This window comes from Endozoicomonas sp. 2B-B (assembly GCF_053470045.1).
Map to the genome: position 1 here is coordinate 3,029,989 of NZ_JBLZMU010000001.1, position 57,671 is coordinate 3,087,659.

Here is a 57,671-nt window from a genome sequence, read left to right on the forward strand (position 1 = left end):
ATGCCCCCGAATGAAATTACGTAAAACCATGCAGTATGCCTTTGCAAGACTGATCATTGTGTTACGTGCTATGTTTGATCTGGATCTTGATTTGAATTCCAGACCCATTTTTGAAGGAGGTCAGTGGGACTTTAACCTGCTTGCACAGCGTCTTAATCGTGATGTTGCGACAGAATCGGATAGATTCGCCTTCCAACATTGCCTCTTCATAATGGCTTATCGGGCTGGGAGCATTTGGTCCGTTACTGCTATGTGCTGCCAGTTTTTAAGCACACACCACCAACAGTTTGCTCATCATGCCCGGCACTTAGGTATGTGTCGGAGGTCAAAGTTTATCAGGGGGAATCCATGGGACGCTATGAGGGAAAGGTTAATGAAGATCAGTGAGAACACTCGTACGGAGCTCTTACATCATCTTTTATTATTAAATCCCAGAACCGCTACCCGATTGATTGAGCAACTGTACGATTTGGAAAATCAATGCTTTGTTATCAATCCATCTTACAGTTACAGACTGGAGTTTTATGTGCCACCGGGTCAACCGCTTGGGGATCATAAAGAAGAGGTTAATAATGCCTTGCTTAAGTATGGACTGAGATATGCCAGCCAACGGGTCCGAAATGATAAAGACTTTGTATTACCGGCCATTTCACGACATCCCGAGGAACTGCAATTTTTGAGTGCAAAGCTGAGGAGTGACAGAGATGTTGTCATGGCCTCTGCTGCAGTGTGTGCAAAAGTTCTGTCCTATGCCAGTAACACAATCCGAAGCGATAAAAGCATTATTGAAAGCTTAATGGCTGTCGATGTTAATGTCTTAAAATATGGCAGTGACACCTTATTGAGTGATCGCGAGTTCATGCTGGACTTAATTGCAAAGAATCATCAGGCTTTCCAATATGCAGATCTGGAGCTTAAAATTGATACAGATTTTATCAATGAAGCAACCCTGAGAAACCCCTTACTTGGTAAATAGGTCAGATTCTTAGAATAGGTTCAGATCTATTCTGAAAACGTTCACCTCAACAGCTTATTATCGTCTTTCCTGTTATCTGTTTCAGACGGACGGGTGAACTTTATCAAAGTCTCATTGTCAAATGTCAGGTAATCGCTTTAAACGTTTGCACTTGAATCATGGATGAATAATATCATTAGAGGGATATCTTGATGCTAAATGCTACTGCTACTGTTGAAATTTCAAATCATCAAAACCTGGCGACCGACCCCAATCAGAATACTGAGGTCAATGAATTGCCTAAAAGGCACTTCAGGAATCTTGATCCCGGTGGCGTTCCCGACCCAAGGTCGCTAACCAAGCGCACCTGCCGTTCACCTGTTTCAGATCAGGCTGCTGACTGTTTTAGCGCCAACAGGGAACAATTTGGGGGTAAGGGCATGTTTTTGCTGCGCATGGTGCAAGCCGGTCTGTCTGTTCCACCCTTCAAATGTGTCACTGCTCAAGTTATGAATGCGCTTGCACAACAGCCTCTGGACCCCCATCGTTTAGCCCACTATCTCCCCGGGATCGCCCATGGATGGGGCGCAGAGACCAGCCTGACGAACATCCGGGAACATCTCAATACCTTGTCCGCTTCAGAGCAAACCAAAAAGAATAACTGGCTGGCGGGTCTGGCAGAATTTATTGCCAGTGATGACTATTACGAACAGGTTAAAGGTTCTGAAGCGGCGCAACACATCAGGGATCTGCACCAGGAGTTAAACGGATTCTCCCTATCACAGCCCGTGATTGTTCGCAGCTCTGGCATCAATGAAGATAACTACGGCGATGCCCAGGCGGGCAAATACCTCTCTGTCGTTCAGGAAGAAGACGATGTTTTAAGCACCTGCCTTAAGGTCATGGCCTCAGCCTACCGGCCTGAAGTCTGTGCCGAAGGAATACCGCAACCCATGGCACTGATCATCCAGCAGTGTATTGACTGCCTGTATGGCGGCGTCGCCATGAGCTTTCAATCCTTTCAGAATGATAACCTCATGGTTGAGTACACATCCGGTCAACCCAGAGGTGCGGTGGCAGGGCAGTCTGGTAATACGCCTCACCGTATTGATATTTCTCGCGAGGGTCGAGAAGGAGCTGACAGTTATCAATACTTTGCCGGGACGATCTCAAGCCAATTTATTCTGCACAAGAACAATAACGGTTATTCGGAAAAAAGAATTGCTGGCGCTGATGTCCAATCAAACGACGGCGGGCAGCGACTCACTGATAAGATGATTTCAAAACTCAGAAATATCGTGACAGAGCTGGAAAACCTGTTGTTCTGCCCCGTGGATGTTGAGTTCGCCATCGATCATTGGGGTCGTCTGTTCATCTTGCAGGTGCGCCCTGTTACCCGACTCTCTGGCGATATGGTTTTTACCATGTCCATACCGGAAGAGACCCTGGCCATTGGCGAGGGTATCAGCGAAGGCTTCTGTACCGGACCACTCTGGCAGGCCAATAAACAACACGCAGAATCTATGCCAGAGGGCGCCATTGTCGTGGCCCACCACGCTGAAGACTGGATGCTTGGGCCTGGCTTCCTGAAGCGGGCAGGGGGTTTTGTCCTGGCCGAAGCAGGATGCAATGATCATGTCGCGATAGTCATGAGGCAGAGAAAAATAACCCTGATGCGGGCTGGTGGCCAATATTTGGCGTTGGCAGCACACTATGGCCAACAGGCGACGCTGGCCTGCGCACGCTTTAACGGTGAGCCCGGAGCCTTTATTGTTGCCGGTGACATTGTCGAAAAACTGGCCAGTCACAAAAGTCTGGTCTCTGCTGTTCCTGATGCGCTGTTTGCAAAAGTTGCCCCGTCCCGGGAGGATCTGTCCCCACCTGAAGGCACATTCCATCAGGTCGCCAGCGGTTTTCAATGGCTCACGGATCAAAATGCCCGGCTGTTGGCATTTTTTGCTTCTGGTGGTGGACTGGATTATCTGGCGAACCCGGTAAAACTGAGTATGTCGCCACAACGATCAGAGCTACTCACAAAAACTGAGGACAGTGTAAATCGGCTGGTTGATGGGGCTGAAGCAATGCTGGATGGGTATCGGGCCTTCTTGCAGTTGGCGGGTAAATGGCCTTCATCCGAGGTCAAGTCAAGGTGGGATGAATTATCGCAACTGGACAACCGCTTCGAGATGCTGAAAGAGACCATTCAATCAGGGCTAAAGAGTGTCGTTCTGCCACTGCAAGCCGCTGAAAAAGGGCAGTTATCCCCGGGAGTGTTTCGTCAGTGGGTGGCAGACTGCCATCAGCTGCAATCCTGTCTTCAGGCACTCAACCTTGATGAGGCTAAACAGATCCGTAGTGTCCATGAGCTGATTTTTGCCCTGCATCAGCGTTTCGTAGGGGCATTGGAGCCGGTTACTCGGGATTTGTGTCAGGACAGGATATCTGAGGGAAATAACATCACCTATGTTGATTGGACGACCCGCAGTCAGGCGACACCGCTATTGAACTCGGCCGGCAAAGCAATGTTGAATAAATTATGGCTTTCAGGGTCTGTTGTCAGTTTGGACGATGCCTTGATTGTTAACCTGTCGCTCTGTCAACATATGAGTGTTATCGAACTACTTGAACACGCAGAGGGGGGTAAAGGACGAACCTTGCGGATGACATTTTCTGACCAGTTTCAGAAACCTGATGGCAGTGATCAACCGGGCAAGTTAAAGCGTATGTGGTTTCTGGCCAAGTTACTGAAAGTGGTCGAACTGGATAAAGATTCTGATAGCATGAAGCTCAGTTGCAACGCCGCAGCGGGAAAAATTATCCTTGAATGCCACCGAATGACATCAACGAAAAACATGCAGTATGCCTTTGAAAAATTGCTAACAGTGCTAGGTGCTACTGATCAATTAGATGTTTTTCTGGACAGAGCCATTTTTGAAGAAGATCACTGGTGCTTTAACACACTTGCACAGCGCCTTGATAGCGATGTTGTCACAGAAGCCGATCGATTTGCCTTTGAAGACTGCCTTTTCTCAATTGCCAGAACTTATTTACATAGAGTTCCGCGTTTTTATCATTTATTAAGTAAACAACACCAGCAGTTTATTCGTTGTGTTCAACGCTTGGAAACGTGCATGAGAACATCGGCGGACCATTTTCTGAAAAAGTTAATGCGTGATGAGATCGGTGAGGGCACTCGTATTGAACTCTTACAGCATTTTTTATTGACATATGCTAAAACCGCTATGCCATTTTTTGAGATTATGTATCCTCACTTGAAAGGTCAACATTATGTTATCAAACCATCCTGCGGTACACGTCTGAAGTTTTATGTTCCGCCAGGTCAGCCATCTGGGGGTCACAAAGAAAAGTTCAAAAATGCCCTGCTCAAGCATGGGTTGAAATATGCCAGCCAGGCGGTTCTCAATGATAAAGACCTTGTGTTGCCCGCCATTTTAAAACATCCTGAACAACTGGGATATGTCAGTAAAGAGTTGAGGAATGACAGCGATATTGTCATGGCATCAGTCACTCAGAATGGTTCTCAGCTACAATACGCCAGCCAGAAAGTTAAGGATAATGAGGAAGTGGTCATGGCTGCTGTCAAACAGTGTGCCGGAGCCCTGGAGTATGCCAGTGAAAGATTGCGAAGCGATAAAAATATTGTTCGAATAGCCGTTGCTAAAAGTATGTATTATTTGCCTCGTCAGCAAAATCTGTGGGGCATTTCTGGTTCGGGCAGGTTGCCCAGTGCATGATATAAAGCGATTTCTGCACATCTATAGGTTCTGAAACCATACGATTTTCTCGTAGTGAGTTTTATCTTGGTGTTCAGACCTTCCACAATTCCGCTGGAAAATGCTTTTTTTGCCCTGAACCAATTCAGGATCAGTGGCCTGTGCCGCCGAACAGTTTTAGCTACTTTCTTCATCGGCTCTATCTTTGACCGCATGACTCTTGTACACCACCGGTCCAGATACTTTCCTGCCCAGTGTGGTGATATGTAACCCCAGAACACTTGAAACTCCTCTCTGAGCAGATAGCCCCTGACACTTTTGAGATTATACTGAAGCACTGTATTTAACTTGATCTCTTCTTTCTCGGTCAGGTTTTCCTTCCGTTTCAGCAGACACCAACGGGTCTTTTTCAAAACAGGCTCATAGCCATCAGCCTGAAGCTGTTTGTGTTCTGATGCCCTGACCTCATCGATGGCCTTGTTCAGCATGGCCACAATGTGAAATCGATCCAGAATATGCAGCGCCTGATTGGCAAACTCGGCGATCGCCTTTACATAGGGCTTCCACATGTCAGAGCAGACATACCTCAGTTGTTGACTACGCTCAGGGCCAAAAAAGAAGAAAAAGTTTCTAATTGTGGCTTCAGTACGATCCTGACCAACCCATAATAGCCGGGTGCAACTGCGATCAATCTGATAAACCACTGTCAGGTATTTATGTCCGACCTGGTAAGCCACTTCATCAACGCCAATGGCCTTGATATTGTCGAGTGAACGATGCGCTTTGCCCCACTCAACCATGTACTCCACAGCATGAAATACTTTCTCCCATGAGGTATTGAAAGTACTGGCAACCTCTTTCCAAGACAGCTTTCTGGCCCAGTTTGCCAGAAATTGCATATAGGCTTTGGTCAGCTCCTTCTTACCTTCAGCCCATGGGACTTGCTCAACCTTTACGCCGCACGTCTTACATTCCACCCGGCGCATTCTATAGAGCAAGAAAACTCTGATTCCCCAGAGAGGAACAAACTCGAAACGACGCTCAGAAAGATGATCGTAGCCCGGAGCAGGTTTCTGGCATCCTGAGCAGATAGCGTGACTGTTCTTTCGTGGAACAACGGCTACATTGAATACTTCAGAGCCTTGGTAGAAGCCAAGTTTCACATCCTGATAAACAAATGACTTGAGTTTATGAACTTTATTGAGGATAGTTTTTATTAGCATCAGCGGTGTCTCTTGTGGTTATTTTGTCTGCTAACAAAAAAACTATCAAAAATCAGCCGCTGGTGCTTCTACCTATCAAATTGACTCATTTTTACCCACAGATATCCCTGAAGAGCCTATTATTTAAGAGGGGCCGGTGAACAGATATTAAATGATCGCGAGTTTTTGCTGGACTTGATTGCAATCGATTCATTTGCTTTCTCAAATATTACTAACAGCCTTCAACATGATACCCAGTTTATCAATTTAGCAATCTCCAGAAACCCCGAAGTTCGTAAATACGTCAGGTGATCTGCAAATAAGTTCTTTTCAACTCCGGGTACATTGACCGGTGCAAAGGTTGTTACCAGCTCATTACTTTTTTTCTATTGTCAGCTTCATGCTGTCGGTTGAACTTTATAACAATATCATTGTCAAAAGAAAGTAATCTATTGAACTTTAGCGATTAAATCATGGATGATTTTAACATGTGAGGGATGTCTTGATGTTACCTGCTACTGCTGAGGCGTCAGATTCTAAAAGCCTGACAAGGATTCCAAATCATAATATCCAGGATGGTAGTCCATCCATCGGGACTGATGATTCTCACAAAAGGTATTTCGGTAATTCTGATCCCGGTGGCGTTTCTGACCCAGAGTCGCTCGCCAGGCGCACCTGCCGACCAGCTGATTCAGGTCAGGCTGCTGACTGTTCCCCCTCCAACCGGGAACAATTTGGGGGCAAGGGAATGTTTTTGCAGCGCATGAAGAAAGCCGGTCTGTCTGTGCCACCGTTCAAGTGTGTTGCTGCTCAAGTCATGAATGCCCTTGAACAACACCCTCTGGATAGCCTTGACCGCTATCTCCCCGGGATTGACCGTGAACTGAGGGCAGAGACCAGCCTGAAGAACATCCGTGAACACCTCAATGCCTTGCCGCCTTCAGAGCAAAGCAAAAGGGATAAGTGGTTGCCGGGTCTGGCGCAATTTGTGGCCAGTGATGACTTTTACGAACAGGTTAAAGATTCTGAAGCGGCCGGGGAGATCAGAGGTCTGCTTCGTCAGCTGGACCGACTCTCCACATCACAGCCGGTTATTGTCCGCAGTTCCGGCATCAACGAAGATAACTACGGCGATTCCCAGGCGGGTAAATACCTCTCGGTAGTGCAGGCAGATGAGGATATTTTGCGCACCTGCCTCAAGGTCATGGCCTCAGGTTATCGGCCTGAAGTCTGTCCCGAAGTCATACCCCCACCCATGGCGCTGATCATCCAGGAGTGCATTGACTGTCAATATGGTGGGGTCGCCATGAGTTTTCAATCTTTTCAGGATAATACTGTCAGGGCAGAGTTTACATCGGGTCAACCCAGAGGCGCAGTGGCAGGGCAGTCCGGTAACACGCCCCACCGCCTCGATATTTATCGCAAGAATCACAAAGAAGAAGCTCTCAGCTATCAATACTTTCCCGGAACCCTCTCAAGTCACTTTGTCTTGCACAAGAATAATAACGGCTATTCGGAAGTAAGAATTGATCATGTTGATGCTCAATCAGGCGACGGTGGACTGCAACTCACTGATGAAACGGTTTCAGAACTCATGGAGGCGGTGACAAAGCTGGAAGACCTGTTGCTTTGCCCCGTGGATGTGGAGTTTGCCATTGATCGCCAGGGTCGCCTGTTTCTGTTACAGGTGCGCCCTGTTACCCGACTCTCTGGCGGCATGGATTTTGCCATGCCTATACCAGAAGAGACCCTGGCCAGTGGTCAGGGCATCAGCGAAGGCTATTGCACCGGAACACTCTGGCTGGCGGAAGAACAAGCGGCAGATTCAATGCCAGAAGGAGCCATTGTCGTGGCCGACCATGCCGAAGATTGGATGCTTGAGCCTGAGTTCCTGAAGCGAGTGAGGGGCTTTGTCTTTGCCAAAGCAGGATTCAATGATCATGTAGCGATCCTCATGAGGCAGGAAAAAATAACCTTAATGCGGGCCGATGATCAGTTTCCGGCATTGGCCGCTCAGAATGGCCAACAGACGACACTGGGCTGCGCCCGCTTTAACGGTCAGCCCGGAGCCTTTGTTGTTGCCGGTGACCTTACCGGAAAACTGGCCAGCCACAGAAGTTTATCCTCGGCCTTCTCAGATATGCCCCTGGGAAATGCTGTCCCGTCACGGGATGATTTGTCTCCCTCTGAAGACACACTTCGTCAGGTCGCCAGCGGTTTTCAGTGGCTGTCGGACCAAAACGCCCGCCTGTTGGCATTTTTTGCCTCCGGTGGCGGACTGGATTGCCTGGCCAACCCGATAAAACTGAGCATGTCGCGGCAACGATCAGAGCTACTGGCTGAGACCAGAGAGAACATTAAACGACTGATTTATGGGGCTGAAAAGCTGTTGGAGGTGTACCGGGCATTCCTGCAGCTGGCGGGCAACAGCAGTTCATCCCTGATTGAGACATTGCGAGATGAATTACCGCAAATGAACAAACGCTTTGAGACGCTGAAACAGACCATTCGATCTGGCTTGGAGAGTATCATTATGCGAATGCAAGCTGCTGAAGACGGGCAGCTTTCCCCGCTAATGTTTCGTCAGTGGGTGGCAGACTGCCAGCAGCTGCAATCCTGTCTTCAAGCGCTCAACTTCGGGAAGGCCGAGCAGGTGCGTAGTGTCCATGAACTGATTTTTGCTCTGCATCAGCGCTTTGTAGAGGCTCTGGCAGCGGTCACTTTGGGGTCGGGTCAGGGCAGGCTATCCGAAATAGGGCATGCCACCTTTGTTGATTGCACCACTCCGGGTAAGTCGGGTGAAAAGGCACCGCTATTGACTCCGTTCGGCAAGGAGTCCATCGGAAAATCAGCGAATAAAGCGACTGTCATCAGTATGAATGATGCCTTGATTGTTAACCTGAAATTAGGAAGTCATGTAGGCCTTGTCGAACTGCTCGAACAGGCAGAGGGGGGTAAAGGACGAACCTTGCGACTGAAATTTTCTGACAAATTTCGTAAGCATCGTGCATCAGGTCTTTATAATCCCGGCAAGTTAAAGCGCATGTGGTTTCTGGCACAGTTACTGAGAGCGATCGAACTGGGAGAAAATACCGAGAGCATGAAGCTGAGCTGCAACGAAGTAGCAGGTGAAATGATCGTCGAATGCTCCCGAATAAAATCACGTCCAGTCCTGCAGGGTGCCTTTGAAAAACTGATCACTGTATTAAACAGTACCTATAATCTGGATCTACAATTGTCGGACCTGCCCATCTTTGAAGGAGATCAGTGGGACTTTAACCTGCTGGCACAACGCCTCAATCGTGATATTACGACAGAAGCCGATAGATTCGCTTTTCATCAATGTCTTTTCTCAATGTTTTATGATTGGAAATTATACATTTATTACAAATGCCTTATTCCCTGCGACCAGTTATTGAACAACCACCAACAACGACAGTTTATTGATCATTGTCGAAGTTTAGGTGAATCAGAGAGCAATCTTGGGAAAGTGTTAATGAGTGATGAGATCGGTGAAGACAGTCGCAGGGAACTTTTACAGCATCTTTTATTGATACATCCGGAACATGCTATGCCATTGTTTGCCCATGTGTATCCCCATCTGGAAGGTCAATACTATGTTATCAAACCATCCCTTAATGTCAGACTGGAGTTTGATATTCCTCCGGGTCAGCCAGTTCCGGATGATAAAGAAAAGGTCAGGAATGTCTTACTCATGCATGGGCTGAAATATGCCAGCCAACGGGTTCGAAGTGACAAAGAGGTTGTGTTACCCACCATTAGAGTTTATCCAGGTGACCTGGAATATGTGAGTACAGAACTGAAAAATGATAAAGAGGTTGTAATGGCCGCAGTGACTCAGAAGGCCGGACAGTTGCAATATACCAGCCCGGAACTTCTTGACAATAAAGAGGTTGTCATGGCCGCAGTCTCTCAGAATGGTCGTATGCTGGAATATGCCAGCGCAACACTTCGGGATGATGAAACGGTGGTCATGGCCGCTGTTGAGACGTTTCCGCAAGCTCTGCGTCATGCCAGTGAAAGATTACGAGGCGATAAAAAAATTATACAAATCGCAAGCTCTGGTGATGTTCGTAGCTTATATTATGCCAGTGAAACCTTACTGAATGATCGAGAGTACATGCTGGGCTTAATTGAGAAGAACTCTATTGCTTTCGAATTTGCTGATTCAAGGCTTCAAATGGATTATGACTTTATCAATGCAGCAACCATAAGAAACCCGGCAGTTTTTGAATTCTTCGAAATACCCTGCTAACAAGGTCTGACCGGCTCTGGCAGCATTGGCCAGCAGACTTCGTTTTGCCCACTTCAGCCGTACGGTTGAACTTTATAAAAACATCAATGTCTATAGGAAGCAATCAATTAACGTATCAACCGTTGATTCATAGATGAACATAATGAAAGGGATACTTTATGCATTGTGCTACTTCTGAGACATCAGATCCTAAAAACCCGATAACAAATCCAAATCAGAATACCCTGGCTGGCACTCGATCCAATAGGGCTGGTGATTCACCTAAAAGATATTTCGGTGCCCTTGATCCCAGCGGTATTCCCGCCTCGACTTTGCTGGTCAAGCGCATTTGTAGTTCGCCTGTTCCAGGTCAGGCTGCTGACCATTCTTTCTCCGACCGGGAACAATTGGGGGGCAAGGGGATGTTTTTGATGCGCATGGAAAAAGCCGGTCTGTCTGTTCCGCCCTTTGAATGTGTGACAGCCCAGGTCATAAGTATGCTCGAAAAACACCCTCTGGATAGACAGCTGTTAGTCCGCTATCTCCCTGTGAATGTTGATGAACCGGATGCACTGACCAGCCTGACGAACATCCGGGAATACCTTAATACCTTGCCACCTTCAGAGCAAAGCAAAAAGGATGACTGGCTGGCAGGTCTGGCGGAATTTATTGCCAGTGAAGACTATTACCAACAGGTTAAAGACTCTGAAGCGGCGCAAAAAATCAGGGATCTGCGTCTTCAGCTGGACGGGTGCCCCACCTCTCAACCGATTATTATCCGCAGCTCTGGTATTAACGAAGATAACTACGGCGATGCCCAGGCGGGCAAATACCTCTCTGTCGTCCAGAAAGAAGACGATGTTTTAAGTACCTGCCTGAAGGTCATGGCCTCAGCTTACCGGCCTGAAGTCTGTCCAGAAGGCATACCGCAACCCATGGCGCTGATCATCCAGCAGTGCATTGATTGCCAATACGGCGGGGTCGCCATGAGTTTTCGATCTTTTCAGGATGGTACCATCAGGGTTGAGTACACACCCGGTCAACCCAGGGGGGCAGTGGCAGGGCAGTCTGGTAACACACCTCACCGCATTGACATTTCTCGCGTGGAAGGAGCTGACAGCATTCAATACTTTCCGGGTACGATCTCAAGTCACTTTGTCTTGCACAAAAACAACAAGGGTTATTCAGAAACAGCTATTCAGAATGCTGACGCACAAACAGACGACGGCAGGCATAAACTCAGTGATCATTTGGTTACAAAACTCAGCCAGGCGGTGACAGAGCTGGAAAACCTGTTGCTCTGCCCCGTGGATGTCGAGTTTGCCATCGATCATCAGGGTAATTTATTCCTGTTGCAGGTGCGCCCTGTTACCCAGCTCTCGGGCGGTATGGATTTTGTCATGCCCATACCCGAAGAGAGTCTTGCCATTGGCGAGAGCATCAGCGAAGGCTATTGCACAGGGCCAATCTGGCTGGCCAATGAACGACAGGCAGACGCTATGCCAAAGGGCGCCATTGTCGTGGCTCAACAGGCTAAAGACTGGATGCTTGAGTCCGGGTTCCTGAAGCGGGCAGGTGGCTTTGTCTTTGCCTATGCCGGATTCAATGATCATGTAGCGATCCTCATGAGACAGCTAAAAGTCACTTTAATGCGGGCCAGTGGCCAGTATTCGGCGTTGGCCGCTCAGGTTGGGCAACAGGCGACCCTGGCCTGTGCCCGCTTCACGGGTGAGCCCGGAGCCTTTATTGTTGCCGGTGACATGACAGAAAAACTGGTCAGTCACAGAAGCCTGTCCTCAGCTTTTTCTGATGCGCCCCCGAAGCAAGCCAGCCTGTCAAGGGATGAATTGTCCCCTCACAGATGCATTTTCCGTCGGGTCGCCAGCTGCTTTCACTGGCTCACAGACCAAAATGCTCGTTTGTTGGCATTTTTTGCCTCCGATGGCCGATTGGGTTGTCTGGCGAATCCCGTAAAACTGAGCATGTCGCCAGCACGATTGCAACGACTGGCGGAGATCAGGGACGACGTAAACCAGTTGATTCGTGGAGCTGAAGTCATGTTGGAGGGGTATCAGGCGTTCTTGCGGCTGGCTGGTAAAACGGATTCGCCTCTGGTCAACTCATTGCGGGTTGAATTCCCGCAACTGAGCAGCCGATTCGGTGCGTTGAAATGGGCCATCGAATCAGGGTTGGAGAGTATTATTTCTGCAATACAAACCGCTGAAGAAGGGCGGCTCTCTCTGGTAATATTTCGTCAGTGGCTGGCAGACTGCCAGGAACTGGAATCCTGTTTGCAAAAACTCAACCCACAGGAGGCGGAACAGGTCCAAAGTGTTCATGACCTGATTTTTGCCCTGCACCAGCGCTTTGTCGAGGCGCTGGCTCCGGTGACTCTGGGCTCGGGGCAAGGCAGTATATCCAAGAGAAAGGATATCACTTATGTTGATTGTACGACCCCTTGTGAAAGGCCGCCGCTACTGACGCCTTCCGCAGCAGCAGCCATGGAAGCATTTAATTTTACAGCCACTGTCGTCAGTCTGAACGATGCCTTGATTGTTAACCTGAGGCTTGGCAATCATATGAGTGTTATTGAGCTGCTTGAACATGCAGAAGGGGGCAAAGGACGAACCTTGCGGCTTAAATTTGCTGACACCTTTGGTAAAGAATGGGACTTTGTAGTCGGCAAATTAAAGCGTGTGTGGTTTATGGTGCAGTTACTGAAAGAGATAGTACTCGATAATAATACCGATGGCTTAAAGACAAGTATCAATGCCGTAGCCAGTGAAGTTATCATCGAATGTCCCCGAATAAGATCACCTGAAACCCTGCAAAATGCCTTTCAAAAACTAATCATAGTGTTACGTGATATTAAAGATGTGGATATGAATTTGGACGATAAACCCATTTTTGAAGGGGACCAGTGGGACTTTAACTTGCTTGAACAACGGCTTGATCGCGATATTGCGACAGAAGCCGATAGATTCGCCTTTCGACGGTGCCTTTTCTCAATCAGTTATACCTATTTACACAAAGTTACTCTTTGCTACCCGTTATTAAGCAAGCAATACCAACAGTTTATTGATGATGTTCAACGTTTATCCCGGTGCGCGATAAAATCAAAGGACGATCTTCAGGCGCTTTTAATGAGTGATGAGCGCAGTGATAACAACCGCAGGGAACTGTTGCAGCATTTTTTATTCAGAAATCCTGAAGCAGCTGTGCCATTTTTTGACATTATGTATCCTCAATTGAAAGGTCAATATTATGTTATCAAGCCCTCCTTCAGTGAGCGTCTGGCGTTTTATGTGCCACCGGGTTTGCCGGTTGGGGATCACAAAGAAAAGATTGCGAATGCCATACGAATGCATGGGCTGGAATATGCCAGCCAAGCGGTTCGAAATGATAGAAAGTTTTATACTCACTATCTCTGAAGATCCCAAAGAACGCCAATATGTGAGTGAAGAGCCCAAGAATGGCAGCTATGTCGTCATGACAACATTCACTCAAGTCACTTCATTATGACTTGAAGCCGGGCTGTTAAACAGCAGATGAGGGATCAAAGTCAGCCCCGGAATACGTAAACTGTGTCGTTTTTCGGGCTAAAAACCTGTTTTTTAAAAATTAATGGGTATTTCAAAACATTCCTTTGATTACCTAGAATGAGTGTGGTAAAGCTCCGGTCATCTTTCGAACGCCAAATCAGATTTTCAGCGGTGGTTTCTCCCAAACTGTCTGCCGCCTCTTTCCCATAATACGCCTCCTGCTGATATTCCAATGACTTTTGAAGGTTTATCAATGAGTCATCCTTGGCCTAATGTTTTTTACTCGAAGATTATTCTGGCTTTTGCCGTTGTTTCTGTGATTTCCGGGTGGGTTTTGGGAGATGATAGCGGCGGCAGCCGCTTTGACCCCAAGGAATGGCCCCCCCATAAAACCAAAGTTGTAGAGTGGGTAGAATCCATCCCAAAAGATAGTACCGTTACCATAGGTCCCGCTGATCCATCCAAACCCGACGAGATAAATTACATAAAAATGGTGAATGGAACATTAAACATCGAAGGTTCTCTGACGAGCGAATTACCCAGTGGCAATAAAGTGCAGGCCGGGGTTCATATGATCGTCAGCGCTGTAGGCATGAATAATAGAGTCACTAACAAAGGCATACTCAGCAGTGCACGGGAGAAGAAGGGTTACGCTGCAGACGTCGTCATGGCCCTGACCAAATATGGGGATACTATCAGCAACGAGGGCATAGTCACTATTCAGGGGATAAAGAGACGAACTGCACCCACAGCCTTTCAGGCTGCGCACAAAGCTTCTGAGGCCGCTAATGAGATAAATGGAACCTTTAATATTTTAAGCGCTCCCGCAATGGGCTTTCTCATTATCAACGGTTTGGGTACAAACAGTGGCACTCTTAACTTGTCTAGCCAGTCCTCAAGCGACCAACCGTCCTATGGAATGAAAGCCAGAAATCAAAATGTCCACGACTTCGGAGTAGAACAGGGTAATGCAGAAGTTCGCAATAGAGGCACCCTCAACGTTAATGGCAAAAACAATTATGGTATGGCGGCAACCGCCGATGCCAGTAACCCTCCCCCGGTCGGTTACTCCTCCACCGCTGCCAACTGGGCCACTATCAACGTTTCTGGCGACGATAGTGTTGGTATGAGCACAGACACAGATCGAGCTAAAGTAGACAACAGTGGTGATATTTTTACCAAAGATAATGCTATTGGCATCAAAATCTCAGGCAATGGTCAGTTAGTGAATGCGGGAACCGTAAGAGGTACTGGCACCGGATTGCTTTATTCTGGTAATTTTCCAAGAGGCCTTAGCATTAAACCCGGATACGTCATTGAGGGGTCGCCTGCCATTAAAATGGAGCAGGCAAGTCAATCCCCTCTGTATTTGCACGGAGGATTCATAACAGGAAACATCGAGAGTGCTGGTGGCGAAGACAACACTCTTTATATTGCTCTTCCTGAAGAAGTTCCGGGTAAAAATACGACATTATCCATAAAGGGCAATATTTCCGGCTTTTCCACCATTAAGATTTCCGGATCAGGCTGGAGTCTGAGTGGCTGGATTTCAGAGGCGACAAGGTTTGATACATCCAGTCAAATCAATAGCTTGTTTGTGAGCGATACAATAGCATCCTCCCATGAAGCCCCTGACGCTTCCTTAAGGTTTGCTACTACAAGTGAGAGCAAGAACAAACTGGACATAAATACTGAAGGGGGAGGGAAGGTAGAGAGTCTGAACCTTTTCGGTAGCGCTCAGCTTAATCATTTACCGGAGCTAAAACATATAGCTGTTTACCATTCCGGGAACTGGTCAGTCTCGCCTGTTGCACCTTTGCCTGACCTGCTCACCATTACAGCAGGTTCAGGAGGTCAGATTGAAGAGATAACTACTAAACGTCCCTCGAACAAATCCAAATCACTCTATCTGTCGTTCAGCCAATCAACTTTGGTTGCTCGTGATCTGGTTGTTCATAGCTTGCCTGAGAGCATCATCAAGACGATTGATCTATCGTCAAAAGACGACCGAAAACCTCTATTGTTGTTTCTGGAAGGGGGGGAAACAGGAACCATCAAGGGCCGTTCTGACCTGAATGATAAATTTGTACTGAATAAGGGGTTAGTAACAGCAGCGGTTAATGATATCTCTACCATTACGGTAACAAGTGACAATACTAACGCCTGGTCAGTGACAGGGCCAGTCTACAACCCCGATTCCATAAATATAAACGACGGTGCGCAGATCAACAGCATCAATACCCACTCCAGCCATGGCAGTGACCATGGTGCTTTAAGTCTGGCATTTAACAGCACCAATAACAAAAACGACTTCATTAAAGTGGATAATCAGGGGAAATTAGGGAGTCTGGACTTCTCGAGTGACGCTGAACGTCCCAGGCTGAGGTTTCTGCAACAAGGTCAAACAGCAGTCATCAAAGGTCGTTCCGATAAACAGGATGAACTTGAATTGAAGACGGGTTCAGTGAAAGGAACGGTTGATAATATCCATACCGTCAGGGTAACAGGTGGGGATTGGACTGTTCTGAACTGGCTCACCGGCACACAGAAAGTGGATCTGCAAAGCCCTATTCATCAGATCCGTATTTCCGACAAGAAAGAACAGGGAACCTTGCCAGGCAGCACTCTGGGCCTGGTCAACAGCAAAAGTCCAATCAGTATCACCAGCCATGTTGATCAACAAACGGATCTGTGGTTGCGAGGTAAAGCTCAGATCAGCGATCTTCAGGGAGCCAGGAATATTCTGCTGGACACTGCTGACGTTTGGTCAGTGACAGGATCAGTCCCCAACCCCAAGTCCATAACCATTACCCCCCATGCCAAGGTCAGCAGCATCAATACCCGCCTCAGTCATGGCGATAAAACGTTAACCCTGACATTTAATGGCACCCATACTGACGATAACTTTTTTAAAGTAGATAACCGCGGAACACTGCAGAGACTGGACTTTTCGAACGGCGCTAAACGACCTCCTCTACAGCTCTCTCTGAAAGGGGTTGAGATGGGAGCAATCGAAGGCCATCCTGATCGGGACGATCAACTTATACTGAACACCGGCTTAGTAACAGGCGAAGTTAATAATATCCGTACCATCAATGTGACGGGTAAAGCATGGACGTTTCTGAACTGGGCCGTCGGCACACGACAAGTGATCCTGGAAAGTCCTATTCATCAGATCCGGGTTTCCGACAAGAAACAACAGAAAGCCGTGCCAGGCGCCACCCTGAACCTGATCACCAGCGACAGTCCAGTCAGTATTAGCAGTCATGCTGATCAACAAGCGGATCTATGGTTGCGGGGAAAAGCTAAAATCAGCCATCTTGAGGGTGTCAGAAATATCCTGCTTGACAGTGCTGAAGACTGGTCGGTAAATGGCTCAGTCTGCAACCCCAATGCTATCACCATAAGCCCTGAAACACAGGTCAGCAGTATCAATACCCACTCCACCCACTTAAACAGGGGAAGCTCGGATAAAACCTTAAACCTGTCATTTAACGGCAGCTACACAGACGACAATGTCTTTAAAGTAGATAATAGTGGAACATTGGGAAGCCTCGACTTTTCCAGTAACGCTAACCGCCCTCCACTGCAGTTTTCTCTGAAAGGGGGTGAAGTAAAAGAAATCAAGGGTCGTTCTGGTAAAAATGATGAACTGATACTTGACAAGGGTTTGGTGGCAGAAGCGGTTAATGATATTCATACCATCAGGGTAACAGGTCGGGAATGGACTTTTCTGAATTGGGCCACCGGCACTCAGAAAGTGGATCTGCACAGCCCTATTCAGCAGATCCGTGTTTCAGACCAGAGAGAGCAGGCAGGCGAGGAAGGGAAAAAAGGCTTGCCAGCAGCGACCCTGGGCATCATCACCCGTAGCAATCCAGTCAGTATCACCAGTCATGCCGATAAACAAACCGATCTATGGTTACAAGGTGAGGCCCGGATCACCGATCTTGAAGGAGCCCGGGGTATCTGGCTGGACAGCGCTAAAGACTGGTCGGTGACGGGGCAAGTACTAAACCCTGACTCCATAACCATAAGACCGGGTGCACAGGTCAAGAATATCAGTACCCACTCCGGATTCGGGACTCAATCTCTGGCTCTGGTGTTTAAAAGTATTGATGCCGACGATGACTTTAAAGTGGATAACTATGGAACACTGGAGAGCCTGGACTTGTCCGCTCATGCTCAGCGCCCTTCTTTAAAGCTCTCTCAGAAAGGCGGTGAAATAGTTAAAGAAATCAAAGGTCGCTCTGATAAAAATGATGAGCTGATACTGGACTCCGGCTCAGTAAAAGGAGCGGTTGATAGCATCCATACCATCAGGGTAACAGGTAAAAAATGGGATTTTCTGGACTGGGCCACAAATACACGACAAGTGACTCTGGAAAGCCCCATTCATCAGATCCGTGTTTACGACAAAAAAGATCAGGAAACAGTTCCAGAAGAGACCCTGAGCATCATCAGTGATAAGAATCATCCAGTCATTATTACCAGTCATGCCGATAAACAGGCAGATCTATGGCTGAAAGGTGAAGCCCAGATCAGAAAGCTTCAAGGAGCCAGACACATCCTGCTGGACAGTGCAGATGCCTGGTCGGTGTCAGGGCAAGTCAACAACCCCAGTTCCATAACCATAAATCCTGATGCCCAGGTCAGCAACATCAATACTCGTTCCACCTATGGCAATAAAACCTTAGCTGTGGCATTTAACGGCACCTTTAGCAACAACGATTTCTTTAAAGTGGATAACCATGGAACTCTGGCAAGCCTGGACTTTTCCAGCGACGCTCAGCGCCCTTCACTGCAATTTGTCCAATCCAGTGGTAATGCTGACCTGGTAAAAGCACGCCCTGGAATGAACGACACTCTTATAATGGTTTCAGGCACTCTCAGGGAACAGAGCGGCTTTGATAACCTGATCCTGCAGGGAGATAAATGGGGCTTTTTGAGAATGGAAAATCTTGACACTGTGAACCTTGTTAAAGGCGGTGTCGTTGCCAGAATCAGCGATGACACGAAGGATAAAAAAGGAACTGCTCGTCTGCTATTAGACTTTACCAAGTCTTTCCTCAAACGGTCAGCCTTTGCTATCAATAATGAAGGCGGTAAAATCTATGAAATCGACTTCTCAAGACCAGACTCCGCCCGTCCGCAGCTCTCCCTGAACCATGTCAATGGCATCACCGGAAACATTAAAGGGCAACCAGGCTACGGCGATAATCTGTTCCTCAACGGTGGCAAGATCACTCAATCGGTCAGCGGCATAGATAATGTCTGGATCACCGGCAAACAATGGGAAACCATTGCCATACAGAACCCATTAAGCATCACGGTGACTGAAAACGGTACAGCCAGACTAATAACGACCAGAACCATAGACCCTGCTGGCGCTGCTTTAAAATTACCTCTTAAATTCATCAAATCAGCGGTACCTTTCAAGAAGCTGCCATTAAACACCCGTGGCACAATAGGAGAGATCAAGTTTGATGACTCCGTCTCCACTAAACGCCCACCCATCAACATTATTCAAGAGGGTGGCACCATTAGCGGCATCCTGAGCCTACCGGGTAAAGGAGACAGTCTGGATGTTCAGAACGGCATCGTAGAGGGCAACATTATCGGGCTAGACACCCTGACCTTCAGCGGTCCGGAAGCTCAATTCGGTGGTCAGCTGATTGAGACTATGGGAACAGTGAGCATTTCAGGCAAACTGACCCTGACCTCAAACCTGAAATTGTCTGTCACTCCCGTCAAATTTTTACAATCTGTTTCAGAGGCTGAATCTGATACCTCAACCGCCTTGGCCAAGACAACTGTCCATATTAACAAAGGCGGTACTTTATACCCGAAGGCACCTTCTGCAGCTCTGTCGTCCAGACGTGACAGTGCCTTGGAAGTGGCAGGTCTTTATAAGCAAGAGGGCACACTGGTAGTGACTCTGGATGAACTGCGTGACCTGAAAGCACCTTACATCAAAGCCAGCAGAATTGAAGTCGGCCCTGAAGCCGGTGTTTTACTGAATAATCAACCGGATATCGGTGAGAGCACCGAATATCTTTTGATGCAATCAAGCGACTGCGACATTAAAACAATGCCCTCCCTGGTAACGACTTCATTCACTCCTCACACCCTTTACTACCTTCGCCTGACGGCCAGACAGCTGTTCCTTGTCAGCTACCGTGTAGCGACATTTGTTGCGGATCTTGCCAGATCCGGTGGTGCCAACGATTCAGCCTTGAAAGCGATTGAAATAGCACTGACTACCCGTCAATCAAACGACAGTGAACCATTGAAAAACTGGATCCTGAGTCAGGTCAAGATGATCAAAAACAACACTGCCGAAGTCGCCAAAATTGTCAACCAGATGACTCCGGACCTGTCCGGTGCGTCCATAAGTTCTGCCAACGCTTCGATCAGACAGGCCCGTACTGCCGTTGGCGCCCGACAGACTGGCCTTCGCAACGGTATTGCTGCGGGTGATATGGTTGCCTCCGGTAATGTCTGGATGCAGTATGCCAACACGGATGCCAGGCAGGATAAAAAGGACGGGTACAACGGCTATGAAGCCAAAACCCACGGCTTCACAATGGGTGTTGACTCTGATCTGAATGAACGCATGACGTTAGGTGTCGCCTATACCTACTCAAAGGGTGATGTTAACGGGACCGATGGCTCAAGCAGCAGGATTGATACCGAAGGGCATACCTTCAGCGTCTATTCGAGCTTTGCGCAGGACTCCGTGTTTGTCGATGGCCGTATAGGTTACAGCTGGAGTAATAATGATGGTAAACGTAACGTTGTCGGCAATGAGATCAAGGCCAAACATGATCTCAATTCGTGGGATATTGGTCTTCTGACTGGCTATAAAATGCCATTGGGTCAGTCAGGAGAATGGCACTGGTTGCCACAACTGGCCTTCAACTATGCCAGCATCAAGCCAGACGACTACCGGGAGGCAAGCGTTAACGATTGGTCAGATATCCTGCGGTTTGCAAGAGTCAAAAGCGACACTTACGAGATACTGGAACTGGGCGCTGGTCTGAAACTGTCGGGCGATATCACCACAGCCAGTATGACCGTCAAACCTGAAGTCAGCCTGATGGCCTTCCACGATTTCAAGGATGACCCGGTGAGCATGACCGCGCAATTTGCCCAAGGTGGCAGTGCTTTTCTGATGAGCGGGGCCAAACGTGAACAAAGCCGTTACCAGTTCGATGCAGTGATTAATATGGAGAGCCACAGCAACCTGGCCTTTACTATCAGCTATCACTATGACTGGATGGACAGCTTCAAGGCCTATGGTTTTATTGCCAAAGTCAGCTACGGGTTCTGAGTAAGCCGTCAATTTTTCACCGGAAAGAGCGTAAAACCACCTTTCACCACCCCTTTTCCTTCAAGCCAGCCACCTGTTCATCCTTTCATATCAAGCTTTGTCTCGAAATTGTCCCCTAGGAGCCTGACCGAGAATAGCGCCCGTAGCGAGGACGGCAGAAAATTGAGGATGAAAATTCGGTTTTGTGAGGAGAATAGCGAGCTATTTGACGAACAAAAGCGGATTTTCAGACCAATTTGCTGCCGCCGCAGTAGGGCAGTCTATTCTCGGTCTAATGGGATGGTCCGCCCCTCCTAAACGGCTTCAAATGAGCCAAAATGGAGTTAACCATTTAAACAGGATTAACCGGAGCGAACCACCCATGACTATTTCAGTACTTGGTATCGATATTGGCAAGAACAACTTTCACCTGTTTGGTGTTGATGAGCAGGGTAGCAAAGTCATCAGAAAGAAGTCGTCCAGGAAGAACCTTCTAGAGTACGTGGCAAATCTGGAGCCATGCATTATCGCTATGGAAGCTTGTGGTGGTGCTCACTATTTGGCTCGGTTATTCAAGAACTATGAGCATACTGTCAAGCTGATTTCACCTCAATTTGTCAAGCCTTATGTCAAGACCAACAAAAATGACTACAACGATGCTGAAGCGATTGCAGAAGCAGCTTCACGGCCCAGCATGCGTTTTGTACCTGTTAAAACGTCAGAGCAGCAGGCCTGGCAACTTCTGCACCGCTATCGTCAACAAGCGGTTGATCAGAGAACTGCCCTGGTTAACCAGATCCGGGGGTCACTATTGGAAGAAGGTATTGTAGTTGCCCAGGGTATTGGTAAAGTTCGTGCACAGCTTCCACGAATTCTGGAAGATGCTGAAAATGGACTCCATTCGCTGACTCGTGAGCTGCTACATGGTTTATCAGAAGAGTTGGCCAGTCTTGACAAGCGTATTCAACAGTATGACCAGAAAATTCAGGAGCTAGCAAAAAACGACGACGAATGTCGTCGAATGATGACTATGCCGGGTATCGGAGCCATCACTGCCACAGCATTGAAGGCAGCCATTGGTGATGCGACGTATTTTAAATCTGGTCGACACCTTGCCGCATGGATGGGATTAGTTCCAAGACAGCATTCCACAGGCGGTAAGTCAGTCCTGCTGGGCATCAGTAAACGGGGTGATAAATACCTGCGCACATTATTGATACACGGCGCACGTTCGGTACTCCACTGCCTCAAAAATAAGGATGACCGCTGTAAAAAATGGGTTAGCCAACTTAATGAGCGCAGCAATCACAACGTTGCCGCCGTTGGTCTGGCTAATAAAATGGCTCGGATTGTCTGGGTCATCATGACCCGAAATGAAGTTTACAAGGCTGCATAATGAAGTAAAGGCGGCAGCGGCAAAGTAAAGCATAAGCTTAATCAAAGGGGACCCCCCCGCAGATTGCGATGAGCATGTACAGTTGATGGCAAACAGGTAAAAACCGGCAACCTGAAACCTGATAGGAGCCTTGACCCTTGAGGCCGTCGGACTGATAAGGCCAGGTTGCGCGGATACCCATCAGGGCCAGAGGGTTAGACCTCATGAATAGGCCGTATATATGATTGCAGTTATCTTTGTTTGCTAATTAACAAAACAGGCTCTTGCAAAACGGGGCGGACCATATAGGCTCCTAGCAGCCTGTCGGACTTAAGACTGTCCTACACGGCAACTGCTCCTGCGTTGCTCTAGCTCCTGCATCCATGCAGTCGTGCGGTTGCAATAAATTGGTCTAAAAATCTCTGTTTCTTCGTCAAATAGCTCGCTATTCTCCTCAGAAACAGAGATTTTTATCCTCAATTTCTTGCAATCCTCGCTACGGACGCTTAAGTCCGACAGGCTGCTAGAGAGCCATTAATGATTACTCCGTAGTTCAGTGATTTTCACCGAAAGGTCTCTGGAGACTGTTACCACATAGCGACCATCGGCGCTGAAGGCGGCTGATTTTAAACCGCAATCATTAAAATCAATGCCGTTATCGTGTGAAATGCCGGCTTTTTCTAACCATGACCCATCGGTCTCCTGACCAATTATTTTCGCAGTTCCGTCTTTGCTGGCAGTCACCACATGGCGGCCATCAGGGCTGAAAGTGGCTGATAAGACTCCGCCTTCATGGAAAATGCTGGTTTCTGGTTGCCATGACCCACCGGCTTTCTGGCTATAAATTATTACTCTACCATTCGCAAAAGTTCCTATACCACCCACAGAAGCAGTCACCAGATAGTGGCTATCGGGGCTAAAGTTGGCTTCGAAGACCCAGTGATTATGGTGAATGGTGTCTTCTCGTTCCCATGATCCATCGGCCTTATGACCAAAGATTACAGCCGTGCCATCGCAACTGGCGGTCACCATATAGTGACCATCGGGGCTGAAGGTCGCTGATTTGATGCTGTTACCGTGTTTAAAGCTGGTATTTTCTAACCATGATTCATCGGCCTGCTGGCTGAGGATTGTTGCCGTACGATGCTTATTGGCTATGACCAGATGGCGGCCATCGGAGCTGAAGCTGGCTCTTTTGATCGGACTGTCCTGTTGGATAGTGGCTTCACTTTTCCATGATCCATCGTCCCTGAGGCCATAGATTTTTGCCGTTTTATCTCTACTGGCGGTTACCACACGGCGACCATCGGTGCTGAAACGGGCTGAGCTGACACGGGCAGTATGGGTAATGCAGCCTACTCTTTCCCAGGACCCATCGGCCTGATGGCCACAGATTACAGCCGTGCCATCGGTACTGGCAGTTACCATATGCTGACCATCGGGGCTGAAGGTGGCTGATCTGAGCCAATCGGCATGGTGAATGATGTCTTTTACTTCCCATAAGCCAGCACCCTTGTGAACGTAGATTTGTGCTGTGTCGTTATCGTAACGGGTAATGACCAGGTGGCAGCCATCGACACTGAGACTGGCCGAGTCGATGCGGCTATTTAGTTTGATGGTTGATCTAGTCACTAAGTTAAATGTTTTGCATTCAGCCATCAGCCTGGCTTTGGTGAAAAAAAACAGAGCAGGCACATAAGCCCCCTCCGGGCTGCGATCTGTGAGTGACTTCACCAACGCCTGATCATTCGTGAAGGATTCAAACCAATCACGAAGTTGATCCTTGTTTTTTGTATTGATGGCTATCCTCAGCTGATTCTGGTGCGAGGAAGGAAAACGGCGATACCAGGCTTTTGCCTCAGCATTATCCTCTTTGATTGCATCGCGCAGGAGGGTACATACCTGTTTTAAACGGCATATATCCCGAAGTTCCAGACAGCGAAAAATCATGGGTAATGACGATAAGTCCAGCAGTGAGGGTTTATCCTTTTTTTCCCTGATTGCTACAGTGACACACCTGCCTGCAATGGTGCCCGTTGTTGTTGCCGATTCCACTTGCCCGGGTGGTGGTGAGGTGTGACTTTCACTACTGAAGTCAGTATCTATTCCATTCATGCCTGGTTCCCTGAGAGTAAATATTTATTCCCGATAGTTAAGGATGTCGAACAATAATCTCGTTGGTTGGAGTCGGCTTTGAAAAGAAAGTTCATCCTATTGTTAAGCGAAACGAGCAAAGTGTACGTCTTTCTGCACAGGCAGAATGTCGTTACTCAGTGACAGTAAACAATGAATTGTTACTCCGTAGTTCAGTGATTTTGACTGCGCCGTCGGAACCGGCGGTGATCACATGGCTGCCATCGGCGCTGAAGGCTGCTGAGGTGATCCAGCCATCATCAGGGTCAATGCTGTTACGGTGGGAAATGCTGGCTTTTTCTAACCATGTGCCATCGGCCTTCTGACCAATTATTTTCGCTGTTACGTCGTCACTGCCAGTCACCACATGACGGCCATCAGGGCTGAAAGTGGCTAGTAAGACTGCGTCTTCATGGCTGATGTTGGCGACAGGTTTCCATGATCCATTGGTTTTCCGGGCAAAGATTTTTATCGTGTTATCACTACTGGCAGTTACCAGATAACGGCTATCGGGGCTAAAGTTGCCGTAGACACGGTCAGTATGGTGAATGGTGTCTTCTGGTTCCCATGATCCATCGGCCTTATGACCGTAGATTACAGCCTTGCCGTCTTTACTGGTAGTGACTACATAGTGGCTATTGGGGCTGAAGGTGGCTGATTGGATGCTGCCATGATGGTCGATGCTGACTTTTTCTAACCATGATTCATCGGCCTGCTGACTAAGGATTTTTGCCGTTTTATCTTTACAGGCGGTCACCAGGTGCTGGCCATCGGAGCTGAAGCTGGCAAATTTGATCTTACTTTTCTGCAAGATAGTAGCTTCGCTTTCCCATGATCCATCGTCCCTGAAGCCATAGACTTTTGCCGTTTTATCTTTGCTGGCAGTCACCAGATGGCGGCTATCAGCGCTGAAGCTGGCTGAGACGACATCATCAGTATGAGCAATGATGCCTGCCAGTTCCCAGGACCCATCGGCCTTGTGGCTGTGAATTAAGGCCGTGCCATCATAACTGGTAGTCACCAGATGCTGACTATCGGGGCTGAAGGTGGCTGAATTGACCCAGTGGGCATGGCGAACGACGAGTTTTAGTTCCCACAATCCAGCATCCTTATGAAAGTAGATTTTTGCTGTGTGATCTTGACAGGCGGTGACCAAGTGGCAGCCATCGACACTGAGGCTGGCTGAGATCAGTGCTTTATGTTCGTGAATGGTCGATGTTGTGACTAATTTAAATGTTTTACATTCAGCCATCAGCCTGGCTTTGGTGAAAAAAAACAGAGCAGGCACATAAGCCCCCTCCGGGTTGCGATCTGTGAGTGACTTCACCAACGCCTGATCATTCGTGAACGATTCAAACCAATCACGAAGTTGATCCTTATTTTTTGTATTGATGGCCATCCTCATTTGATTCTGGTGTGATGAAGGAAAACGGCGATACCAGGCTTTTGCCTCAGCATTATCCTCTTTGATTGCATCGCGCAGGAGGGTACATACCTGTTTTAAACGGCAGATATCCCGAAGTTCCAGACAGCGAAAAATCATAGGTAATGAGGATAAGTCCAGCAGTGAGGGTTTATCCTTTTTTTCCCTGATTGCTACAGTGACACACCTGCCTGCAATGGTGTCCGTTGTTGTTGCCGATTCCACTTGCCCGGGTGGTGGTGAGGTGTGACCTTCGCTACTGAAGTTAGTATCTATTCCATTCATGCCTGGTTCCCTGAGAGTAAATATTTATTCCCGATAGTTAAGGATTTCGAACAATAATCTCGTTGGTTAGAGTCGGCTTTGAAAAGAAAGTTCATCCTATTGTTAAGCGAAACGAGCAAAGTGTACGTCTTTCTGCACAGGCAGAATGTCGTTACTCAGTGACAGTAAACAATGAATTGCTACTCCGTAGTTCAGTGATTTTGACTGCGCCGTCGGAACCTGCGGTGATTACATGGCTGCCATCGGCACTGAAGGCTGCTGAGGTGACGCAGCAACCATGAGGGTTAATGCTGTTATGGTGGGAAATGCTGGCTTTTTCTAACCATGTCCCATCGGCCTCCTGACCAATTATTTTCGCTGTTTCGTCACTACTGCCAGTCACCACATGACGGCCATCAGGGCTGAAAGTGGCTGAGATGACTTCGTTTTTATGGCTGATGTTGGCGACAGGCTCCCATGATCCATCGGTTTTCCGGGCACAGATTTTTATCGTGTTATCACTACTGGCAGTTACCAGATAACGGCTATCGGGGCTAAAGTTGGCATCGCAGACACAGTCAGTATGGTGAATGGTGTCTTCTGGTTGCCATGATCCATCGGCCTTATGACCGTAGATTACAGCCTTGCCATCTTTACTGGTAGTGACTAGATGGTGGCTATTGGGGCTGAAGGTGGCTGATTGGACGCTGCCATGATGGTCGATGCTGACTTTTTCTAACCATGATTCATCGGCCTGCTGACTAAGGATTTTTGCCGTTTTATCTTTACAGGCGGTCACCAGATGCTGGCCATCGGAGCTGAAGCTGGCAAATTTGATCGGACTTTTCTGCAAGATAGTAGCTTCGCTTCCCCATGATCCATCGTCCCTGAGGCCATAGACTTTTGCCGTTTTATCTTTACTGGCAGTCACCAGATGGCGGCTATCAGCGCTGAAGCTGGCTGAGAGGACACCATCAGTATGAGCAATGATGCCTGCCAGTTCCCAGGACCCATCGGCCTTGTGGCTGTGAATTAAGGCCTTGCCATCATAACTGGTAGTCACCAGATGCAGACTATTGGGGCTGAAGGTGGCTGAAAAGACCCAATGGGCATGGCGAATGACGAGTTTTAGTTCCCATAATCCAACATCCTTATGAAAGTAGATTTTTGCTGAGTGATCTTGACAGGCGGTGACCAAGTAGCAGCCATCGAAACTGAGGCTGGCTGATATCAGGAATTTATGTTCGTGAATGGTTGACGTTGTGACTAATTTAAATGTTTTACATTCAGCCATCAGCCTGGCTTTGGTGAAAAAAAACAGAGCAGGCACATAAGCCCCCTCCGGGTTGCGATCTGTGAGTGACTTCACCAACGCCTGATCATTCGTGAAGGATTCAAACCAATCACGAAGTTGATCCTTGTTTTTTGTATTGATGGCTATCCTCAGCTGATTCTGGTGCGAGGAAGGAAAACGGCGATACCAGGCTTTTGCCTCAGCATTATCCTCTTTGATTGCATCGCGCAGGAGGGTACATACCTGTTTTAAACGGCAGATATCCCGAAGTTCCAGACAGCGAAAAATCATGGGTAATGAGGATAAGTCCAGCAGTGAGGGTTTATCCTTTTTTTCCCTGATTGCTACAGTAACACTCCTGCCTGCAATGGTGCCCGTTGTTGTTGCCGATTCCTCTTGCCCGGGTGGTGGTGAGTTGTGACTTTCACTACTGAAGTCAGTATCTATTCCATTCATGCCTGGTTCCCTGAGAGTAAATATTTATTCCCGATAGTTAAGGATGTCGAACAATAATCTCGTCGGTTAGAGTCGGTTTTGAAAAGAAAGTTCATTCTATTGTTGACCGAAACGAGCAAAGTGTCCGTCTTTCTGCATAGGCAGAATGTCGTTACTCAGTGACGGTAAACAATGAATTACTGCTATGTACAGAGTTTATAGAGCCCAAGCCATTGATGATCATTGCAACTACAGCTTGTCCAATAGTGACATTACGAACATCAGAGTCATTTGTGATACGGGCATCGATATATTCGGCTATCTTTAACTCCCGACACCATAGTGGCAATCAAGCCAGGGTGGTTGAGGTTCTCAGACGGGTACTTAGGTAAATATCAGTCGCTGTGGTGAAAGGCAGTTATCGAATGAGCGTAAAACCCCGTACTTTGATGACGGGGATGAAAGCTCGGCTTGCAGAGCAAGCCCCTTGTGCTACTTTACTATCCGTCAGGTGTTTTTAGCGGTTACGCTACCTGACAGGAAAAGTAAAATACTTTCCGCTTTCTGCCCGTGTTTGTTAACGGGGTCGCCTAGGCAATCCGAAAGGTAGAGCAGATTGTCGAATAAGGTGTATGCCGCCGCTATAGGGTAAGGTATACACTGCGGTCGGGCATGACCGTCTAGCCGTAGGAATCCCCGTCCTTTAGAGGGTGTCGCAAAACTCCAACAGCTCGTTCCCATGCTCTTAGGTCGTCATTCCCGCGAAGGCGGGAATCCAGCGCCGACGGTGGATCTCTGCCTTCTCGGGGATGACAAGGCCAGGGGGGCACCGGGCAGTATGGTTCTGGTGGTCAGTCAGTGTGGATTGCCGCTTTCGCGGGAATGACGAGAATGAAGCCGGGAATGACGGGAGTCAAATCGTTCCCACGCTGGAGAGAGTTTTGCGACACCCTCTGAAGATGTGAACCAGAGTTTTGCGACACCCTCTTTAGGGCGGGGAGGATTCAATGCTAACCAATAACTCTGGGATGGATATTAATATGAGAGGGATTTCTTGATGTTACCTACTGCTCTAGTTGATAAATCAGACCTTTGCAGCCTGACAACGAATCCGGATCAGAATGCCGGGACTGCAATTCCATCCATAGGGGCTAATGGTTCATCCGAAGGCTATTTGGCTGGTCATGATACCACTGTCGTTCCCGATCCAAAGTCACTGACCGAGCGCACCTGCCGTTCACCTGATTCAGATCAGGCCTCTGACTGTTTTGCCGGCAACCGGGAACAATTTGGGGGCAAGGGAATGTTTTTGCGGCGCATGAAAAAAGCCGGTCTGTCTGTTCCGCCCTTTGAATGTGTTACTGCCCAGATCATGAATGGGCTTGAACAACACCCTTTGGATACCCATCTTTTAGACCGCTATTTACCGGAGTTTGTTTGTGAACCCCTGGCTGAAACCAGTGTCAAAAGCATCCGGGAGTCTATCAATGCCTTGCTGCCTTCAGAGCAAACCAGAAGGGATGAATGGCTGGTGGGTCTGGCGCAATTTATTGCCAGTGATGACTATTACCAACAGGTTAAAGATTCCGACGCGGCCCGGCAAATCAGGGCTTTGCGCCGCCAGCTGGAAGAGCTTTCTAAATCGCAGCCCGTGATTGTGCGCAGCTCTGGCATTAATGAAGATAACTACGGCGATGCCCAGGCGGGCAAATACCTTTCTTTAATTCAGGAAGAAGAGGATGTTTTAAGTACCTGCCTTAAGGTCATGGCTTCAGCTTATCGGCCTGAAGTCTGTCCCGAAGGCATACCAAAACCGATGGCACTGATCATCCAGCAGTGTATTGACTGCAAATACGGCGGGGTTGTCATGAGCTTTCAATCTTTTCAGGATGATACCGTCAGGGTTGAGTACACATACGGTCAACCCAAAGGTGTGGTAGCAGGGCAGTCCGGCAACAGGCCCCACCGTATTGATATTTATCGCGAGGATCGTAAAGAAGAAGCTGACAGCTATCAATACTTTGTCGGGACGATCTCAAGTCATTTCGTTCTGCACAAAAAGAACAACGGCTACTCGGAAATATCAATTGATAATGTTAATGCTCAATCAGACGACGGTGGACAGAAACTCACTGATGAAACGGTTTCAGAACTCATAGAGGCGGTGACAAAGCTGGAAGACCTGTTGCTCTGTCCTGTGGATGTGGAGTTTGCCATTGATCGCCGGGGTTGCCTGTTGCTGTTACAGGTGCGCCCTGTTACCCGACTCTCTGGCAGCATGGATTTTGCCATGCTCATACCCAAAGAGACTCTGACCATTGGTGAGGGCATCAGCGAAGGCTATTGCACCGGAACACTTTGGCTGGGCCGGGAACAAGCGGCTGACTCTATGCCAAAGGGAGCCATTGTCGTGGCCGACCACGCTGAAGAGTGGATGCTTGAGCCTGAGTTCCTGAAGCGAGCAGGGGGTTTTGTCTTTGCTAAAGCGGGATTCAATGATCATGTAGCGATCCTCATGAAACAGGAAAAAATAACCTTAATGCGGTGCGCTGAAGAGTTTGCGGCATTGGCCCCTCAGAATGGCCAGCAGGCGACGCTGGCCTGCGCCCGCTTTAACGGTGAGCCCGGAGCCTTTATTGTTGTTGGTGATCTTACCGGAAAACTGGCCAGTCGCAGAAGCCTGGCCTCTGCTGTTGCTGATGCACCCCTGGCAAAGGCCATCCCCTCACGGGAGGATTTGTCTCCCCCTGAAGGCACATTCCTTGAGGTTGCCAGCGGATTTAAATGGCTCACGGAACAAAACGCCCGACTGTTGGCATTTTTTGCCTCCGGCAGCGGACTGGATTGTCTGGCAAACCCGATAAAACTAAGCATGTCGCCACAACGATCAAAGCTACTGGCTGAGACCAGGGAGAGCGTCAATCGGCTGGTGCTTGGGACTCAGTCACTGTTGGCTGGGTACCGGGCATTCCTGGGGCTGGCGGGTAACAGTGATTTATCTCCGCTCAAGTCATGGCGGGAAGAGTTACCGCAACTGGTCAACCGCTTCGAGGCTCTGAAAAAGACCATCCGATATGGTTTGGAGAGTATCATTCTCCCCTCGCAAGCCGGTGAAGAAGACCAGAAATCCAAGGGCGCTTTTCGTCACTGGCTGGCCGCCTGCCAGCAGCTGCAATCTTGCCTTCAGGCACTTAACCCCAAGCAGGCTGATCAGGTCCGGAGTGTCCATGAGCTGATTTTTGCCCTGCATCAGCGCTTCGTAAAGGCACTGGCACCGGTCACAATAGCCTCGGGTCAGGGCCGACTGTCCAGTGAAAGGAAAATTACCTATGTCGATTGTACAACCTCAAGTGATGAGGAACCGCTATTGAGGCCGACCGGCAGAGCATACATGGAAGAGTTGGGGCTCTCAGGGACGGTTATCAGTATGGATGAAGCCATAATTGTTAACCTGAATCTTGGCAGTCATGTGGGCGTGATCGAGCTACTTGAACAGGCAGAGGGAGGTAAAGAAAGAACCTTGCGGCTAACCTTTTCTGACAAATTTGATAGACCTTTTGACTATGGTAGATCCGGCAAGTTCAGGCGTATGTGGTTTCTGGCGCAACTTTTGAGAGAGATCAGGCTGGATGAAAATGCGGGTAGCATGAAGCTGAGCTGCAATGCCGCAGCGGGTGAAATGATCGTCGAATGTCCGCGAATGAAATCACGTAAATCCATGCAGTATGCCTTTGAACATCTGATCATTGTGTTACGTGCCATGTATAATCTCGATCGTCAGTTCGGGGATAAACTTATTTTTGAAGGCGGCCAGTGGGACTTTAACCGGCTTGCACAGCGCCTTGGTCGTGATGTTGCGACAGAAGCGGATAGATTCGCCTTTCAACATTGCCTTTTTGTAATGTCTTATCGGAGTGGGGGTAGTTGGTACATTACTGCTGCCTGCAGCCGGTTATTAAGCAAACACTACCAACAGTTTATTCATCATGCCCGGCGCCTGGGTGCCTGTCAGTTCTCAGTATTTCTCCGGGAAAAACCGGAGGACAGCCTGCGGGAAATGTTAATGAGTGATGAGATAAGTGAGGATATCCGCAGGGAGCTATTACATCATTTTTTATTATTAAATCCCATAAGCGCCACCCGATTGGTTGAGCAAGTGTATAACCTGGAAAATCAATGCTTTGTTATCAATCCATCTTTCCGTCACAGATTGGAGTTTTATGCGCCACCGGGCCCACCGCTCGGGGATCATAAAGAAAAGGTCAGGAGTGCTCTGCTGAAGCATGGTCTGGACTGTGCCAGCCAACGGGTTCGAAATGATAAAGACTTTGTATTACCCGCCATGTCCGAACATCCCCTGGAGCTGCGAAATTTGAATGAAAAGCTGCGGGATGATAGAGAGATTGTCATAGCCGCTGTCGAAAAGTATCCGGGAGCTTTGCGTTATGCCAGTAGAAGACTTCGAAGCGATAAAAGCGTTATCGGAGTGGCAATTGCTGATGGCATTGATGCCTTAACATTTGCCAGTGATACGGTATTGAGTGATCCTGAGTATATGCTGGACTTAATTGCAAAGAATCATGAAGCTTTCCATTATGCTGCTTCCGAGCTTAAAGATAATGAAGCTTTCATTAATGCAGCAAAACAAAGAAACCCCGAACTTCGTAAATACCTCAGATAATCTGCGAACAAGGTCTGATCGATTCAGACAACGCTGACCAGTGCCAACCCTGTTGCCAGCCTGTTGTTGTTTTTTCTACTGCGTGCCTGAAGCTGACGGGGGAACTTTATAAAAACATGATTGTCAAATGTAAAGGTAATGACCAGTTGTTGATTCATGGATGAATATTAACGTGAGAGGGATATCTTTATGTTACCTTTACCACCTGCAACCATTGGCAGATCAGATTTTCAAAGTCTGGCAATTGACCCCAATCATAAGACTGAGGCTGATCGTCCAGCCAAAAGGTATCTTGGTGATCCTGAAGCCACTGGCGTTCCCGACACAAGGTCACTAGCCAAGCGCAAATGCTGTTCTCCTGTTCAAGATCAGGCTGATCATTGTTCTCCTGCCAACCGGGCACTAGTTGGCGGCAAGGGAATGTTTTTGCAGCGCATGAAAGCAGCCGGTTTGTCTGTGCCGGCGTTTCAGTGTGTGACAACTCAGGTCACCAATGCGCTGGAACAATACCCTCTGGATAGCCAGCGTCTGGAACCCTATTTCCCCGGGATCGGCAATGAACCGGAGGCGGAGATCAGTCTGGCAAACATCAGGGAATGCCTCAATGTGATGCTGCCTTCAGAGCAAGCCAGAAGAGACAGCTGGCTGGCGGGTCTGGCGAATTTTATTGCCAGTGATGACTTTTATGAGCAGGTTAAAGATTCTGAAGCGGCCCGACACATCAGGGATCATGGACTATTAACATCAGGGCCGCTTATTGTCCGCAGTTCCGGCATCAATGAAGATAACTACGGCGACGCCCAGGCGGGCAAATACCTTTCGGAAGTTCAGGGAGATGAGGATATTTTGCGAACCTGTCTAAAGGTTATGGCCTCAGCTTACCGGCCTGAAGTCTGTTCCGAAGGCATACCGCAACCCATGGCGCTGATTATCCAGGAGTGTATTGACTGCCTGCACGGCGGAGTCGCCATGAGTTTTCAATCCTTTGATGATGATACCGTCAGGGTTGAGTTCACACGGGGGCAGCCCAGAGGGATAGTGGCCGGGCAGTCCGGTAACAGGCCCCATCGTATTGATATTTTTCGCAAGGAAGGCGCCGACAGCTATCAATACTTTCCCGGGACCATCTCGAATCATTACATCCTGCGCAAAGACAATAATGGCTATTCGGAAATAAGAATGGATGATGCCGATGCCCAATCAAACGACGTTGAACATCAACTCACTGATGACATGATTTCAGACCTCAGGGCGATGGTGATAAAGCTGGAAAAACTGTTGCTCTGCCCCGTGGATGTGGAGTTTGCCATAGACCATCAAGGTCGTCTGTTCCTGTTGCAGGTGCGTCCTGTCACCCGACTCTCCGGCGACCTGGATTTCGCCATGCCCATACCTGAAGAGACTCTGGCCACTGGTGAGGGTGTCAGCGAAGGCTATTGCACAGGAACACTCTGGCTGGCTGAAGAACAAGCGGCAGACTCTATGCCAGAGGGAGCCATAGTCGTGGCCCGACACGCTAAAGACTGGATGCTTGAGCACCGGTTCCTGAAGCGGGCAGGAGGCTTTGTTACTGCCACAGGCGGATTCAATGATCATGTAGCGATCCTGATGAAACAGCAACGCAAAACCCTGATGCTGGCCGGTGACCAGTTTGCGACCCTGGTCGCTCAGGTTGGTCAAAAGGCGACGCTGGCCTGTGCCCGCTTTAACGGTAAGCCCGGTGCCTTTATTGTTGCCGGTGACATGACCGGGAAACTGTTGAGTCACGGCATTCTATCCTCTGCTGTTTCTGATGAACCTTCAGCAAAAGCCATCCCTGCATGGGATGAATTGTCCCTTTCAGAAGGCGCACTCCGTCAGGTCGCCAGCGGATTTCAATGGCTCACGGATCAAAATGCCCGCCTGTTGGCATTTTTTGCCTCCGGCGGCGGGCTGGATTGTCTGGCAAACCCGGTAAAACTGAGCATGTCGCCACAACGATCAAAGCTATTGGCAGAGACCCTGGACAGCGTAAATCGACTGGTTCATGGGGCTCAAGCGCTGCTGGATGGGTACGAGGCATTCCTGCAACTGGCTGTTAAGAAGAGTTCAGACAGAGTCGAGTCATTGCGGCAAGAATTACCGCTGCTGAGCGACCGGTTCGGGATGCTGAAACAGACCATTCAATCCGGGTTAGAGCGTATCACTCCTCCCATGCAAGCCGCTGAAAAAGAGAAGGTATCCCCGGTAAGCTTTCGTCAGTGGCTGGCAGACTGTCATCAGCTACAATCCTGTCTTCAAGCACTCAACCCTGAAAGCGCTGAGCAGGTGCGAAGTGTCCATGAACTGATTTTTGCCCTGCATCAGCGTTTTGTGGAGGCATTGGCACCGGTCAGTCTGGCTTCGGGTCAGGGCAGGCTTTCCAGGGAAGGTTTTGTTGACTACGTTGATTGCACAGTTCGGGGTAACCTGGATGAGGAGGCAGCGATACTGAGCCCCTACTGCAAAACATTAATTAAAGCATTGAGGAAACGAGGGACTGTTATCACTATGGATGAAGCTGTGATTGTTAACCTGCATCTTGGCAGTCACGTGAGCCTTATCGAGTTTCTTGAACGGGCAGAAGGGGGGAAAGGACGAACCCTGCGGTTGACATTTTCTGACGAATTTGACAAAGATGATAACGCTGAAAATTCCGGCAAGTTCAGGCGTATGTGGTTTCTGGCGCAATTTTTGACAGAGATCAAACTGGATGAAAATGCTGATCCCATGAAGCTGAGTTGCAACGCCGTAGCCGGTGAAATGATCGTCGAATACTCTCGAATAAAATTAAGTCAAACCATGCAGTATGCCTTCGAAAAACTGATCATTGTCTTACACGCTATGTATGATCTGGATGTTCGGTTGCAGAACAGGCCCATTTTTGAAAGAAGCCATTGGGACTTTAACGTGCTTGCACAACGCCTTGATCGTGATGTTGCGACAGAAGCGGATAGATTCGCCTTTCAACATGGCCTTTTCTTAATGTCTTATCGGAGTAATAGTGGTTGGCACAAAACTGCCGCCTGGCGCCAGTTATTGAGCAAACACCAGCAACAATTTATTGATTATGCTCATCGGTTATTTGTTTATCTTTTGTCATTGAAAACTCGGGTAAAATGTGAAGAAACTGCGCGGGAAATCTTGATGAGTGAGGACACTCGCAGGGAACTCTTAGATCATTTTTTATTTTTCGAGCCCATAAGCGCTACCCGATTGATTAAGCAAGTGTATGGCTCGGGAAGTCAATATTTGTTATCAAGCCGTCTTAAAGTTACAGACTGAAGTGTTATGCGCTAACAGATCAACCGTCTGAGACCATGAGGAAATGTTGTTTTTTTTCTAATGCGTTGACGGGGGAACTTTATAAAAACCTTATTGTCGAACGTGAAGGTAATGACTCGCTGTTGAATCATGGATTTACATGAGAGGGATATCTTTATGTTACCTTTACCGCCTGCAACCACTGGCAGATCAGATTCTCAAAGTCTGGCAACCCCCGATCAGAATACTAAGGCTTATAGTTCAGCCAAAAGGTATTTTGGTGATACTGAACCCGTTGTCATTCCCGATACAAGGTCACTAGCCAGGCGCAAATGCCACTCACCTGTTGCAGATCAGGCTGCTCATTGTTCTGTTGCCAACCGGGCACTACTGGGCGGCAAGGGAATGTTTTTGCAGCGCATGAAAGCAGCCGGTTTGTCTGTGCCGGCGTTTCAGTGTGTGACAACTCAGGTCACCAATGCGCTGGAACAATACCCTCTGGATAGCCAGCGTCTGGAACCCTATTTCCCCGGGATCGGCAATGAACCGGAGTCGGAGATCAGTCTGGCAAACATCAGGGAATGCCTCAATGCGTTCCTGCCTTCAGAACAAATCAGAAGAGACAGCTGGCTGGCAGGTCTGGCGAACTTTATTGCCAGTGATGATTTTTATGAGCAGGTTAGAGATTCTGAAGCGGCCCAACACATCAGGGATCACGGACTATCAACATCAGGGCCGCTTATTGTCCGCAGTTCCGGCATCAATGAAGATAACTACGGCGACGCCCAGGCGGGCAAATACCTTTCGGAAGTTCAGGGAGATGAGGATATTTTGCGAACCTGTCTAAAGGTTATGGCCTCAGCTTACCGGCCTGAAGTCTGTTCCGAAGGCATACCGCAACCCATGGCGCTGATTATCCAGGAGTGTATTGACTGCCTGCACGGCGGAGTCGCCATGAGTTTTCAATCCTTTGATGATGATACCGTCAGGGTTGAGTTCACACGGGGGCAGCCCAGAGGGATAGTGGCCGGGCAGTCCGGTAACAGGCCCCATCGTATTGATATTTTTCGCAAGGAAGGCGCCGACAGCTATCAATACTTTCCCGGGACCATCTCAAGTCATTACATCCTGCGTAAAGACAATAACGGCTATTCGGAAATAAGAATGGATGATGCCGATGCCCAATCAAACGACGTTGAACAACAACTCACTGATGACATGGTTGCAGACCTCAGGGTGATGGTGACAAAGCTGGAAAAGCTGTTGCTCTGCCCCGTGGATGTGGAGTTTGCCATAAACCATCAGGGTCGCCTTTTCCTGTTGCAGGTGCGTCCTGTCACCCGACTCTCCGGCGGCCTGGATTTCGCCATGCCCATACCCGAAGAGACCCTGGCCATTGGCGAGGGTGTCAGCGAAGGCTATTGCACGGGACCACTCTGGCTGGCTGAAGAATCAGCGGCAGACTCCATGCCAGAGGGCGCTATTGTCGTGGCCCGACACGCTGAAAACTGGATGCTTGAGCACGGGTTCCTGAAGCGGGCAGGAGGCTTTGTTACTGCCACAGGAGGATTCAATGATCATGTAGCGATCCTGATGAAACAGCAACGAAAAACCCTGATGCTGGCCGGTGATCAATTTGCGACCCTGGTCACCCGTGTTGGACAAAAGACGACACTGGCCTGTGCCCGCTTTAACGGTGAGCCCGGTGCCTTTATTGTTGCCGGTGACATGACCGGGAAGCTGGTGAGTCATGGAAGTCTATCCTCTGCTGTTTCTGATGTGCCGCAAGAAAAAGCCGTCCCGTCATGGGATGATGTGTCCCTCTCTGAAGACGCATTCCGTCAGGTCGCCAGCGGTTTTCAGTGGCTCACGGATCAAAATGCCCGCCTGTTGGCATTTTTTGCCTCCGGCGGCGGACTGGATTGCCTGGCAAACCCGGTAAAACTGAGCATGTCACCACAACGATCTAAGCTGCTGGCAGAGACCCTGGACAGCATAAATCGGCTGGTTTATGGGGCTGAAGCGCTGCTGGATGGGTACGGGGCATTCTTGCAACTGGCTGTTAAGAAAAGTTCACACAGAGTCGAGTCATTGCGGCATGAATTACCACAACTGATCGACCGGTTCGTGATGCTGAAACAGACCATTCAATCCGGGTTAGAGCGTATCACTCTTCTCATGCAAGCCGCTGAAGAAGAGAAGGTATCCTCGGTAAGCTTTCGTCAGTGGGTGGCAGACTGTCATCAGCTACAATCCTGTCTTCAAGCGCTCAACCCTGAAAGCGCTGAGCAGGTGCGAAGTGTCCATGAGCTGATTTTTGCTCTGCATCAGCGCTTCGTAAAAGCGCTGGCTCCGGTCACTCTGGACTCGGGTCAGGGCATTCTGTCCAGAAAAGGGGAAATCACCTATGTCGATTACACGACACCGGGTGCAGAGGCACCGCTGCTGAGGCCGTCCGACAAAGTACTTATTGCAGAGTCAAAGCTTTCAGGGACTGTTATCACCATGGATGAAGCCTTGATTGTTAACCTGAAACTTGGCAGTCATGTGGGCCTTATCGAGTTGCTTGAACAGGCAGAGGGGGGGAAAGGACGAACCCTGCGGCTGACATTTTCTGACCAATTTAACAGAACTGATTACGCTGATAAATCCGGCAAGTTCAGGCGCATGTGGTTTCTGGCGCAATTACTGAAAGCAATCAAACTGGATGAAAATGCTGATCCTATGAAGCTGAGTTGCAACGCCGTAGCGGGTGAAATGATCGTCGAATGCTCCCGAATGAAATTACGTCAAACCATGCAGTATGCCTTTGAAAAACTCATCATTGTGTTACGTGCTATGTTTGATCTGGATCTTGATTTGCGTTCCAGACCCATTTTTGAAGGAGGTCGGTGGGACTTTAACCTGCTTGCGCAACGTCTTAATTGTGATGTTGCGACAGAAGCCGATAGGTTTGCCTTTCAACATGGCCTTTTTGTAATGTCTTATCGGAATTGGAATGGTTGGCACTATACTGCCGTTTGCTGCCAGTTATTGAGCGACCATCACCAGCAGTTTGCCCATCATGCCCGGCGGTTAGGTGCGTATCAGTCGTCATTGTTTTTTCATGAAACACCGGAAGAGAGTCTGCAGGAAATCTTAATGAGTCATAAGATGAGTGAGAACACCCGCAGGGAGCTCTTGCATCACTATTTATTGTTTGAGCCCAAAAGCGCTACCAGATTCATTGAGCAAGTGTATGTCTTGGGAAATCAATACTTTGTTATCAAGCCGTCTTACAGTTACAGACTGGAGTTTTATTTGTCACCAGGTCAACCGTTTGGGGACTATAAGGAAAAGGTCAGGAATGTCATGCTGGAACATGGATTGGATTATGCCAGCCAGCGGGTTTGGAATGATAAAGACTCTGTATTACCCTTCATTTCAGAATATCCCTTAGAGCTCAAATATTTGAGCGAGGAGCTGAGGAATGATAGAGCTATAGTCATGGCCGCTGTCAAAAAAAATCCCAGAGCTCTCTGTTATGCCAGCGAAACGTTATTGAATGATCGTGAATATATGCTGGAGTTAATTGCAAAGAATCATCAAGCTTTCCGATATGCTGCTTCAGAGCTTAAAGCTGATCCGGTTTTTATGGATGAAGCAACCCTCAGAAGCCCCGAGCTTCGAGAATACTCCAGATAATCTGCGATTAACGTCTGACTTATCCAGACAACTTCTGCCAGTGCCAACCGTGTTGTTGTTTTTTCTGTTGTTTGTTTCAGGCTGATTGCTGAACTTTTTAAAAAAATTATTGTCGAAACAAAGTAATTGATTAATGCCACAGCCATTGAACCATGGATGAATGTTAATAATAGAGGGATATCTTGATGTTTCATGCTAATTTTGGCCGTTCAGAGGGTCAAATCCTGAAAACTGATCCAAATCGGAATGCCGACGTTGGCGGTCCATCCAGGGGGGTTCGCAGCCTATACAAAAGGCGTTTCAGTGATCCTGGTCCCTGTGGCGCCCTGACCAGCGAAACTCCACTGGCCAAGCGTGATTGTCGTCCATCTGTTGCAGATCAGACTGCTGGCTATTCTCCTCCCAATCGGGAACAACTGGGCGGCAAGGGGATGTTTTTGCAGCGCATGAAAGAAGCGGGCCTGTCTGTTCCGCCGTTCCAATGTGTGACTGCTCAAATCATGAATGCGCTGGCACAACACCCTCTCGATCCCCATGCTTTAGACCACTATTTCCCCAGGTTTGTTGATAAATCGCTGGCAAAGACCAGCCTCAGGAACATCCGGGAATACCTCAATACCTTGCCGCCTTCAGAGCAAACCAAAAGGGATGACTGGCTGTCAGCTATGGCAACATTTATTGCCAGTGATGACTTTTACGAACAGGTTAAAGATTCTGAAGCGGCCCGAAAAATCCGGGAGCTGCACCGTCAGGTGGACCGACTCTCTGGATCACAGCCCGTGATTGTCCGCAGTTCCGGCATCAACGAAGATAACTACGGCGATGCCCAGGCAGGCAAATACCTCTCTGTCATTCAGGCAGGAGGCGATGTTTTCAGAACCTGTCTCATGGTCATGGCCTCAGGTTACCGGCCTGAAGTCTGTCCCGAAGGCATACCGCAACCCATGGCGCTGATCATCCAGCAGTGTATTGACTGTCGATATGGTGGAGTCGTCATGAGCTTTCAATCTTTTCAGGATGATACCATCAGGATTGAGTACACACGGGGTCAGCCCAGAGGCATAGTGGCAGGACAGTCCGGTAACACGCCCCACCGTATCGATATTTCTCGCAAGGGTAGGGAAGGCAATGACAGTTATCAATACTTTCCCGGGAAGGTCTCCAGTCACTTTGTCCTGCACAAAAACAATGATGGCTATCTGGAAACAGAAATTTATGATGCGGACGCCCAATCAGACGACAGTGAGCATAAACTCAGTGATCATTTGGTTGCAAAACTCAGTCAGGCGGTGACAGAGCTGGAAAAGCTGTTGCTCTGCCCGGTGGATGTGGAGTTTGCCATCGATCATCTGGGTAACCTGTTCCTGTTGCAGGTGCGCCCTGTTACCCGGCTTTCTGGCGGCATGGATTTTGCGATGCCTATACCCAAAAAGACCCTGGCCATTGGCGAGGGTGTCAGCGAAGGCCATTGCACCGGAACACTCTGGCTGGCTGAAGAACAAGCGGCAGACTCTATGCCAGAAGGAGCCATTGTCTTAGCCCACCATGCTGCAGACTGGATGCTTGAGCCAGAGTTCCTGAAACGGGCAGGGGGGTTTGTCTTTGCCGAAGGAGGCTTCAATGATCATGTCGCGATCGTTATGAAACAGGAAGGAAAAACCTTGATGCTCGCCGGTGGACAGTTCGCGGTCGTGGCCGCTCAGGTTGGCCAACAGGCGACGCTGGCCTTTGCCCGCTTCAAAGGTGAGCCTGGCGCCTTTGTTGTTGTCGGTGACCTTAGCGGTGAACTTGCCAGTCGCAGAAGCCTGTCCTCTGCATTTTCTGATGTGTCGCTGCTCAGAGCCGTCCCGTCACGGGATGATTTGTCCCCCCCTGAAGGCACATTCCTTAATGTCGCCAGCGGTTTTCAGTGGCTCACGGATCAAAATGCCCGTTTGTTGGCATTTTTTGCCTCTGGTGGCGGACTGGATTATCTGGCAATTCCCATAAAACTGAGCATGTCACCACAACGTTCAGAGTTGCTGGCAGAGATCAGAGTCAGGGTAAATCGGCTGGTTCAGGGGGCTGAAGCATTTCTGGATGGCTACCATGCGTTCTTGTTGCTGGCGGGTAAAACAGATGATGACAAGGTTCAGTTATTGCGGGATGAAATACCGACATTGAGCAACCGGTTCGAGGCGCTGAAACAGACCATCCGATCCAGTTTAGAGGCTATCATCCTGCTTCTGGATGATGGTAAAAACAGGCAGATAACATTTCATCAATGGCTGACTGCCTGTCAGCAACTGCAATCCTCTCTGCAAGCACTGAATCCTAAAGAGGCTGAGCAGGTCAGGAGTGTTCATGAGCTGATTTTTGCCTTGCACTGGCGCTTTGTAGATGCACTGGCACCGATCACTCTGCTTTCCGGTCAGGGCAAGCTATCAAAAGAAAACAAAATTACCTACCTTGATTACACAACTCAGCGCAACCCGGGAGAAAAGGTACCGCTATTGAGGCCGTCCTCGAAACCATTAATCGAAAAGTGTAGTTGTTATGGGACTGTGGTCGTTATGGATGATGTCTTGATTGTTAACCTGAAGCTCGGAAGTCATGTGTGCCTTATTGAGCTGCTTGAATGCGCAGAGGGAGGCAAAGAACGAACCTTACGGCTGAAATTCTCTGACCAGTTTTATAAAGATGATGGTGTTGATACAACCGCCAAGTTAAAGCGTATGTGGTTTCTGGTGCAGTTACTGAAAGTGCTCCAACTGGATGAAAATGCTGATAGCATGAAGCTGTTTTGCAATGCGGTAGCAGGAGGCATTATCGTCGAATGCACTCGAATAAAAGCAACTGAAAACATGCAGGATGCCTTTGAAAAACTGATTATTGTATTACGTGATATGTGTAATGTGGATTGTAAAATGCAGTACATTAAGGTTTTTGAAGGAGATCAGTGGAACTTTAGCTCACTGGCACAACGCCTGAGCGGCGATGTTGCGGCAGAAGCTGACAGGTTCGCCTTTCAACATTGCCTTTTCGCAATGTATTATGAGAAGCATTTCTCCTACAATCCTGATTATTTCCTGTTATTACCCGATCACTACCAGCAATTTATTAATTATGCCCAACGGTTTGATGAGTGTCGTAATAAATCGGAGGATGACTATCGGCAAATATTGATGAGCAATGAGATCACTGAAGAAACCCGCAGGGAATTTTTACATCATTTGTTATTCCTCGATGCCAAAAGAACGGCTCCATTGGTTGAAGATATTTATCCCGATTTGAGAGATAAATACTATGTTATAAAACCATCATCCTACAGTTACCGGCTAAGTTTTGAAGTCCCTCCGGATCTGTGGCTTTCTGATGATAAAGAAACATTCAAAAAAGCCTTGCTGAAGCACGGACTGCAATATGGCAGTCAACGGGTTCGGAATGATAAAGATCTGGTATTACCAATCATTGCAGAACGTCAAGGAGACCTTGAGTTTGCTGGTGAAAAAATGAAGAATGATAAAGAGGTTGTCATGACTGCAGTCAAAGAGCATGGCGTTTGGCTGCGATATGCCAGCCCGGAAATGCTGGATGATGAAAACATTGTAAAGGTCGCTATCGCCAGTTATCCACCAGCACTGAGTTTTGCAAGTGAAAGAATCCGAAGCGACAAAAACATTATACAAATGGCAATTGTTGATGATATCTGTTGCTTACAATGTGCCAGCAAAAGAGTACGGAGTGATCGCGACTATTTGCTGAACTTGATTGAACATAATTATCGTGCTTTCGACTCTGCTGCTAATGAACTTAAACGCGATAAGGATTTTATCCGATCAGCAATCCACAGAAACCCTGATGTTGTTCAATACCTCTCTGCGGAGACTTTAAGAATGTGTCTGAGTACTGGGAGTGCAAGTTCACAACAGAAAAATCAGCCCGAAAACGCTGAGGACCATAACGTTCTGTGTAACATCCTCTAAGCCTGATTATCAGCCAGTTGCTACCGGTTTTTTTAAGCAGGCAAGCAACAGTTTTCTCATCAGATAACGCCCTCCAGTGCAAACCGAGTTGTTATTTATCCTATTGCGTGCTTCAGGCTGAACTTTATAAAAATAGTATTGTCCAAACAAAGTAATTGATTAATGCCACAGCCATTGAACCATGGATGAATGTTAATAATAGAGGGATATCTTGATGTTTCATGCTAATTTTGGCCGTTCAGAGGGTCAAATCCTGAAAACTGATCCAAATCGAAATGCCGACGCTGGCGGTCCATCCAGTGAGGCTCGCAGCCTATCCAAGCGGCATTTCAGTGATCTTGGTCCCTCGGGCGCTCTGACCAGCGAAACTCCACTGGCCAAGCGTGACTGTCGTCCATCTGTTGCTGATCAGACTGCTGGCTATTCTCCTCCCAATCGGGAACAACTCGGCGGCAAGGGGATGTTTTTGCAGCGCATGAAAGAAGCGGGCCTGTCTGTTCCGCCCTTCCAATGTGTGACTGCTCAAATCATGAATGCGCTGGCACAACACCCTCTCGATACCCATGCTTTAGACCACTATTTCCAAGGGTTTGTTGATGAACCGCTGGCAAAGACCAGCCTCAGGAACATCCGGGAATACCTCAATACCTTGCCACCTTCAGAGCAAACCAAAAGGGATGACTGGCTGTCAGCTATGGCAGCATTTATTGCCAGTGATGACTTTTACGAACAGGTGAAAGATTCTGAAGCGGCCCAAAAAATCCGGGGGCTGCACCGTCAGGTGGACCGACTCTCTGGATCACAGCCCGTGATTGTCCGCAGTTCCGGCATCAACGAAGATAACTACGGCGATGCCCAGGCAGGCAAATACCTCTCTGTCATTCAGGCAGGAGGCGATGTTTTCAGAACCTGTCTCAAGGTTATGGCCTCAGGTTACCGGCCTGAAGTCTGTCCCGAAGGCATACCGCAACCCATGGCGCTGATCATCCAACAGTGTATTGACTGTCGATATGGTGGAGTCGTCATGAGCTTTCAATCTTTTCAGGATGATACCATCAGGATTGAGTACACACGGGGTCAGCCCAGAGGCATAGTGGCAGGACAGTCCGGTAACACGCCCCACCGTATCGATATTTCTCGCAAGGAAGGCACTGACAGTTATCAATACTTTCCCGGAAAGGTCTCAAGTCACTTTGTCCTGCACAAAAACAACGATGGCTATCTGGAAACAGAAATTTATGATGCGGACGCCCAATCAGACGACAGTGTTCATAAACTCAGTGATCATTTGGTTGCAAAACTCAGTCAGGCGGTGACAGAGCTGGAAAAGCTGTTGCTCTGTCCGGTGGATGTGGAGTTTGCCATCGATCATCTGGGTAACCTGTTCCTGTTGCAGGTGCGCCCTGTTACCCGGCTTTCTGGCGGCATGGATTTTGCGATGCCTATACCCAAAAAGACCCTGGCCATTGGCGAGGGCGTCAGCGAAGGCCATTGCACCGGAACACTCTGGCTGGCTGAAGAACAAGCGGCAGACTCCATGCCAGAGGGGGCCATTGTCGTAGCTCACCATGCTGCAGACTGGATGCTTGAGCCAGAGTTCCTGAAACGGGCAGGGGGTTTTGTCTTTGCCGAAGGAGGCTTCAATGATCATGTCGCGATCCTTCTGAAACAGGAAGGAAAAACCTTGATGCTGGCCGGTGGACAGTTCTCGGTCGTGGCCGCTCAGGTTGGCCAACAGGCGACGCTGGCCTTTGCCCGCTTCAAAGGTGAGCCTGGCGCCTTTGTTGTTGTCGGTGACCTTAGCGGTGAACTTGCCAGTCGCAGAAGCCTGTCCTCTGCATTTTCTGATGTGTCGCTGCTCAGAGCCGTCCCGTCACGGGATGATTTGTCCCCCCCTGAAGGCACATTCCTTAATGTCGCCAGCAGTTTTCAGTGGCTCACGGATCAAAATGCCCGTTTGTTGGCATTTTTTGCCTCTGGTGGCGGACTGGATTATCTGGCAAATCCCATAAAACTGAGCATGTCACCACAACGTTCAGAGTTGCTGGCAGAGATCAGAGTCAGGGTAAATCGGCTGGTTCAGGGGGCTGAAGCTTTTCTGGATGGCTACCATGCGTTCTTGTTGCTGGCGGGAAAAACAGGTGCTTACGAGGTTCGGTTATTGCGGAATGAAATACCGACATTGTGCAACCGGCTCGAGGCGCTGAAACAAACCATCCGATCCAGTTTGGAGGCTATTATCCTGCTTCTGGATGATGGTAAAAACAGGCAGATAACATTTCATCAATGGCTGACTGCCTGTCAGCAACTGCAATCCTCTCTGCAAGCACTGAATCCTAAAGAGGCTGAGCAGGTCCGGAGTGTTCATGAGCTGATTTTTGCCTTGCACTCGCGCTTTGTATCTGCACTGGCACCGATCACTCAGCTTTCCGGTCAGGGCAAGCTATCAAAAGAAGCGAATATTACCTACCTTGATTACACAACTCAGTGCAACCCGGGAGAAAAGGCACTGCTATTGAGGCCGTCCTCGAAAGCATTAATTGAAAAGTTTGCTTGTTCAGGGACTGTCGTCATCATGGATGATGTCTTGATTGTTAACCTGAAGCTTGGAAGTCATGTGTGCCTTATTGAGCTGCTTGAATGCGCAGAGGGAGGCAAAGAACGAACCTTACGGCTGAAATTCTCTGACCAGTTTTATAAAGATGATGGTGTTGATACAACCGCCAAGTTAAAGCGTATGTGGTTTCTGGTGCAGTTACTGAAAGTGCTCCAACTGGATGAAAATGCTGATAGCATGAAGCTGTTTTGCAATGCGGTAGCAGGAGGCATTATCGTCGAATGCACTCGAATAAAAGCAACTGAAAACATGCAGGATGCCTTTGAAAAACTGATTATTGTATTACGTGATATGTGTAATGTGGATTGTAAAATGCAGTACATTAAGGTTTTTGAAGGAGATCAGTGGAACTTTAGCTCACTGGCACAACGCCTGAGCGGCGATGTTGCGGCAGAAGCTGACAGGTTCGCCTTTCAACATTGCCTTTTCGCAATGTATTATGAGAAGCATTTCTCCTACAATCCTGATTATTTGCTGTTATTACCCGATCACTACCAGCAATTTATTAATTATGCCCAACGGTTTGATGAGTGTCGTAATAAATCGGAGGATGACTATCGGCAAATATTGATGAGCAATGAGATCACTGAAGAAACCCGCAGGGAATTTTTACATCATTTGTTATTCCTCGATGCCAAAAGAACGGCTCCATTGGTTGAAGATATTTATCCCGATTTGAGAGATAAATACTATGTTATAAAACCATCATCCTACAGTTACCGGCTAAGTTTTGAAGTCCCTCCGGATCTGTGGCTTTCTGGTGATAAAGAAACATTCAAAAAAGCCTTGCTGAAGCACGGACTGCAATATGGCAGTCAGCGGGTTCGGAATGATAAAGACCTGGTATTACCAATCATTGCAGAACGTCAAGGAGACCTTGAGTTTGCTGGTGAAAAAATGAAGAATGATAAAGAGGTTGTCATGACTGCAGTCAAAGAGCATGGCATTTGGCTGGATGATGCTGGCCCGGAAATGCGGGATGATGAAAATATTGTAAAGACCGCTATCGCCAGTTATCCAGCAGCGCTGAGTTTTGCAAGTGAAAGAATCCGAAGTGATAAAAACATTATAAAAATGGTTATCGATGATAATATTGTGAACTTAAAATGTGCCAGTAAAAGAATACTGAGTGATCGCGAGTATCTGCTGAACCTGATTGAACATCATTGTTGTGTTTTCAATTATGCTGTAGATGAACTCAGGCGCGATAGGGATTTTATCCGATCAGCAATCTACAGGAACCCTGATGTTGTTCAATACCTCTCCGAGAAGACTTTAAGAATGTGTATTAATACTGGGAGTGCAAGTTCACAACAGAAAAATCAGCCCGAAAACGCTGAGGACCATAGCATTCTGTGTAACATCCTCTAAGCTTGATTATCAGCCAGTTGCTACCGGTTTTTTTAAGCAGGCAAGCAACAATTTTCTCATCAGATAACGCCCTCCAGTACAAACCGAGTTGTTAAGTACCTAACCAGTTGGTTTCACATATTCTGGACGGCGGCTTTTTCCATCCTTCTGCGTTCCAACGCTGGTTGCGTAGCTAAGGCTACGCGCCCGTCGTTGCGCCTTGAAGGATGAAAAAATCCACTCGCCATAATATGTGAAACCAACTGGCCAGGTACTTATTTATCCTATTGCGTGCTTCAGGCTGAACTTTACAAAAAAATTATTGTCAATAGAAAGAGATTTGTTTATTCGTCAGCGATTGAATCATGGATGAATATCAATAACGGAGGGAAGTCTTGATGTTTCCTGCTCATTCTGGCCGTTCAGAGGGTCAAATCCCGAAAACTGATCCAAATCGGGATGCTGGCGCCGACAGTTCATCCAAGGGGATTAGCAGTTTATCTAAAAGGCATTCCAGTGATCCTTATCCCTGTGGCGTTGCGACCAGCGAAACTCCCCTGACCAAGCGTCACTGCCGTCCATCTGTTGCAGATCAGACTGCTGGCTACTCGCCTCAGAATCGGGAACAACTCGGGGGCAAGGGGATGTTTTTGTGGCGCATGAAAAAGGCTGGTCTGTCTGTTCCGCCTTTCGAATGTGTGACTGCTCAAGTCATGAATACGCTTGAACAACACCCTCTGGATAGCCATCTTTTAGACCGCTATTTTCCCGGGATTGTCCATGAGTGGGACACAGGGAACAGCCTGAGGAACATTCGTGACTACCTCAATACCTTGCCGCCTTCAGAGCAAACCAAAAGGGATGACTGGCTGTCGGGTCTGGCAGAATTTATTGCCAGTAATGATTATTACCAACAGGTTAAAGATTCTGAAGCGGCTCGACAAATAGCTGGTTTGCGCCGTCAGCTGGGTGTACTCCTTGCATCACAAGCGGTTATTGTCCGCAGCTCTGGCATCAATGAGGATAATTACGGCGATGCCCAGGCGGGCAAATACCTCTCTTTGGTTCAGGGAGAAGAAGATATTTTGCGAACCTGTCTCAAGGTCATGGCTTCAGCTTACCGGCCTGAAATCTGTCCCGAAGGCATACCGCAACCCATGGCGCTCATTATCCAACAGTGCATTGATTGTCGATATGGCGGAGTCGCCATGAGTTTTCAATCCTTTCAGGATGATACCGTCAGGATTGAGTACACACGGGGTCAGCCCAGAGGCGCAGTGGCAGGGCAGTCCGGAAACAGGCCCCACCGTATTGATATTTATCGCGAGGATCGTGAAGAAGAAGCTGCCAGCTCTCAATACTTTCCGGGGACGATCTCAAGTCGCTTCATCCTGCAAAAGAACGATAACGGCTATTCGGAAACAAGAATTGATAATGCCGATGCCCAGTCAGGCGACGTTGGACAACAACTCAGTGATGACACGGTTTCGACACTCATGGAGTGGCTGACAGAGCTGGAAAACTTATTACTCTGCCCCGTGGATGTGGAGTTTGCTATTGATCATCAGGGGTGTCTGTTCCTTTTGCAGGTGCGCCCTGTTACCCGCCTCTCTGGTGGCATGGATTTTGTCATGTCCATACCCGAAGAGACCCTGGCCATTGGCGAGGGCGTCAGCGAAGGCTTCTGCACCGGTCCACTCTGGTTGGCCAGTCAGCCAGAGGCAGGCTCTATGCCAGAGGGAGCCATTGTCGTGGCCCACCATGCTGAAGACTGGATGCTTGGGCCTGAGTTTCTGAAGAGGGTTGGTGGTTTTGTCATTGCTGAGGGAGGATTCAATGATCACGTAGCAATCTTCATGAAACAGGCAGAAATAGCTTTGATGCTGGCCGGTGGCCAGTTTACGGCAGTGGTCGCTCAGGTTGGGCAACAGGCGACGCTGGCCTGCGCCCGCTTTAACGAAAAACCCGGAGCCTTTATTGTTGCCGGTGACCTTAGCGGAAAACTGGCCAGTTGCAGAAGCCTGTCCTCTGCATTTTCTGATTTATCGTTGGCAAAGGCCGTCCCGTCACGGGATGATTTGTCCCCCCCTGAAGGCACATTCCTTCAGGTTGCCGACGGTTTTCAATGGCTCACAGATCAGAATGCCCGTCTGTTGGCAATGTTTGCCTCCTGCGGCGGACTGGATTGTCTGGCAAATCCGGTAAAACTGAGCATGTCTCGACAACGATCCGGGATACTGGCAAAGATCAGAGACAGTGTAAACAGGCTGGTTCATGGCGCTGAGGCAATGCTGGAAGGGTACCGGGCATTCCTGCTGCTGGCGGGAAACAGCAGTTCATCAGAGGTTCAGTTATTGCAGGATGAAGTACCACTATTAAGCAACCGGTTCAAGACACTGAAACAGACCATCCAATCATTGCTGGAGGCTATCATCCTGCCCCAGGATGACGATGAAGAACGGCAGTTATCGTTTCGTGATTGGCTGTCAGCTTGCCAACAACTGCAATCTTGTCTTCAAGCACTCAATCCCAGGGAGGCTGAGCAGTTCCGAAGTGTTCATGAAGTGATTTTTGCGCTGCATCTGCGCTTTATAAAAGCACTGGCACCGATCACTCTGGACTCGGGTCAGGGCCGGTTATCCAGGGAAAAGCGAATCACCTATGTTGATTACACGACCCAGGGTAATCCTGATGAAAATGCGTCGCTATTGAGTCCAACCGGTAAAGCCATTATGAATGAATTAGAGCTTTCAGGGACTGTTGTCATTATGGATGATGCCTTGTTGGTTAATCTGGGATTAGGCGTTCATGTCAGCCTTGTCGAATTATTTGAAAACGCAGAGGGTGGGAAAGGACGAACCTTGCGGCTGAAATTTTCTGACCAATTCGATAGACCTGGTGGCTTATATAAATCCGGCAAGTTACAGCGGGTCTGGTTTCTGACACAGTTTCTGAAGGCCATCGAACTGGATGAAAATGCTGATCCCATGAGGCTCAGTTACAATGCGGTAGCGCGTGAAGTTATTGTCGAATGTACGCAAATGCAATCACCTCAAGCTATGCAGTATGCCTTTGAAAAGCTGATGGTTGTTTTAGATTCTATGACTGATCTTGATATTCTCTTTGATTACGAAGACATTTTTGAAGAACCTCATTGGGATTTTAACTTGCTTGCACAACGTCTTAATCCCGTTGCTGCGACAGAAGCTGATAGATTCACCTTTCAACATTGCCTTTTTTCAATGTTTTATAAGAACGATTATTGGATGAGTCCCGCTTGTTGCCAGTTACTCAGTAACGATCTTAAACAGTTTGTTCATCATACTGAGCGATTAGGGGAGTGTCGGTCTTTAGTCTATTCAGGGAAAAAACCGGAGGCGAGTCTGAAGGAAATATTTATGAGTGATGACATGAATGAGAGCATGCGCAGGGAACTCTTACATCATTTTTTATTGCTAGATCCCTATTACTCTGTTGGCCCGGTTGAGGATTTTTATCACCATTTGAGAGGCCAATACTTTATTATCAAGCCATCACACACTTACACGCTGACGTTTGTTGTTCCACCGTTTCAGTCGCTTTCGGATATTAAAGAAAAGGTCAGGCAAGCTTTGCTGAAAGATGGGCTGGAATATGCCAGCCAACGGGTTCGAAATGATAAAGACCTTGTATTAGAAGCCATTGCAGTACATCCATTTAACCTGAAATATGTAGGTGCAGAACTGAAGAGTGATAAAGATGTCATCGTAGCCGCAGTTACTCAGAAGAGCTATTGTATGAGCTGCGTCAGCCCGGAACTCCCAAATTATGATGAGGTGGTGATAGCGGCTATCGCAAAGCGTCCAGCAGTTGTGAGGTATGCCAGTGAGAAAATCCGAAGTGATAAAAACATTATTCAAAGTGTCATTACTCATAATATTGATTACCTGGCATATGCCAGTAATACGGTGTTGAATAATTACCATTCTATGCTCGATTTTATTGAACAAAATCCACGTGCTTTTGAATTTGCTGCTCCCGGGCTTAAACTTAATAAGGCTTTTATCGAGGCAGCAAAACAAAGAAATCCCGCAGTTATTCAATACACCAGAGAGCTTTTGGATAAGGTCTGAACGGCTCTGAAAAGTTAGTCAGTGCAAACCCTGTTGCCAGCTTATTGGCATTCTTTTTATTTCGTATTTCAGTCTGACGGGGGGAACTTTATAAAAATATCATTGTCTGAACAGGGTGATACATTGAATTTCTGGCAATTAAATTATGGATGAGTACTTATACCAATCGAACTTTCTAACTCCCTATTGCGCTGAAGATTTGAGCCTTAATCCTGCGTTGGCGATCGTCGCCATAGCTAAGGCTATGACTCCTCACGCCGCCTTGTCTTAAGGCTCAAATCTCCATGCTCATTGCGGGAGTTAGAAAATACGATTGGTATTAGTATGACGAGGATGTCGCGATGTTACCTTTATCTGAAAATTTTGGCAAATTAGATCCCCGAAGCCCGGGCACCTGTTCAAATCAGAACACCGGGGCTGGCAGTCTATCCAACAGCGGTCGCAGTGCAACCAAAAGGCATTTCGATAATTCTGTTCTCTCTGGCGTTTCGACCAGCGAAACCCCTTTAACCAAACGTCTCTGCCATTTAGCTGTTTCAGAGCAGGCTGCTGGCTGTTCTCCTTCCGAACGGGAACAGTTCGGGGGCAAGGGAATGTTTTTGTTGCGCATGAAAGCAGCCGGTCTGTCTGTTCCGCCCTTCGAATGTGTTAGTGCTCAAGTCATGAATGCGCTTGAACAACACCCTCTGGATGCCCATCTTTTAGAATGCTACTTCCCCGGAATTATTTATGAACCGGAGGTGGGAACCAGCCTGGCGAGCATCAGGAAATACCTCAATGCCCTACCGCCTTCAGAGCAAACCAAAAGGGATGAATGGCTGTCGGGTATGGCGAAATTAATTGCCAGTAATGACTATTACGAACAGATTAAAGATTCTGAAGCGGCCCGACAAATCAGGGCTCTGCGCTCTCAGCTGGGCAAAGTCTCCAAATTACAGCCCGTGATTGTCCGCAGTTCCGGCATCAATGAAGATAATTACGGCGATGCCCAGGCGGGCAAATACCTCTCTTTAGTTCAGGGGGAAGAGGATATTTTGCGAACCTGTCTTAAGGTCATGGCCTCGGGTTACCGGCCTGAAGTCTGTCCCGAAGGCATACCACAACCCATGGCGCTGGTTATCCAACAGTGCATTGATTGCCTATACGGCGGGGTCTTTACGAGCTTTCAATCCTTTCAGGATAAAACCGTCAGGGTTGAGTACACAAAGGGTCAGCCCAAAGGCGTAGTGGCAGGACAATTCGGTAATACGCCCCACCGCATCGATATTTATCGCAAGGAAGGTGCCGAAGACGTTCAATACTATCCCGGGACCATCACAAGTCACTTCATCCTGTACAAGCACAATAACGGCTATTCGGAAACAAGAATTGATAATGTCGATGCTCAATCAGGCGACGGTGGACTGAAACTCACGGATAAAATGCTTTCAGATATCAGGGACGCGGTGACAGAACTGGAAGACCTGTTGCTCTGCCCCGTGGATGCGGAGTTTGCCATTGATCACCGGGGTCGCGTGTTCCTGTTGCAGGTGCGCCCTGTTACCCGACTCTCTGGCGACATGGATTTCGCCATGCCCATACCGGAAGAGACTATTGCCTCTGGCGAGAGCGTCAGCGAAGGCTACTGTACCGGACCCATCTGGCTGGCCAGTGAACAAAAGGCAGACTCTATGCCAGAGGGTGCCATTGTCGTGGCCCATCATGCTGGAGACTGGATGCTCGAGCCTGAGTTCCTGAAGCAGGCAGGAGGCTTTGTCATCGCCGAAGGAGGATTCAATGATCATGTAGCAATCCTCATGAAACAGGAAGGAAAAACGTTGATGCTGGCCGGTGGGCAGCTTGCGGCAGTGGAAGCTCAGGTTGGGCAACAGGCGACGCTGGCCTGTGCACGCTTTAAAGGTAAGCCCGGAGCCTTTATTGTTGCTGGTGACCTCAGCGAAAAACTGGCCAGTTACAGAAGCCTGACCTCTGTTGTTTCTGAGGTGCCGTTAACCAAAGCCGTTCCGTCACGGCAGGATTTGTCCCCCGCTGAAGGTACATTCGATCAGGTTACCAGCGGTTTTCAGTGGCTCACAGATCAAAACGCCCGCCTGTTGGCATTTTTTGCCTCAGGCGGCGGACTGGATTGTCTGGCAAACCCGATAAAACTGAGTATGTCGTCACAACGCTCAAAGTTGCTGGCAGGGACCAGGGACAGTGTAAACCGGCTGATTCATGGGGCTGAAGCATTGCTGAATGGGTACAAGTCATTCCTGCAGCTGGCGGGCGTAAAGGACCCATCCGAAATCGGGCCATGGCTGAATGAATTACCGGAACTGAGCAACCGGTTCAAGACGTTGAAAGAGAAAATCCAATCAGAGTTAGAAATGATCAGCCTTCCCCTGCAAGCCGGTGAAGAAGGTCAGAAATCCATGGGCATTTTTCGACACTGGTTGACGGCGTGTCAGCAACTAAAGTCATCTCTTCAGGCTCTCAATCCCAACACGCCTGAGCAGCTCCGAAGTGTTCATGAACTGATTTTTGCCTTGCATGAGCGCTTCGTCAAGGCACTGGCACCGGTTACCCTGGCATCGGGTCAGGGCAAGATCACCAGGATATGGCCCATCACCTATGTAGATTGCAGGACTCCGGGTGACTCGGCTAAAAAGGTACCGCTATTCACTCACTCCTACAATGCATGCCTCGTAAGATCAGAGTGTGAAGCGACTGTCATCATTATGGATGCTGCTTTGATTGTTAACCTACAACTAGGACATCATGTGGGCCTTATCGAGCTACTTGAAGAAGCAGAAGGCGGGAAAGGACGTACCCTGCGGCTGAAATTTTCTGACCGGTTTGCCACAGCTGATGGCAGTGATGGCTCCGGCAAATTGAAACGTATGTGGTTTCTGATGCAGTTACTGAAAGCGATCAATCTGGACGAACAAGCGGGTCCTATGAAGTTCAGTTGCAATGCCGTAGCGGGTGAAATGATTGTCGAATGCCCCCGAATGAAATCACCTCAAATCATGCAGGAAGCTTTTGTAAAACTGACAGCGGCGTTATCTGTCATTAGAAACCTGGATATGGACTTAAACTCAGCAGCCATTTTTGATGGAGATCAGTGGAGCTTTAACAGCCTTATGCAACGCATTGATAGCGATGTTACGACAGAAGCCCATAGATTTGCCTTTCAACACTGCCTTTTCTTAATGGCTTATTCTGCTCGACATAACATTAATGAGGATTGTTACCGATTATTAATAAAGTTCTTGAACAATCATCAAGAACAGTTTATTCGTCATAGTCGACGTCTTGCTGAATCAATACCCCCCCCTCTGGAAACGTTAATGAGTGATAAGATCCCCGGGGACACCCGCAGGGAACTCTTGCAGCATTTTTTGTTGTTAAAGCCTGATGACGCTGCGCCATTGTTTGAAGAGGTGTATGAGCTGGAAGATCAGTACTTTGTTATCAATCCATCCTGCAGTTGCAGTGTAAATTTCGAGGTTTCACCCATTCAGTTCCTTGGGGCTCAAAGAGAAAATATGAAGAATGTTTTAAGCAGGCAGGGACTGAAATATGCCAGCCAACGGGTTCGCAATGATAAAGATCTTGTATTAGCGACCATTGCCGTACATCCATACAGCCTGAAATATGTGAGTGAAGAACTGAAGTGTGATAAAGAAGTCGTTCTAACCTGTTTTAAAGCGCTCAATTTTTTGAAGACTGAAGAGGTACGCAGTGTCAATCACCTGGTCTCTGACTTGTATAGGTCCGTGACAGAGGCCCGGAGACCGGTTACCAGGGCCTCAGCTCTGAGCATGCTATCCAGAGATGATAAGGTCATATATGTTGATTGCACGACTCCGGGTGGCGCGGGTGAAAAGTCAACGTTATTGAATCGGTCCTGCATAGCAGTCCTTGGAGAATCAGGACTTTTTGAAGGAACTGTTACCAGTATGGACGATACTTTGATTGTTAACTTTAAGATAACCGATCTTGTAGGCGTTATCGAGCTACTTAAAAACGAAGAAGAGGCAAAAGGATGTACCTTGCGGTTGAAAATTTCTGACAATTTTTCCTACTCTGATGGTAGTGATGCACCTGGCAAGTTAAAACGTATGTGGTTTCTTGTGCAGTTACTGAAAGCGATAGAGCTGGATAAAAATGCTGCCAGCATGAAGCCTGGTTGCAACGTCGCAGCGGCTGAAGTGATCGTCGAATGCCCGCAAATAACATCAACTCAAGTCATGCAGGGTGCCTTTGTGAAACTGATAAGGGCATTAGAGGCTGTTAGATCTTTGGATATGTTTTTAGGCCCAAGACCTGTTTTTGAAGGGGAGCAGTGGAGCTTTAACATGCTTGCGCAACGCCTTGATAGCGATGTTGCTGCAGAAGCCAATAAATTTGCCTTTCAACATTGCCTTTTCTTAATGGCTGAACGTTACCGATATGCCATTGATCTCAGTTGCTACTTGTTATTAAGCAGTCATCAACAACAGTTTATTGATAATGGTCATCGGTTGTTTAAATTGGAGGGTAATCCTGGCGACGTATTAATGAGAAATGAACTCCCTGAGGACACCCGCAGGGAGCTACTGCATCATTTTTTATTGTCAGATCCCGGTGAGGCTAATCGATGGATTGATCTTGTGTATCCTCATTTGAAAGATCATTACTTTGTTATCAAGCTATCCTGCAGTTACAGCCTGAAGTTTGATTTTTTACCGGTTCAGGCGCTTGGTAATCATAAAGAAAGGGTCAGGAATATCTTGCACAGGGATGGACTGGAATGTGCCAGCCAAAGGATTCGCAATGATAAAGACCTTGTGATAGAAGCCCTTGCAATACATCCACATAGCCTGGAATATGTAAGTGAGGAGCTGAAGAGTGTTGCTGAGGTCGTCATGCATGCAGTCACTAAAGATGGTTATTATCTGCAATATGCCAGCCCGACACTTCAGGATGATGAGAAGGTTGTCATAGCCGCTGTTACAAATTCTTCAGGCGCTCTGAAATTTGCCAGTGAAAGAATTCGAAGCGATAAAAACATTATTAAAACCTTGATAGCTATCAACATTAATAACCTGATATACGTCAATAAAACGATATTGGAGGATCCTGAGTATATGCTGGACTTAATTGCAAAGGATTCTGCTGCTTTTATTTTTGTTGCTCCCGAGCTTAAACAGAATGAGGCTTTTATTGAGGCAGCAAAAAACAGAAACCCCGAAGTGAGTCAACACCTCGCCTTACGCAACGCATATCTCCGGTAAGGATGATATAACCCGGTCTGGTGGTTTCTGGTTTGCAGTGTGTCGTTTAAGCAGACGGCGGCACGGATACTGCCCTGAGAGCGGGTCAGAAGCCTGAGTGATATAATCAGGCATTTAAGTCTTAAGGCTACGAAATATGTTAAAGGTAAAACAGTCAGGAAGCATGATCGCGGGCATCTTGCTTCTGTTTGCAACTCAGGTTTTTGCCTGGTCTCATGTCCGTATCGTTAATAAAACTGACCTCGAGGTATATGGTGAAATCAAATACATTGGCGGATCCGCTTGGGAATGTGAGACACAAACCTATGCACTCGCTTCCTGGGGGGCATTTACTGCACCTTCTCGAGGCGCATGTCTGGTACACGAAATTACCGTCAGTGCCTATGACCTTGGCAATGGTACTCCCTATAAGTCATCGATAGGAACTGCCTATGTCCAATTTATAGTAGTCAAGAGCGACGACGGACAGCCTATGGTGACTCGCCCTTAAGAGAGTTAACGCGTTTGTTCCGACAACGCTAAACAGTGCCAACTGTGTTGACAGCTCATTGTTGTTTGACCTTTTGTCTGGTTCAGCCTGAGTGCTGAACTTTATAAAAAAATTATTGTCAAATGTGAGATAGGTGATTTTTTAGGCGTTAGCCATTGAATTATGGATAAATATTAATATGAGAGGGATATCTTGATGTTGCCTGAAACTTTTGATCCTCAAATATCGAAGACGAACCCAGGGCAGAATACCGGGGCTGGTAGTTCATCCAGCGGGGCTGGTAGTTGCCTCAAAAGGTATTTCAGTCA

22 protein-coding genes and 1 pseudogene (2 of these 23 only partly in view) are annotated in these 57,671 nt (G+C 48.1%); 17 read left to right on the forward strand and 6 right to left on the reverse strand.

The window, feature by feature from the left end; all coding sequences use genetic code 11:
* Together ACOMHB_RS11785 and ACOMHB_RS11790 are read left to right on the forward strand one after the other, a co-directional pair.
* A protein-coding gene (locus tag ACOMHB_RS11785) for a PEP/pyruvate-binding domain-containing protein (RefSeq protein ID WP_448216752.1) crosses the window boundary here: on the forward strand, nt 1-976 show its 3' portion. The gene continues 2,630 nt to the left of window position 1, outside the view; the window shows 976 of its 3,606 coding nt (coding positions 2,631-3,606); its start codon lies beyond the left edge, outside the window; the stop codon is at nt 974-976.
* Nucleotides 977-1,167: 191 nt separating this feature from the next.
* The gene (locus tag ACOMHB_RS11790) at nt 1,168-4,710 is read left to right on the forward strand and encodes a PEP/pyruvate-binding domain-containing protein (RefSeq protein ID WP_448216753.1); all 3,543 of its coding nucleotides are present in this window, start codon (nt 1,168-1,170) and stop codon (nt 4,708-4,710) included.
* On the opposite strand, the gene ACOMHB_RS11795 is transcribed toward ACOMHB_RS11790, so the two are convergent.
* Complete coding sequence (locus tag ACOMHB_RS11795; protein WP_448216754.1) at nt 4,659-5,912, reverse strand: ISL3 family transposase; 1,254 nt, start codon at nt 5,910-5,912, stop codon at nt 4,659-4,661. The genes ACOMHB_RS11790 and ACOMHB_RS11795 overlap by 52 nt on opposite strands.
* A 165-nt stretch (nt 5,913-6,077) precedes the next feature.
* On the opposite strand from ACOMHB_RS11795, the gene ACOMHB_RS11800 reads away from it, so the two are divergent.
* From ACOMHB_RS11800 to ACOMHB_RS11810, 3 genes are all read left to right on the forward strand, one after another.
* Nucleotides 6,078-6,203 carry a hypothetical protein gene (locus tag ACOMHB_RS11800; protein WP_448216755.1) on the forward strand — a complete coding sequence of 42 codons (126 nt, stop codon included), beginning with the start codon at nt 6,078-6,080 and terminating at the stop codon, nt 6,201-6,203.
* A gap of 193 nt (nt 6,204-6,396) precedes the next feature.
* Nucleotides 6,397-10,167: a DUF4116 domain-containing protein gene (locus ACOMHB_RS11805; RefSeq protein WP_448216756.1), complete on the forward strand. Its 3,771-nt coding sequence runs from the start codon at nt 6,397-6,399 to the stop codon at nt 10,165-10,167.
* A 158-nt stretch (nt 10,168-10,325) separates the two neighbouring features.
* Nucleotides 10,326-13,577 (forward strand): PEP/pyruvate-binding domain-containing protein, encoded by a 3,252-nt coding sequence (locus ACOMHB_RS11810; RefSeq protein ID WP_448216757.1) that lies wholly within the window; start codon nt 10,326-10,328, stop codon nt 13,575-13,577.
* 131 nt (nt 13,578-13,708) lie between these two features.
* Here the strand turns inward: ACOMHB_RS11810 and ACOMHB_RS11815 are convergent, their stop codons facing one another.
* Complete coding sequence (locus ACOMHB_RS11815; RefSeq protein WP_448216758.1) at nt 13,709-13,942, reverse strand: hypothetical protein; 234 nt, start codon at nt 13,940-13,942, stop codon at nt 13,709-13,711.
* Between ACOMHB_RS11815 and ACOMHB_RS11820 the strand changes: the two genes are divergently transcribed.
* Complete coding sequence (locus ACOMHB_RS11820; protein WP_448216759.1) at nt 13,942-21,021, forward strand: autotransporter outer membrane beta-barrel domain-containing protein; 7,080 nt, start codon at nt 13,942-13,944, stop codon at nt 21,019-21,021. The two genes, ACOMHB_RS11815 and ACOMHB_RS11820, sit on opposite strands and share 1 nt — an antisense overlap.
* A gap of 361 nt (nt 21,022-21,382) precedes the next feature.
* Nucleotides 21,383-22,396, forward strand: a complete 1,014-nt coding sequence (locus ACOMHB_RS11825) for an IS110 family RNA-guided transposase (RefSeq protein ID WP_448215063.1) — start codon at nt 21,383-21,385, stop codon at nt 22,394-22,396.
* A gap of 513 nt (nt 22,397-22,909) precedes the next feature.
* On the opposite strand, the gene ACOMHB_RS11830 is transcribed toward ACOMHB_RS11825, so the two are convergent.
* From ACOMHB_RS11830 to ACOMHB_RS11845, 4 genes and pseudogenes are all read right to left on the reverse strand, one after another.
* Nucleotides 22,910-24,490: an F-box/WD repeat-containing protein gene (locus ACOMHB_RS11830; RefSeq protein WP_448216760.1), complete on the reverse strand. Its 1,581-nt coding sequence runs from the start codon at nt 24,488-24,490 to the stop codon at nt 22,910-22,912.
* A gap of 151 nt (nt 24,491-24,641) precedes the next feature.
* Nucleotides 24,642-26,216, reverse strand: a complete 1,575-nt coding sequence (locus ACOMHB_RS11835) for an F-box/WD repeat-containing protein (RefSeq protein ID WP_448216761.1) — start codon at nt 26,214-26,216, stop codon at nt 24,642-24,644.
* A 151-nt stretch (nt 26,217-26,367) separates the two neighbouring features.
* Complete coding sequence (locus ACOMHB_RS11840) at nt 26,368-27,945, reverse strand: F-box/WD repeat-containing protein (protein WP_448216762.1); 1,578 nt, start codon at nt 27,943-27,945, stop codon at nt 26,368-26,370.
* A 202-nt stretch (nt 27,946-28,147) separates the two neighbouring features.
* Nucleotides 28,148-28,265, reverse strand: a pseudogene (locus tag ACOMHB_RS11845) (DUF4277 domain-containing protein); the annotation flags it as partial.
* A gap of 398 nt (nt 28,266-28,663) precedes the next feature.
* Between ACOMHB_RS11845 and ACOMHB_RS11850 the strand changes: the two are divergent.
* The 10 genes from ACOMHB_RS11850 to ACOMHB_RS11895 all read left to right on the forward strand — a co-directional run.
* Complete coding sequence (locus tag ACOMHB_RS11850; RefSeq protein ID WP_448216763.1) at nt 28,664-28,810, forward strand: hypothetical protein; 147 nt, start codon at nt 28,664-28,666, stop codon at nt 28,808-28,810.
* Between the two features lie 171 nt (nt 28,811-28,981).
* Complete coding sequence (locus ACOMHB_RS11855) at nt 28,982-32,605, forward strand: PEP/pyruvate-binding domain-containing protein (protein WP_448216764.1); 3,624 nt, start codon at nt 28,982-28,984, stop codon at nt 32,603-32,605.
* A gap of 189 nt (nt 32,606-32,794) precedes the next feature.
* Complete coding sequence (locus ACOMHB_RS11860) at nt 32,795-35,908, forward strand: PEP/pyruvate-binding domain-containing protein (protein ID WP_448216765.1); 3,114 nt, start codon at nt 32,795-32,797, stop codon at nt 35,906-35,908.
* A gap of 156 nt (nt 35,909-36,064) precedes the next feature.
* On the forward strand, nt 36,065-39,571 hold the full coding sequence (locus tag ACOMHB_RS11865) for a PEP/pyruvate-binding domain-containing protein (protein WP_448216766.1): 3,507 nt from the start codon (nt 36,065-36,067) through the stop codon (nt 39,569-39,571).
* 185 nt (nt 39,572-39,756) lie between these two features.
* On the forward strand, nt 39,757-43,536 hold the full coding sequence (locus tag ACOMHB_RS11870; protein ID WP_448216767.1) for a DUF4116 domain-containing protein: 3,780 nt from the start codon (nt 39,757-39,759) through the stop codon (nt 43,534-43,536).
* A 214-nt stretch (nt 43,537-43,750) separates the two neighbouring features.
* On the forward strand, nt 43,751-47,524 hold the full coding sequence (locus tag ACOMHB_RS11875; RefSeq protein ID WP_448216768.1) for a DUF4116 domain-containing protein: 3,774 nt from the start codon (nt 43,751-43,753) through the stop codon (nt 47,522-47,524).
* Between the two features lie 377 nt (nt 47,525-47,901).
* On the forward strand, nt 47,902-51,615 hold the full coding sequence (locus tag ACOMHB_RS11880) for a PEP/pyruvate-binding domain-containing protein (protein WP_448216769.1): 3,714 nt from the start codon (nt 47,902-47,904) through the stop codon (nt 51,613-51,615).
* 341 nt (nt 51,616-51,956) lie between these two features.
* Entirely contained in the window at nt 51,957-56,873 is a 4,917-nt protein-coding gene (locus ACOMHB_RS11885) for a DUF4116 domain-containing protein (RefSeq protein WP_448216770.1), read from the forward strand.
* 163 nt (nt 56,874-57,036) lie between these two features.
* Nucleotides 57,037-57,363, forward strand: coding sequence for a hypothetical protein (locus ACOMHB_RS11890; RefSeq protein ID WP_448216771.1), 327 nt, complete (start codon nt 57,037-57,039; stop codon nt 57,361-57,363).
* A 195-nt stretch (nt 57,364-57,558) separates the two neighbouring features.
* Nucleotides 57,559-57,671: the 5' portion of a DUF4116 domain-containing protein gene (locus ACOMHB_RS11895; protein ID WP_448216772.1), read on the forward strand. Its footprint extends 3,352 nt past the window's final position; the window shows 113 of its 3,465 coding nt (coding positions 1-113); its start codon is at nt 57,559-57,561; its stop codon lies beyond the right edge, outside the window.

Excerpts from the sequence above, each read along its gene's own strand:
- ACOMHB_RS11790 (WP_448216753.1), top strand. The coding sequence starts at position 1,168 with ATGCTAAATGCTACTGCTACTGTTGAAATTTCAAATCATCAAAACCTG.
- ACOMHB_RS11795 (WP_448216754.1), bottom strand. The coding sequence starts at position 5,912 with ATGCTAATAAAAACTATCCTCAATAAAGTTCATAAACTCAAGTCATTT.
- ACOMHB_RS11805 (WP_448216756.1), top strand. The coding sequence starts at position 6,397 with ATGTTACCTGCTACTGCTGAGGCGTCAGATTCTAAAAGCCTGACAAGG.
- ACOMHB_RS11810 (WP_448216757.1), top strand. The coding sequence starts at position 10,326 with ATGCATTGTGCTACTTCTGAGACATCAGATCCTAAAAACCCGATAACA.
- ACOMHB_RS11820 (WP_448216759.1), top strand. The coding sequence starts at position 13,942 with ATGAGTCATCCTTGGCCTAATGTTTTTTACTCGAAGATTATTCTGGCT.
- ACOMHB_RS11825 (WP_448215063.1), top strand. The coding sequence starts at position 21,383 with ATGACTATTTCAGTACTTGGTATCGATATTGGCAAGAACAACTTTCAC.
- ACOMHB_RS11830 (WP_448216760.1), bottom strand. The coding sequence starts at position 24,490 with ATGAATGGAATAGATACTGACTTCAGTAGTGAAAGTCACACCTCACCA.
- ACOMHB_RS11835 (WP_448216761.1), bottom strand. The coding sequence starts at position 26,216 with ATGAATGGAATAGATACTAACTTCAGTAGCGAAGGTCACACCTCACCA.
- ACOMHB_RS11840 (WP_448216762.1), bottom strand. The coding sequence starts at position 27,945 with ATGAATGGAATAGATACTGACTTCAGTAGTGAAAGTCACAACTCACCA.
- ACOMHB_RS11850 (WP_448216763.1), top strand. The coding sequence starts at position 28,664 with ATGCTCTTAGGTCGTCATTCCCGCGAAGGCGGGAATCCAGCGCCGACG.
- ACOMHB_RS11855 (WP_448216764.1), top strand. The coding sequence starts at position 28,982 with ATGTTACCTACTGCTCTAGTTGATAAATCAGACCTTTGCAGCCTGACA.
- ACOMHB_RS11860 (WP_448216765.1), top strand. The coding sequence starts at position 32,795 with ATGTTACCTTTACCACCTGCAACCATTGGCAGATCAGATTTTCAAAGT.
- ACOMHB_RS11865 (WP_448216766.1), top strand. The coding sequence starts at position 36,065 with ATGTTACCTTTACCGCCTGCAACCACTGGCAGATCAGATTCTCAAAGT.
- ACOMHB_RS11870 (WP_448216767.1), top strand. The coding sequence starts at position 39,757 with ATGTTTCATGCTAATTTTGGCCGTTCAGAGGGTCAAATCCTGAAAACT.
- ACOMHB_RS11875 (WP_448216768.1), top strand. The coding sequence starts at position 43,751 with ATGTTTCATGCTAATTTTGGCCGTTCAGAGGGTCAAATCCTGAAAACT.
- ACOMHB_RS11880 (WP_448216769.1), top strand. The coding sequence starts at position 47,902 with ATGTTTCCTGCTCATTCTGGCCGTTCAGAGGGTCAAATCCCGAAAACT.
- ACOMHB_RS11885 (WP_448216770.1), top strand. The coding sequence starts at position 51,957 with ATGTTACCTTTATCTGAAAATTTTGGCAAATTAGATCCCCGAAGCCCG.
- ACOMHB_RS11890 (WP_448216771.1), top strand. The coding sequence starts at position 57,037 with ATGATCGCGGGCATCTTGCTTCTGTTTGCAACTCAGGTTTTTGCCTGG.